Genomic DNA, 57671 nt, shown 5'->3' on the forward strand with positions numbered 1-57671 from the left:
TATCGGCCATACGTCTGATATTCTGGTGGCTCTGGGCGGTACGGTTATCCTGGCCGAGTTTCCCGAGCTGTGCGGCGTGGAGCAGGAACTGTCAGACCGGTGTGTCGACGAACCTACGGCGCTGCGGTTCAACTCGCTCATGAAGACCTACAACAGCCGGGCGGAAGCCGTAGGCTCCGGATTCTACATGAACCCGTCGCCCGGCAATATCAAGGATGGCCTCATTACCGACGCGATCAAGTCGGCCGGCGCTGCGAAAAAAGGCGGCACCTCGCCTGTCGTAGATGTTCTTGATTATCCCGAACGCGTCACCAAACCCGGCCTCAACCTGGTGTGTACGCCCGGAAACGACGTGGAAAGTACTACTGCGGAAGTAGCTTCCGGGGCGACGGTTGTCCTCTTTACCACCGGGCTGGGTACGCCGACAGGCAACCCCGTTACGCCGGTGATCAAGCTGTCGACCAATACCAAACTGTATAACAAGATGAATGATATCATAGACATCAACTGTGGTAGCATCATCGATGGCAACGAAACCATTGAGCACGCCGGCGAGCGGATTCTGGAGTATGTAATCCAGGTTGCAAGCGGCGAGGTTCAGCCTCATTCCGTACGCCTCGGCCAGGATGATTTTATTCCGTGGAAGCGGGGCGTGTCACTGTAGCGGGAGTTTTCAGTTTACGGTTTGCAGTTTTCGGTTCACGCAACCGAAAACTGCAAACCGTAAACCAAAGCCCGCTTTCGCCTAATTCTCTCTCCCTATGTCATTACTGCAATCCTTTCGCTGGTTTGGCCCGAAGGATCCCGTGAGCCTGCGTGACATCCGTCAGGCCGGCGCAACCGGAATCGTAACAGCGCTCCATGAAGTACCCAACGGCAAAGTCTGGACTACGGAAGCCATTGAATCCCGCAAAACCCTTATTGAAAATGCCGGCCTGACCTGGGCCGTCGTGGAAAGCGTACCTGTCCACGAGCATATCAAGCGGGGTATGCCCGACCGGGATCAGCTGATCGATAACTACAGGCAGACGCTCCGTAACCTCGGCGCCAACGGCATCAAAACGGTATGCTACAACTTCATGCCGGTGCTGGACTGGACCCGTACTGATCTTGCCTATGTGGTAGCCGACGGTTCTGAAGCGCTTCGTTTCGATGCCGTAGCCTTTGCCGCTTTTGAGCTTTTCCTGCTCAAGCGCCCGGGCGCGGAAGCCTCGTATCCGGAAGCATTCCGGCAGCGGGCCGAAGCCTACTTCCGGAAACTCAGCGAAAGCGAGAAGACCCTGCTCATCCGGAATGTTATTGCCGGTTTGCCTGGTTCGGAAGAGAGCTTTACGGTCGAGCAGTTTCAGAAAGTACTCGATTATTACGCGGAAGTAGGCGATAAAGAACTTCGTGAAAACCTGTACTACTTCATCCGGGCGATTGTGCCGGTGGCGGAAGAGGCGGGTATTCAGCTCTGTATTCACCCCGATGATCCTCCGCGCCCGATTCTGGGCCTGCCGCGGGTACTCAGCACGGCAGATGACGTCCGGCAGCTTTTCGCTGCGGCAGATTCTCCGGCAAACGGCCTGACGTTCTGTACGGGCAGTTTCGGCGTACGGGCAGATAATGACATGCCGGCTATGCTGCGGGAATTTGGTCCACGGACGCATTTCCTTCATTTCCGGAGCGTCGAACGGGAAACCGACGAAGTACCGGAAACTTTCCACGAAGCCAATCACCTCGAAGGCCATGCCGACATGTATGAAGTCATGAAAGCAGCAGTCGAAGAAATGGCGCGGCGGAAAAAGGAAGGCCGGGAAGATATACGCATCCCGATGCGCCCCGACCACGGCCACCGCATGCTCGACGACCTCAACCCCGACAAGCGTACCAATCCCGGTTACACGGCCATCGGCCGCCTGCGCGGGCTGGCGGAGTTGCGGGGGTTGGAGTTGGGGATAGAGAGAAGTTTAGGGTTTTGAGTTTAGTGTTTTGAGTGGACGGAAATCTGTTTGATGAGGGCCAAACTCTCAACTCTAAACCCCAAACTCAAAACTCTTTTATTAACTTGCGCACAATTTCGCAAAGATTGTCATCGCAAACACATGAACTTTCCCGCAGATCTCCGCTACACAGCTGAACACGAATGGATTAAGCTGGTTGATGGAAATGTAGCCCTGGTAGGTATTACCGATTATGCACAGGACCAACTGGGTGACGTTGTCTTCGTTGAAGTCAACTCGGTTGACCAGGACCTGGCAGCCAATGAAGTTTTCGGTTCTGTTGAAGCGGTGAAAACGGTTTCTGACCTGTTTCTCCCGGTTGCCGGTAAGGTAGTCGAAGTCAACGAATCCCTGAACGACAATCCCGACAAAGTCAACACCGATCCGTACGGTGACGGCTGGATCATCAAACTCGAGCTCGCCAATCCGGCAGATCTCGACGGCCTGATGGACGCCACCGCCTACGAAAAGCTGGTGGGATAAAAACATATCTTCTCCCGGAGTTCGTTGATCCGGCGGCTGGTATGCCTCTTTTTCGAAGTAATTACCCGGACAAGGAACAATGAATATCCACAGGAGATATTTGTTGTTCCTTTTTCAACATTTACCCAACATGAATCTGCTATTCCGCTCCGCCCGTATTCTGGATCCGCTTTCTCCTTTTCACCAGCAGGTGCTGGATGTTTGGGTGGAAAACGGCGTCATCCGGAAAATCGGAGAAAACCTTCCGGCAGCCCCTGCCGGACAAGAAATCCGGGCGCAAGGCCTTAGTCTTTCTCCGGGCTGGCTGGACCTCCGCGTGCATGCCAAAGACCCCGGGTATGAGGCGAAGGAAGACCTGTATTCCCTGCGCCGGGCGGCGGTTGCCGGCGGATTCACTGAAATCGTCCTCCTTCCGAATACGAAGCCGGTCGCCCAAACCAAGGAAAGTCTCGGGTATTTCCGTCGGTTTTCGGAAGAGCAGGTCGTGACCTTCCTGCCCGCCGCCGCTCTGACCCTGGGTTGCGACGGCAAGGATTTTACCGAAATGCTGGACCTGCACCATGCCGGCGCCGCAGCGTATACCGACGGCGAGCATCCGGTCTGGAATGCCGATATTCTCCTGAAATCGCTTCAGTACCTGGCGCAGGTAAACGGCCTGCTGATTCAACGGCCGGAAGAGCCCACGCTGACCGTCCACGGGCAGATGCACGAAGGTACAGTCAGCACACTCCTGGGTATGCGGGGTATTCCGGCGATGGCCGAAGAGCTGGTTATTCAGCGGGACCTGCGCCTGCTGGAGTATGCCGTTGAAACCTTTGACCTGCGCCCGCGCCTGCACTTCTCGCTTGTATCAACGGGCCGTTCGGTTCAGATGATCCGGGAAGCCAAGGCGAAAGGCCTGCCCGTTACGTGTGATACGGCAGCCCACTACCTGGCTTTCACCGACGGTGACCTCGTTTCGTTCGATACCAACCTGAAAGTAATGCCGCCGTTCCGGCCGGCGTCGGAAATCGACGCGCTGCGGGCCGGGCTGCTGGATGGTACGATCGATGCCCTCGTGTCGGACCACTATCCGCAGGATGCCGAGTCGAAAAACCTGGAGTTTGACCTGGCTGAGTTTGGAATCAGTTCCCTCGAAACCACATTCGCGACGGCGCTGACATACGGTAACCTCGGGCTGGAGAAGGTATTGGAGTTGTTTACGACCCGCCCCCGGGCGGTTTTGGGCCGCACACCGGTGACGATTGCCGAAGGGCAGATCGCCAACCTGACGGTCTTTAACCCGGAAGAGGAGTGGACGGTAACCCCGGCCGACTGGAAATCCAAGGGACGGAATACGCCTTTCTTCGGCAAAACGTTGAAAGGAAGAGTCCTGGGGATTGTCAACCAGGGAAAAAGCACCTTTTACCACGTCAAGCTGGGAGTCTAGATGATTACGAAAGTATTTGTACGGTTTGCATTACTGGCCGGAGTGCTGGCAGGACTGGCCTGTTTTGCGTATTTCTACATCCTGAAAATCAACGATGCCATGCCGCTCGGCACCCGCCGGAACCTGGGCATGGTATTCGTCTGGATCGCGATGGCGGTCGCTGCCTACCGGTACTGGAAGGTATCAGACCGGTCCCTGCATTTTCTGGAGGTATTTCTCCTTTGTTTGACGGTGATGCTGGTTGCTTCGGCGGTGGACGGGCTGCTCGTCAGCGCCTACGTGAAGTACATTGAGCCCGGGCTTATTCCGGAATACATCGCGCAGCTGAAAGTACTGGCCCTGCGCGACCAGGCGTCTATTCAGAAAGAATTCGGAAACAAGGGAAATGCCGGACTGATCGACTTTGAGACATTCCTCAAACAAATCGACCAGATTTCGCCGGAATCCATATTCTGGAGTACCTTCGGCATTTTCCGGATGATCTTCCACGTGCTCTATGCAGCGCTGATTGGAGTATGGGTCCGGAAGATGAGTCTTTAACCTGTAAAAACCTGTCTGTATGGAACCCACGCCTTCTACTGCCCGCGTTGCTCTGAAATGGGGCCTGATTTCCGGGATTATCTCTGCCGCTTTTTCGATTGGTTATCAGGTACTTGGCTTTATGCCCGACGATCCGACTCAGGCCAATATGGGTTGGGGCATGCTCGTCAATCTCCTGCAATTGGCCTTTGCCGTATTGATTCTGGTACTGGCCACGCGTGAATTCCGCAGCCAGAATGACGGCTTTATTTCCTTCGGCCAGGGAGTAGGTCTTTCGGCGTTGTGCGGCGCTGTCTGGGGTGTGACGTCGGCGGGACTTACCCTGGTATACACTCAGTTTATCGATAATTCCGCTCAGGAAAAGATGCTTTCCGGATTGCGGAATGCCTATGAAGAACGGGGAATGTCGGACGAACAGATCGACGTCGCGATGAAGGCGGTGACGTTCATGACCAACCCGGGCGTCGGTTTTGTGATGACCATTCTGGTAGGCGCGCTGACAGGCGTACTCCTTGGCCTGATCGTTGCTGCTGTCGTTAAGAAAGACCGTCCCGTATTCTGATTTGCCTATGTTTGCCATTTTCCGGAAAGAAGTACATTCCTTTCTGAGTTCCCTGGTCGGCTACGTCGTGATGGCTGTTTTTCTAACGGCTATGGGGCTGCTGGTCTGGTTATTTCCCGATACCAGCGTGCTCGACGCCGGCTATGCGGATATGGCTTCCTTCTTTCGGCTGGCGCCCTATGTTTTTCTGTTCCTCGTCCCGGCGATTACCATGCGCCTCATCGCCGAGGAACGCAAGTCCGGTACCCTGGAGCTTCTCCTGACCAAGCCGCTCACCGAATGGCAGGTTATCGGCGGAAAGTTTCTGGCCGCCTGTTTTCTGCTGCTGATCAGCCTGCTGCCGACGCTGCTCTACTATTTTTCCGTTTACCGTCTCGGTAATCCGCCGGGAAACATCGATTCGGCCAGTGTACAGGGTTCCTATCTCGGGCTGTTTTTGCTCGGATGTGTGTTTGCTGCCATCGGCGTGTATACTTCTTCGCTGACGGATAACCAGATAGTCGCCTTTTTGCTTGGGGTATTTGTCTGCTTCCTGCTCTATGTCGGGTTTAGCTCGATTGCCGGCCTGGAATGGTGGGAAGGGGCTGCCTACTGGCTGGAATGGCTCGGCCTCGATACCCAGTACAACGCGCTCGGCCGCGGACTCATTGATTCCCGAAACCTCGTCTATTTTATCTCCCTGATTCTGCTGGCGCTGGCGGGTACGTACGCCCGGCTGCGCAAGCGTAGCTGATCCTGCTTTTCATGAAACTGATAACCGCTCTGGTCGTCTGGCTGTTTGGTATGAACGCGCACGACGACAACAAACTCACTGTACCCACCGGCGGCAATACCTGGGTCAAAAATGCACCCGCCCGCAACGCCGCCTGGACGGATACCCGCACCGTTTCCCAAACGTACTTCCGCCTTGCCCAGCCGGGAAAACTGAAGGTTTCTGTGATCTGGAAATCGCCGCCCAAAGCCCGCCTGTCGCTCAAAATCGGCAACAAAAGCATGACGCTCACTCCTGCCGGAGAAAAGGAAACGTATGCCGGCGAATGGGACATCGCGGAGGCTGGATACCTTCATGCCGACTTGCAGGGTATCTCCAAAGAGAGCGAAACGTTTGGGGAAATAGAGGCCCTGGGTATCAGCGGGAGCGCCGTATCGGCCCAGACGGCCTTCGTGAAAGATAATGAAGGTAATTTCTTCTATTGGGGACGACGCGGCCCGTCTGTCCACCTGAGCTACACCCTGCCGGCAGACCAGTCGTTCGAATATTTCTACAACGAAGTCACCGTCCTGGAAGGGCAGGATGTACAGGGATCGTACTTCATGGCCAACGGTTTCGGAGAAGGGTATTTTGGCATGCAGGTTAATTCACCGACCGAACGCCGGGTTCTTTTTTCGGTCTGGAGTCCGTTTACAACCGACGATCCGAAGAAAATCCCGGAAGAACAACGCATTAAAATGCTCGGAAAGGGAGAAGGCGTGTACACCGGCGAGTTCGGCAACGAAGGTTCCGGCGGACAGAGCTACCTGAAATTCAACTGGAAGGCCGGGCAGACGTACCGTTTCCTGCTGCGCGGCGTTCCGTCCGAAGAAACAAAATCAACGACCTATACGGCCTGGTTTTTCGCGCCGGAAGAAAAGAAATGGCGGCTCATCGCGAGCTTCCGCCGTCCGCAGACCAATACCCACCTGAAGCGGTTCCATTCCTTCCTCGAGAACTTCATTCCGGAATTCGGAGATCAGGGGCGACGGGTATACTTCGGGAATCAATGGGCGAAGACGACCGGCGGCAAATGGATAGAGCTCACCGAGGCGAAATTCACCGCCGACGCTACCGGCCGGAAAGGCTACCGGCTTGACTATGGCGGCGGAGAAGAAAAACCGTACTTCTTCCTGCGCAACTGCGGTTTCTTCAACGAAACCACCCCGATTAACAGCCTCTTTCACCGCCCGGCGGGTGGGAAGGAGCCGGAGATCGGGGTACTGCCGTAAGCATGGGGCAGAGGGCGTGGGGCATGGGGTGAAAAGCTCGTACCCCATGCTCCCTGCCCTTTGCCCCTAGCGTTTCACAATGACGCCATCGGCCACAAACACCAGCGCTTTTTCCGGCTGGGTGATTTTGGCGATCTCTTCTTTCGATTTGCCGGCGTCTTCGGCGTAGTGCTTCAACTCATTTACCGGCGTGGTTTTGGTAAAGACATCGCCTTCGAATACCACGGTTTTTCCTTCAATATCCTTCGGGACGAAGAAATCATAGTCCCGGAACGTCACCCGCATGGTTTTGCCTTCGGGCAGGCGGACTTTCATCCAGCATCCCTTGACCTTGCAGACCGACTCCACGGTTCCGGTTACTTTGGTATGAAGCGTATCGGCTTTCTGCATTTTGGCGAGAAGAGCCGGTGCTGAAAGTGCATTTTCCTCGGTGATTTTGGCGCCGTGGTAGCTGGTTTGGGCCTGGGCTGCCAGTCCGGCAAGCGATACGGCCAATGCGAGAAGGATTCGTTTCATCGTGTGTTTGTTGGTAGACAAAGATACGTGTCAGTTGACGACCTGCAGCCAGCTTTTGCACTGCTTGCCGTCCGGGAAGGTAATCAGGTAATAGTAGGTGCCGGGCGCGACCGAGGGCGACCAGTCGTTCTGATAACTGGCGGACTGGTATACGGCTTTTCCCCAGCGGTTGAATACGTCGAGTTTCAGTCCGTTTACGCCGATTACAAAGGCATCGTTCTTGCCGTCTCCGTTGGGTGTTACCGCATTTGGAACTTCCAGGGGCGGTTCGATCGTAACCGATTGGGACGACGTCAGCGTACAGCTGCCGCGGGTAGCGCTTCCGGTGATCTGGTAGGTGCCGGGCTTCACGTAGGTATAGCGGACGGCCCCGCCTGACAATGAATCACCATTTCCGAATTGCCAGGTAAACGGTCCGTCTCCCTTTACCCGGATGGACACCTGGGCCGGTTTGATGCAGTCAAAAGTCTTTTCGACGACAAACTCCGGCCGGAAGGATTCGTCTATCGTGACCGTCGCCGTTGCGATACCCATGCATCCTTTGGTATCCCGTACCTGAACCGTATAACTTTTGGTAGCGCCCGGTTTGACGCGGATGGTCGCGCTGGTGGAATCGGCAACGCCGGCGCTGAGCCAGCGGTACGTCGTGCCGCCTTCCGCGCGGAGCGTCACCTCCTGTCCGGAACAGATAACCGGCTCTGAAACGGTGATTTTGGCCGGAAGCGGTTGTACCGTTACGTTGACCGATTTCTGCCCCTTGCAACCGGAGGCATCGGTGGCTTCTACCGTATATGTCGTGCTTTTTTCGGGTCTGGCGATCGGATTGGGAATAGCCGTGGAGCTGAGCGTCGGGTCGGTTTGCCAACGATAGCCTGTTCCGCCGGAGGCGGATAGCTGCACGCTTCCGCCGAGGCAAATGGTAGTGTCCCGTCTGATCTGAAAGCCCGCCTCCGTTACCCGGATAACGCGCTGATACAGTGCTTCTTTCTTGCAGCTAAGCGGATTTCGTCCAACCAGAGAAATGGTATAGGTGCCCGGTTTGGTAAAGGTATACTCAGCTGATACAGCATTGGTGGAACGGTCCAGATTCCCCAGGTTCCATTCATAGCTCTTTCCGCCGGTACTGGCATTGACGAATTGCAGCTTCAGCGGCGCGCAGGCGGTGACGGTATCGCTTTGTTTGACGCCGTCCCGGACGATGTCAAAACGTACGTCCAGGTTGTCGATATCAAATTTGAAAACGGCGTTGTTGCAGTTGGAAGAGTTATTGGCGGACGACCAGGCCCCCGGCGTAGTCGGAAAAGACGACGGATGACAGGAACAAACGGCCTGGTAGACAAATCCTTTTTTGTCGAACCGGGAAGTACCTCCGTCGACGTGGTCGCCCCGTACTTCCCGCGAGGAAACGGTATTCCCGAAAAATGTCCCGTACAGCAACGATTTGGCATTGCTTTCGAGCAGGGCGAGGTAGAAGTTACTTCCGTCGGTGGTCTTCTGAAACGCATCGGAGGTGACGGGTAGTCCGGTCGTGTTGCTCGCGAGCGCAATAGGTGAGTCGAGGGTATGGTTGACATTCCCGCCCCAGCCGGCGAGGTAAATGTTTCCACATTCATTGACAAGAAAAGCCGTCGGCGCGATGTCCGGCTTTCGCCGCCCGCTTCCGATTACCGTCGAAAACAGGGTCTTCGATAAGGCAGGATCGAAGGCGTGGATAAACTGGCAGCTGTTGCGGTTGGAATAGGTTCCGGCGGTTACCGGATACTGCCCGTTGTCGCTGATTCCGAAGACATACACGTTGTCGGCCTGATCGAGATCGAGCAGCATCGCAACGTCGGCATTAGCCGTAGCCAGTCGCTGGCTCGTTTTGATCGTACCGGACGCATCCAGGCGCGCTACCCAGCCATCTTCCGGCTTTTCGAAGTTGTCGCGGATGGCGCCGCAGACGTAGATATCGCCCGACTTGCCCGTCCGGATACCGTATGCGCCGCTGAACCCGGCCATCAGGTTGGGTTTTCCCCACAATAGTGTGGATAAGTCTGTGGAAAACTTCAGTACGGTAGCGGTCAACTGGTCCGGACGTTTCAGCGGTATTTGTCCCGGCGTGGTGGTGGCGACGAGGATATTATCCTGCGCGTCGGTCATGATTTCACCCCGGTAGGCATCTCCATAGTTACGAATATTGAGGAGACTATTGAGATTCAGACCATCGTTGGACTCTGTTCCCCAATAGGTTGCGGCTTTGAGCGTTTTCCCGTCAGTACTGAGCCGGGCAATGAAAATATCGCTGCCGTTGGCGTAGTCCATGCCGTTGAGCGGAGCGTCGGGGCCGGATAGCTGTGTACCGCCGGCGAAGGTCTTCTGGTACGCATTGGTACTGACGGGGAAGTTCTTTGAAGACGTTGTCCCGAAAATAAGCAGGTCTCCCTGTGCGCTGACGATGAGGCTATGCGGGATATCCGTTTGCGTGCCGCCAAGGTACGTGGCGTAGAGCAGGCGGGTTCCGGTGGGATTAAACTTCAGAATCGCGACATCCCAGAGGTTTCCGTTCCCGTTTCCGGCGTAGTTGAGCTGGTACGCTCCGGCCGTCACGGGAAAGCCCTGTGCATTGGCGGAACCGCCGGAAAGCAGGTTGCCGTCGGCATCGTACGTGGCGGTATGCCCCCAGTTATCAGCATAGGAGCCGGAAAACGTCGCGAAGATGAGTTCGGGGTCGATGACGAGCGACTCCCGTTTGTCGTAGCCGTCGGGTAAATGAAAGGAAACTACCCGTTTGTCCTGCACGGTAAAATGTCCGCGAACCAACTGCGTTTTGCCTTTGATTTCCTGATAGTTATACGGATTCAGCTCCCGGAATTCACCAAAGGTTGTTTTGATCTGGAGGTTTCCCTGGGTGGATACCGAAAGGTCGTCGGCTCCCTCGTACTTCATCCGGATCAGGGAAGGGTCGGCTCCGGGACGAACGATAAACTCATACTTGATCGTGGCGTGGTGCGCGAAAAGCCGCAAGTCGATACCCGGGTAGAGGTCGCGGTAACGTACTTCCCCAAAGCCTTTTACATCGGAAGCCCACCGGCCAGGGTCGTTGCCGAGGAAGTAGTTCCGGGAAACGCCGTCGGGCAGATCACCTGCCAATTGGGTCGACGGGCTCGCTCCTTCGAAACGCACTTTTACCCCGTGCAGGCGGAGCGGGGTATTGGCGGGCAGCGTATTGTCGTGTAGTTTCTGGAAGTACTCTGTGTCGTAAAAAACGTAGTCGAGACCATCTGCCCGCAGGTCGAGCTGTCCTCCCGGAATCTGCATGCGGTACCGGATGGATGCGTCCCACTGCCCCTGATTGCTGACAAACGAAACCGGTTGATTTTCAGCAAAAAGAGCAAAGCAAATCCAACTGAAGAGAACGGTATAGAGGTAACGCATGTATTCGAACGAGGGTTATCGAACGAAGATACACATTTTCAAAACGGGAAGCAGACCGGGAAAAGGCTTTGCGGTGAATGCCGGGAAAAGCACGCCCGCGCAGGATAATCCGTAGAAAGAGAAGGCCTATTTATACTGCTGAATATCAATGGCCTGAGAGCAGAAGGCATACTCGGAGGGAACGTTCGATCCGATCAGGATGATCTGGTCACCGGGTAATTGCTGTACTTCCCGGAGGTACCAGTCGGTGTTCCGGGCATCGAGGTTGGAGGTAGGCTCGTCGAGGATAATGAGACGTGCTTCCGACCAGAACGCCAGTCCGAGTTTCAGGCGTTGTTTCATCCCGGAAGAAAAATTACGAATGTACTTGTCGCGGGAGGCCGTAAGATCCAGTCGCTCAATAAAGTCAGGCGTCGAAAGACCCTGTTTGAGAGGCTTGAATTTCCGGTGAAAATCGACCAGTTCGGTCAGGGTGAATTCTTCAATCAGCTCCAGGTACGGGGCGGCGATGACCACGTGGCGGTAGACCGCATCGTCCTGAACGGAACCGTAGCGGATGCTTCCTTCGGTTGCCGGCATGGAGCCGGCGATTACCTGGAGCAGGGTGGATTTTCCGGAACCGTTGGGGCCGGTTATGGCAACGCGGCTGCCCGGCGCGAGGTCGACCGACAGGCGGCGGAAGATCCATTCCCGGATAAACCGTTTTCCAAGTTGTTCGAGCTGAAGCTGCATGAGCAGAAAAAAGGGGCAGGAAACCCTGCCCCGAAAGTCGTTTATTCGACGGGTCCGCCTTTTCCGGGGCCCCGCATGATACCCCGTTCGGAGGAGCGGATGAAGTTGACAATTTCGTCGCGCTCCGCGGACGCCGGCAGTTCGATTTCGATCCGGTTAAGGGCTTCGGTATTGTTGTAGCCCTTGAGGTAGATATGCCGGTAGATTTCCTGGATTTCGGCGATTTTTTCGTTGCTGAATCCGCGCCGGCGGAGGCCGATGGAATTCACACCCGCGTAGGAGATCGGGTCCCGGCCGGCCTTGCTGTACGGCGGAATATCCTTGAGAACTTTGGATGCGCCCGACACCATGGCATGTACGCCGATTTTGGAGAACTGGTGAACGGCCGTTGCTCCGCCCAGAATGGCCCAGTCGCCGATTTCCACGTGTCCGCCCAGAATAACGGAGTTGACAATCACGCAGTTATCGCCGATATGGCAGTCGTGCGCAATGTGCACATACGCCATCAGGAGGCAATTGGAGCCGATCTGCGTCTTGCCGGAAGCAACCGTCCCCTTGTTGATCGTGACACATTCCCGGATAGTCGTGTTATCGCCGATCACCGTGAGAGTCTCTTCTCCGTTGAATTTCAGGTCCTGGGGAATAGCGGAGATACTTGCTCCCGGGAAAATACGGCAGTTTTTGCCGATACGCGCACCTTCAAAAATGGTGACGTTCGATCCAATCCAGGTACCTTCTCCGATTTCCACATTTTTGTGGATCACAGCGAAGGGTTCAATCACCACATTGGGGGCAATTTTCGCATCCGGGTGGACGTATGCAAGTGGCTGTATCATTCGTTCTTTCACGGCATGCTGACGGCGGTTTCCCGCCGGGCAGGCTTATTTTTTTCGTACTAAACTCGCTGTCATGTCACTTTCCATCACCAGCTGGCCGGCTACCCAGGCCTGACCGTGCATCTTGGCGATGCCGCGCTTCATCGGCGCCATGAATTCGCATTTGAAGATGACGGTATCTCCCGGAACGACGTTCCGGCGGAACCGGCAGTTTTCAATCGCCGCCAGGTAAGCCCAGTAGTTTTCCGGATCCGGGACGGTACTCATCACCAGAATACCGCCGGTTTGCGCCATTGCTTCGATCTGAAGCACACCGGGCATCACCGGGTTATTGGGGAAGTGACCCATGAAGAACGGCTCGTTTATCGTGACGTTCTTCACGCCGACGACGCTGTTCTCGTCCATGTAGATCACCTTGTCGATCAGTTGGAACGGATACCGGTGGGCCAGCAGATTGGAGATCTGCTTGATGTCCATGATCGGCGGAATCTTCGGATCGTAAGTCGGGATCTTCGGCTTCTGCGTTTCCAGCATCAACTTTTTGATTTTCTTGGCGAGTGCGACGTTGGCCGCGTGGCCGGGACGTGCTGCCAGAATCTGCGCTTTGAGCGGCCGTCCGACCAGCGCCAGGTCGCCGACAACGTCCAGCAGTTTGTGCCGGGCCGGTTCGTTGGCGTAGTGCAGGTCGACGTTATTGAGAATACCTTTTCCGGGAATGACGCTGACGCGGGGCTTGCCGAGGAGTGAAGCCAGGTGATCCAGCTCGCCGTCTTCGAATTCCCGGTCTACAATCACAATCGCGTTGGAAAGGTCGCCTCCCTTGATGAGGTTCGCCTTGAAAAGAGCCTCCAGTTCATGCAGGAAGCAGAATGTACGGCTCTTCGCAATCTCCTGCTTGAAAAGGGAGAGGTCGTTGAGCGTCGCATGCTGGCTGCTGAGAACCTTGGAGTTGTAGTCTACCATGACGGTCACCCGGTAATCGTCGAGCGGAAGCGCAGCGATTTCCACGTCCCGTTCCTTGTCCCGGTAGCGAACTTCCGTCGGTACTTCAAAGTAGTTCCGGAGGACGTTCTGCTCGGCAAGGCCGGCGTCTTCGAGGGCGTCAATGAATTTGATGGAAGAACCGTCCATGATCGGAGGCTCGGGGCCGTCGAGCTGAATGAGGCAGTTATCGATCTGAAGACCGACAAGCGCCGCCAGCGTATGCTCGACCGTGTGCACACGGGCGCCGTTTTGCTCCAGGGTGGTACCGCGGGAAACGTCGACGACGTTATCCACATCCGCATCCACGATGGGCTGGCCGGGTAAGTCAATCCGCTGAAACTTGTAACCGTGATCGGGCGGAGCCGGGACAAAAGTCATCGTGGCTACAACGCCGGTATGTAAACCAACGCCCGACACGGTGACGGGCTTCTGAATGGTGTGCTGTTTGAGGTTCATCGTGGATGAACAGCTATCGACTGCCCGCGGGATTTTACCCGGAAGACCGATCGCCCGGAGCAGCTAAATAACTGGTAACGCTAGCTATTAGCGGGCAAAGTTAACTCTTTCAGGATTTTTTCCAGTTCCTTCACCCGCTTTTCGAGTTCAGGAAGTCGACGAACACCCACCTCCGTGCGAAGATTCTCCCGGTTTTCCATAGCGGGACTACCGCGAAGGACAAGTCCTTCCCGCTCCCAATTCTTCGAAATACCGGATTGAGCCGTGATGATGGTTTTGTTGGGAACATGAAGATGTCCGGCGATACCTACCTGCCCGCCGATCATACACTGCTCGCCGATTTTAGTGGAACCGGAAATGCCGGTCTGAGCGGCTATGACTGTATTCCGGCCAATTTCAACGTTGTGAGCGACCTGGATCAGGTTGTCGAGCTTGGCGCCATTACGGATAATCGTGGCGTCTTCGGGCATCGTCGCGCAGTCGATCGTCGTGTTGGCACCGATGGATACATTGTCCTCCAGAACCACATAACCGAGCTGCGGAATGCCTTTGTAGCTGCCGTCGGCCTGAGGGGCAAAACCGAACCCGTCAGCCCCGATTACCGCATTGGCATGAAGGGTACAGGAAGCCCCGATTTTACAATTGTCGTAAATGCGGACGCCGCTGTACAAAATGGTATTATCTCCGATGACAACATTTTCGCCAATGTACACATGCGGATAAATCTTCACATTTTTTCCGATGCGGGAGTGATCACCGATGTAGGCAAATGCGCCGAGGTAAATGCCTTCGCCGATTTCGACATCCTTGCCGACACGAACAGGCTCCTCCGTTCCGGTTTTCCGGAAAGTAAGCGCATTATGGTATACTTCCAGCAGACGGGTAAAGGCCGTGTAGGCATTGTCCACCAGAATGAGGGAAGGAGAATAGGCTTTCTTGGGCTCGAACGTCCGGTCTACAATAACCGCCGACGCCGACGTCGTATACAGGAAATGCTCGTACTTCAGGTTGGACAGAAAACTGATGGCCCCTTCGGTCCCTTCCTCGATCTTGGATAACCGATTCACCTTCAGATCGGAAGGGCCTTTGACTTCACCGCCCAACAGTTGGGCCACCTGTGCAATAGTAAACTCCATAAGTGATCGAAAACGACGGTTAGGAATTTGTTCCTCGGTGGCGGCCTATATGCTCCGGACTTGGGAAAATACAACAAAACCGCCTGTAAACCGGGTTTTTTGTGGCAAAGATACAAGAGAAATCAGATGAAAAAGAAGGACCCCGGTCATCGGAGGCAAAAATGGAGCATTTTTCTGCAAAGTTATTTTAGTGAGAAGTTTGTGTTAACCGGCCGGTTCGGTCCGGGCGCCAAATTGCTTAATTTTTTTAAAAATGACAGGGCTTATGGGATGAAAGGTAATGTGCTGATAGTCAGTATTTTGTGAATAAAGAAAAGGAGGCGGGAAGTTTGCTACAGGGCCGTGAAATACCAACCGGGAGTATACGGGACTCACGGCATTTTCTGGCTTGTGTCAGATGGAAAAAGAAGACGACTCCCGACAGGCGTCAGGGCTGAACCCTCGGTTGCGTCCAATGCAAAAACGGACGCTTACGGATCGGAATGGTTACGCCGGTAAACGTAGCGACAATCACCGAAATGAGCAGGACGACAAAGCAGATCTCGGCCGTATAAATCACACTCATCACCGGTTCAGGTTCTTCGTAGCGCCGGATGACAATGCCGGCCAGCGCCCACATCACCACCAGGCCATAGGAAATGCTGTGAACCGTGAAGAGCACGCCGAGCGTCAGGAGGGTACCGATGCCGATCAGCAGCATCGCCCAGGTCTGCCCGCCGAGGCCCCACTGGTTCCAGTTGACCGAGACCAGCCAGGCGGTAATATTGGCGATGGTTGCCATGGATATCCAGCCCGCATACAGGCCGAAAGGTACTTTCGTCAGCAGGTACTGCCACCGCCGGGCCCGCAGGCTCGCGATGACCTGGATACGTTCGAGCAGGATAAGCTGGGTACACAGCAGAGCAAGCATGATTCCAACCGAAAGCGCCACCTGTTCATAATGCCAGGCGACAATCCAGGAGGCGTTCAGGAGATTGGATACAATCAGCCAGGGCCCTATGCGGGATACAAGCCGGGTAACCAGGCTGTCCGGATCGTTCCGGAATAGTCCCTTTAACTGGAAAAGAACGAAGGCGCCAAGCGTCAGGTAGATGACCCCCCAGATGGAAAAGGTAAGACCGGCCGGTGTAAAGAGGTTCGGATACTGGTCGGAGAGCTCACGCGTCGTCTTTCCGTTGAGCGGAAGGGTAACAGCGGCCCAGTTGGCGGCAATAGCCAGCAGAAACGTCAGCAGATTGAGCAGGCGGAGGACAGCCTCCCGGCGAATGGGTTTCATAGTTGTTTCGGTTATGTGCGGCGAGTGGTTTCGACGTGGCTGACTTGCCCGTGGCGGAGGTTTTCCGGAAGAATCTCCTGTTCGACGACGATGACGGTCTCGGCTTTAGGCGTAATACCCCGTCCGTACCGGCGGACATAAACCTTCGTAAACTCCGCTCCGAAGTACAGAATCGTCGCCGAATAGTTGACCCACAGCAGGATCAGGACAATGGAAGCGGCCGAACCGTATGCCGTTGCTACGTTGGAGCTACCCAGGTACAGGCCGATCAGAAACTTCCCCACCATGAAAAGTACCGCTGTGAAGCCGGCTCCTGCGAGCGAATCTTTCCAGTAGAGCTTTCCATCCGGCAAAACATTGAATATCAGAGCAAAAAGCAAGGTAATGACCACGAAAATGACAGCCAGGTTGACGAGGTAAAAGAAGAATACCAGATTGGTATGGAACATGCGCTGCAATTGCTCGCCGAAAACATCGAGCAGGGAATTGAGAAGCAGCGAAACCAGCAGCAGAAAACCGATACTGACAATCATGGAAAAGGATAGCAGGCGGTTGATCAGCAGTTTCAGCCATCCTTTGCGGGGTTTGGCCCGGAGTGACCAGATCCGGTTGAGCGAATCCTGCATTTCCCCGAATACGCCGGTCGCCCCGATGAGCAGGGTGATAATACCGGCAACAAGCGCCGTTCCCGACCGGTCCGACAACTCTGCCCGCTTCAGAAATTCCTGAATCTGGAGGGCGGCGTCCTTCCCTACCAGCCCGCGTATCTGCCCGAAAACTTCACCCTGAATGGCGTCTCTTCCGAAGAAAATACTGCAGAGCGAAATCACCACGATCAGCATCGGAGCAAGGGAAAAGATCGTATAATAGGAGAGCGAGGCGCTCATTTTGAGGGCATTATCCTCTGAAAATTCTTTGTAAACCTCGCTTAAAAAATCAAGGGTCAAACGTAATCGCTTCATCAGATGTGGAGTGGTTTATCAGGGGTACTACCATTTCAATGCCACGGACATTCCCCGTTGTGCCTCAGAGATGGTTCCCCGCGCTGGGGAATAATTTGCCCGAACTTCCGGAATTCAGACGTATAGAGGCGGGTGTCAGTGGTGGCAAAGAGTTTTTTCTCAAAAAGGCATCACGATTCATCCTAAACCTGAACAAGTTATGCGTAGTCTGTTGTATATCATCGCCGTTCTCCTCGTGATCGGCTGGATCATCGGAGTCGTTGGGTACAGCGCCGGAGGTTTGATTCATATTTTGCTGGTAATTGCGCTGGTGTCTCTTCTGCTGACGTTTATACGCAGGGGAACAGTCTGACCGGATTACCTTAGAACCACACACTGATATGTCCTATGCCGTTATCGCCTTGCTGGCCCTGGGATTAGGGGCTATGCTGGCAGCGCTGATTGACTGGTTTACCCAGGGCAGTGAACTGGGATATTACCGTCCCGGAAAACACGTCCAGCGCTCCGATTTCAGTCATTTCATCCGGACCGTACGGAATAAATCGGCCCGGGTTTGAGATAAGTTCTTACCCGAAAGGGTTTGTTAGGTTAGGTAAAACAATGGGGGAAAAGGAAAGTCCGGTAGCGATGCTGTCGGACTTTTTTGTTGGCTTTAAGCCGTAAGCTGTATGCGATAAGCTATAGGTGTGCCTTCCGCAGCCTATAGCTTATCGCATACAGCTTACAGCCGACGATAAAGCCTTCAATCCACTGCTTACCGCCCCAAATTGCCGCTCATCCAAAAAGGTCTGTGTACAATTCCGGACTCGGCGTAACATTGAGCTATCAACACGCTGATCTAACCGTACCGATGAGGCAGAAACTGTGGCTGGCGATAGTGCCGGTTTTTCTTTGCTTGTCCGTCTTCGCCCAGGAAACGCGGGCGGTCCGGAAATTGACCCTGCAGGAATGTGTGGATGTCGCCTGGAAAAATAACCTCCAGGTGAAGCAGAGCCAGGTGCAGGTGGACGTCAACCGGAACAACCTGGCGCAGTCGCAGGCCAATCGGTTGCCTACGCTCAACGGTTCCGCCGGGCAGGGGTTAAACCTCGGGCGGAATATTGACCCGTTTACCAACACCTACGTCACCCAGACGCTGAATTACACGAATCTGGGGCTCAATTCGTCCGCTACGATCTACAATGGCGGAATTATCAACAATACCATCAGGCAGAATGACCTGCTGCTTCAGGCCAGCGAGCAGGATGTACAGGCCAGCCGCGACCAGGTAGCGCTCAACGTCGTCCTGGCGTATCTGCAGGTTATCAACAATGAAGATGTCCTGTCTGTAGCCCGTGCCCAGGTCGAAATTTCGGCCCAGCAGGTAGCGCGGACGGAAAAACTGGTACAGGCGGGCGCCCTTCCGCTGGCGAATCTCCTGGACCTGAAGGCGCAGCTTGCCAACGACGAGCTTTCAATCGTTACGGCAGAAAACAACCTGGCGCTGTCGCGTTTGCAGCTGGTTCAGCTCATGAATGACAAATCGATCCGGGAATTTGAGCTGGATCGGTTAAGCGTTAATACCCCCGGCGACGGATACGACGCCGGTATTCAGCAGATCTACGATGTGGCGGTAGGCACGCAGGCAGCGGTAAAAGCCGCCGAACTCCGGACGCTTAGCGCCCGGAAAGGTGTTGATATTGCCCGCGGCTCATTCTATCCCTCACTTGGATTCAACTTCAGCATGGGGTCCAACTACTCCAGCGCTGCGAAACGCTCGCGCCTGGGAGAGCCTACATCGGTGAGTACTTCGGCGGAGGTGGAATTCAACGGACAGAAAGTTCCGATTACCTTCACGACCCAGCAGCCTACGTACCTGACATCGGCTATTCCCTGGGCGAATCAGCTGACGAACAACGTCAACGGCGGTATCGGCGTGGCGATGCGTATACCGATTTTCAACGGATACCAGGTACGGTACCGGACGGCCAACGCGATCCTCAACGTTAAAAACCAGGAATACCAGACAGAAAATACGAAACTTCAGCTCCGGCAGAATATTGAGCAGGCATACGTCAACATGACCGGATCGTCGAAAAAATACGCTTCGCTGAGCAAGCAGGTAGAATCCCTCGAGCAGGCCTTTAAGGCCGCCGAAAGCCGGTATAATGCCGGCGCAATCAATGCCGTGGATTACAACCTGGCGAAGACGAATCTCGACCGCGCCCGGATCAACCAGGTGCAGGCCAAGTACGACTACATCCTGCGGATCAAAGTACTCGACTACTACCAAAACAAACCCTTGTCCTTCTGACACATCAACCGGCATACCCTCGGCAGGGCCGGCTTTAACACCCGTTTCACATGGCAAAACGTTCTTCAAATCGGATCTGGTGGATTCTCGGCGGCATCGTCATTCTCCTGGTCGGCGGGCTCCTCGTCGCGAAATCGGCCGGCTGGATCGGAAAGGAAAAGGAAGAGGAAGCCACATTCAGCAAAGCCCAAAAGGCGGACATCGTGGAGCGTGTGAGCGCTTCCGGGAAGGTTCAGCCGGAAGTGGAAGTCAAAATCAGCCCGGATGTTTCGGGGGAAATCATTGAATTGAAAGTACACGAAGGAGATTCCGTCGTGAAAGGTCAGCTGCTGCTGCGGATTCGTCCGGATAACTATGAGTCGCTCGTAGCCCGCGCAAAAGCCGCTGTAGATCAGGCCCGTGCAAGCTATGAACAGACCAAAGCATCGGTCGGACAAATGGAAGCCCAGCTCGCCCGTGCGCAGGCCGATTACAACCGGAACAAGAAGCTGTATGGAGATAAAGTTATTTCAGACGCTGATTTCGAAACATCCGAGGCCAACTTCAAAGTAGCCCGTCAGAATGTTGAATCGGCCCGGTCCAACGTCGACGCCTCACGGTTTGCCGTCGAAAGCGCGCAGGCAGGCCTGCGCGACGCCGGCGAAAACCTGCGGAAAACGACTATCTACGCGCCTTCGAGCGGTATTATCTCCAAGCTGGGCGTAGAGCTTGGCGAGCGGGTGGTAGGTACTTCGCAGATGGCCGGTACGGAAATGCTCCGTATCGCGAACCTCAATAACATGGAGGTACGGGTAAACGTCAATGAAAATGATATTGTCCGGGTCAATGTCGGCGACTCCGCCCTCATTGATGTGGATGCGTATACCTACTCCGGCCGGAAATTCAAGGGTATTGTCACGTCTATTGCCAATACCGCGAATGGCTTGGGCGGATCAGTATCGGCGGCGGCAACAGCTACCGATGCCGTGACGGAGTTTGAAGTAAAAATCAAGATTCTGCCGGAATCGTATATGGATCTGGTCGACCGTTCGAAGAAGCGGAGTTTTCCGTTCCGTCCGGGCATGACGGCTTCTGTCGAAGTCATCACCGAACGGAAAAACGGGGTACTCAGCGTCCCGATCGCCGCCGTGACAACGCGTACGGAAGAAAAGAAAACAACCGAGAGCGAAGAGCCTGTCGTGACCAATACCAACCAGCGTCCGAAGGAAGAGAAGCCGAAAGAGGTGGTTTTCGTCAACAAAGCGGGCGTGGTAGAGATGCGGGAAGTGAAAACCGGCATCAGCGATTTCGAAAACATCGAAGTAATATCAGGCCTGAAGGAAGGGGAGGAAGTTGTATCCGGCCCGTTCCTCCTCGTCTCGAAAAACCTCAAAGCCGGAGATAAAGTGAAGAAGAAAGTAGAGAAGAAAGACGGGAAGAAGGAGTAGGGAGGCGGTTTTGGAGTTTTCAGTTTAGGGTTTTCAGTTTAGAGTTTGGAGTTTGGAGTTTGGGGAGGGCGCAATGGCCTGCCTTGAACTCTAAACCCTAAACTCCAAACTCTAAACTTTTTTATTTCTGACCGATGGTGATGATGCCGGCGTCGATGCCGGCGTCGCTGAGGAGGGCCTGGGTACGTTCGGGGCGGGCGTCGGTGAGGAAGACCTGGCCGAAGGTTCCGTCTTTCATGCAGCGGAGGAGCATGGCGATGCGGCGGTCGTCGAGCTTGTCGAAAATATCGTCCAGCAGGAGAATAGGCTGGAAGCCTTTTTCGCGGGTGAGGAGGTCGAACTGCGCGAGTTTAAGGGCGATGACAAAGGATTTTTGCTGTCCCTGTGACCCGAATTTCTTCAACGGGTAGGAGTCGATTTCAAAAAGGTAATCGTCCCGGTGAATGCCCATCGTAGTCCGCTGAGCGGCAACGTCCCGGTGCCGGTTGAGCCAGAATTCCCGCTGAAAATCATCCGGTACAATCTCTGAATCATAGGCAATGGAGACGGCTTCCCGCCCTTCGCTGAGGCCGGTATAGTGCTCCTGAAAGACCGGGAGAAAAGAGGCGATGAACGCTTTCCGCTGCTCATGCAGGCGTAGCGAAAGCTCCACCAGGGGCTGGGAATAGGCTTCGAGCAAGTCTTCGTCGGTGTAATGCCGCTCGTGAAATTGCTTGAGGAGAGAATTCCGCTGGTCGAGCAGGCGGTTGTATTGCAGCAGATCGGCGAGGTAATCAGGCCGTTGCTGAGACAGTACGCCGTCGATAAACTTCCGGCGTTCTTCGGAGCCGTCGCGGACGAGGTCGGTATCATCCGGCGCGATCAGGACAACGGGAAAACGGCCGATGTGATCAGCGAGGCGTTCGTAGGCTTTGCGGTCCTGCAATACCACTTTCCGCTGCCCGCGCGGCAGGGAAACGGTAATCTGGGAAGCTTTGCCGGAAGCAGGTATAGAATCGGAAAACGCTTCGTCGCTTTTGCGGAACGTTCCGTCGATTACCATGAAATCCGCGCCATGCCGGATGGAGAGGGCGTCCTGACTGGTCAGGGCACTTTTCGTGAGCGAAAGGAAATAAATAGCGTCGAGCAGGTTGGTTTTACCGCTGCCGTTCTCCCCCACAATGGCATTTATACGCCTGGAAAACAGAAAGGCCTCCGAATCGTACGATTTATAATGGGTAAGATGGAGCCGTTCCAGAAAAAGCATCTTTGTGTTTTAACGATTGGAAGCTAATTTCGCCGAAAGTTTCGAATCATGGGTTTAACCGAACTGTGCCGCGCAGAACCCATGGCCTCTACTTTCACGCTTTTAATCCCAGAGTTCAATGGCAACAAAAGAAAAAGCCAAGGCGAAGGTAAAATACCCGAAAGAAACCTACCTCTTTTGGTTTGAAAATATGCTGCTGCAGCGGCGTTTCGAAGAGAAAGCCGGCCAGCTGTACGGTCAGCAGAAGATCCGTGGCTTTTGCCATTTGTACATCGGCCAGGAGGCTTGCTCTACCGGCGCTGCTACTGCCCTCACGAAAGACGACAAGTGGATTACCGCCTACCGGGATCACGGGATTCCGCTGGCGCTGGGTACCAGCCCGAACGCGATCATGGCCGAGCTCTTCGGAAAAGCCACCGGTACCACCAAGGGTAAGGGCGGCTCCATGCACATCTTCGACAAGGAACACAACTTCATGGGTGGTCACGGAATCGTAGGGGCGCAAATCCCCCTCGGCGCCGGTATCGCCTTTGCCGAAAAGTATAACAAAACCGGTCACCTCGCCATCTGTTACTTTGGCGACGGAGCCGTTCGTCAGGGTGCCCTGCACGAAGCCTTCAACATGGCGATGACCTGGAAACTTCCGGTGATTTTCGTTGTGGAAAACAACGGCTACGCGATGGGTACCTCTGTTGAGCGGACGTCCAACGTAACCGATCTCTACACCATTGGTGAAGCGTATGACATGCCTTCCGAGCCGGTTGACGGCATGAGTGTAGAAGCGGTTCACGAGGCCGTTGGCCGTGCCGCTGAGCGCGCCCGCAAGGGAGACGGCCCGACCTTCCTCGAATTCAAAACCTACCGGTACCGCGGACACTCCATGTCCGACCCCCAGAAATACCGGACGAAGGAGGAGGTAGAATCCTACAAGCAGCGCGACCCGATCGAGTGGGTACGTCATACCATCCTCGAAAACGGCCTGGCGACGGAAGAAGACCTCGCCGCCATCGAAGAAAAGATCAAAGGTATCGTAGCGGAGTCGGTGAAATTCGCCGAAGAATCTCCCTGGCCGGACGCATCCGAAGCATATAAGGATGTGTATGTGCAGGCGGATTATCCGTTTATTCAGGAATAGCGGAAGCGGTTTTCAGTTTTCCGTTTACAGTTTTTAGTTGGAGGGCCGGCGTAATTGCCGGCCTTCTGCGTTTTCGGGTTTGTTGTTTTCAGTTTACCGTTTGTTGTTTTCAGTTTTCGGGGGTGGCGTATCTGGTCGCCTGCCGTGCGTAGCATCCGCTACGCACTTTTTAGTTAGTAGGCTGCGCCTACCCGTTGAGAAGACAATAGTCTGTTCCTCAATGCATAGATGGTCTCACTATCAAAGCATTTTACTTCGTACCTACCATAAGTTGCCAAGATTGATTTTACGGAAGCCTTAAACAGTAGGCATAGCCTACTAACTAAAAAGTGCGTAGCATTTGCTACGCACGGCGGGGGGCGGCCTGATACGCTACCCCCGAAAACTGAAAACAACAAACGGTAAACCCGAAAACGCAGAAGGCCGGCAATTACGCCGGCCATCCAACTGAAAACTGAAAACAGTAAACCGAAAACCGCTTTCGCTTACTCCTCCCACCCAAAACTCCTCCTTACCGCTTTCCGCCAGTGGCGGTAGAGGCTGTTGCGGACGGATTTTTCCATGACGGGCTCCCAGGTCTTTTCGATGCCCCAGTTGCGGCGGAGGTCGTCGGTGTCTTTCCAGTATCCGACGGCGAGACCGGCGGCGTAAGCGGCCCCGAGGGCGGTGGTTTCAATCATTTTCGGACGGACGACCGGCACATTGAGCAAATCCGCCTGGAATTGCATCAGCAGCTCGTTGACGGTCATGCCGCCGTCTACCCGCAGCTCCGACAGCCGGATACCAGCGTCTTTCTCCATTGCTTCGAGTACTTCCAGGGTTTGAAAGGCTGTGGCTTCGAGTGCTGCGCGACCGAGGTGGCCTTTGTTGACAAAACGCGTCAGTCCGGCAATTACCCCGCGGGCGTCGGCACGCCAGTACGGTGCGTATAATCCCGAAAAAGCCGGGACAAAGTAGCAGCCTCCGTTGTCTTCTACCGTGGCTGCCAATTCTTCGATATCACTGCTTTTCTGAATAATACCCAGGTTGTCGCGCAGCCATTGTACCAGCGCGCCGGCAATGGCTACAGAGCCTTCCAGGGCATAGTGCGCGGGCTTGTCGCCCAGTTGGTAGGCGACGGTTGTGATGAGGCCGTGGGTCGACTGGTTGATTGTCGTACCCGTATTCAGCAGCATGAAACACCCTGTGCCATAGGTATTCTTGGCTTCGCCGGGCTCGAAGCAGGTCTGCCCGACGAGGGCCGCCTGCTGATCGCCCAGGATACCTGCTACCGGTACGCCTTCGAGAACACCGGTAGCGGTGCCATATACTTCGGAGGAAGAGCGGATCTCCGGCAGGATATTCCGGGGAATACCGAACGCTTCAAGCAGTTCCCCGTCCCACTGCAGGGTACTCAGGTTCATGAGCTGGGTACGGCTGGCGTTGGTGACGTCGGTGATGTGCTGGCCGCCGTGCACGCCGCCGGTGAGTTGCCAGAGGACATAGGTATCCATCGTCCCGAAGAGTACTTCGCCTTTCAGCGCGTCTTTTTCGAGCGTCGCGATGTGCTTGAGCAGCCATTTGGCTTTGAGACTGCTGAAATAGGTGGCGAGGGGAAGGCCGGTTTTCGGGCGGAAACGGTCGGCTCCGCCTTCTGCCGCGAGTTCGGCGACGAGGGAAGACGTCCGGGTATCCTGCCAGACGAGGGCATTGTAATACGGTTTTCCGGTGTGTTTGTTCCAGACCACGGTCGTTTCCCGCTGGTTGGTAATACCCACGGCGGCGAGGTCTTTCGTCGTCAGGCCGCCTTTATGCAGCGCCTCGGCAATGACTTCCTGGGTATTGGTCCAGATTTCATCGGGATTGTGCTCAACCCAGCCGGGCTGAGGATAGATCTGGGTATGTTCTTTCTGGGCGACGGAGATAATCTGCCCTTGCTGGTCAAAAACAATGAAGCGGGTGCTGGTAGTACCCTGGTCAATCGAACCGATGTACATGGTCGGAAGAAATAGGGATGGAAGAATCAATGGAAAAGGCCGAAGAACAATCCTCCGGCAACGCCTCCTGCAAGCGACGCAAGGACCGGAATCCAGGCATAACCCCAATCAGATGAGCCTTTTCCGGGAATCGGCAACAGCGCGTGCGCGATACGCGGGCTGAGGTCGCGGGCGGGGCTCATGGCATAGCCGGTGGTACCTCCGAGCGATAACCCGATGCTCCATACCAGCAGGCCGACGAGGTACGGACCGAAGCCGGCGGCCAGTTCGCCCGAGCCGGAAATGGAGCTTACGCCGACGATCAGCATGGCCGTCGCCAGAAATTCCGAAATAAAATTATCCCGCTTGTTTCGTATCGCCGGGCCGGTGGAAAAGACGGCCAGCTTGGCGCCGGGATCGGCCGTTGCGGCCCAGTGCGGCAGGTACATCAGCCAGACAAGTACCGCGCCGAGAAACGCGCCGATCATCTGCGCGGGCCAATAGGTCAATAGTTTGGAATAGTCGCCGGAGGAAGCGGCGAACGCCAGCGTAACCGCCGGGTTGAGGTGCGCGTCTGCACTGCCGAACGCTTTGGAGGCGAAGATGCCGAGCATAACGGCGAAGCCCCAGCCGGCGGTAATCACGATCCACCCGGAATTTTCGCCTTTGGATTGTTTCAGACAGACGTTGGCTACGACGCCGTCGCCCAGGAAGATAAGCACGAGGGTACCGACCAGTTCGCCCCAGAACGGAGAAGCTTGCATGAAAGATTGACTTAAAAACAGATTTAGTTGAACAAAGAAAGTAATTATTGGCAGACAGGCGGCGCAGGACCGGAGAAAGGCGGAAAAAAGGGAGCCGCCGCCGCTGCAACCGTTCCGCTCGGAAAATAAAATCAATTCTGTTAACTTCCGTAGGATTAGCGAGATAGAAGAGAAAAACCCCACCAAAACGATGAAAGCACTTCTCCTCTCCTTCGGCGTACTCTGTTCTCTTCCGGTAGTCGCCCAACATGAGCCGGCGATCAAGCGGCAGACCGGCCACGGAATCCCCGTGCCGCTGGCCTTATTCCATTCCGGGTACGTGAAGGCAAACGGTACGCCGGTTGCCGCCTACTATTACACCAAACCGGACAATACCAACTGGAACAACTTCTCGACCATCGGGAACATCAACTGGTATACCCGGAAGAAAGGTACCCGCCCCAAAGACTATACCCCGCAGGCCGAAAACTACGGTCGCGGCCGGATCATCCTGACGGGTCCCCGAGGCGGGCAGTATTATATCAGTGCAAAAGGGAAGAAGATATACGTTCCGAAGCGGGAGATCTAGTTTTTCAGGCTATCCCGCCTGGTAGCATTGGCGATTTTTCAACAAGCGTGTGGTTGCCCGGCGGCCGCACGTTTTTCCCGTTTCAGGCAATACTGCTTATGGCTTGTTCGAAACGCATGGGTGGAGCGGCGTCTGTATGGATGTCTTACTCCCCGTCCGGGCCTACTGAGGGCCTGCAAATACCTTCTTTCCGGGCATATCCGCCGTCTTTCCTTCGCTTTAACGGGTATGAGGGGTGCTTTCTCCGCTAAATCGTAAAAATTCTTTCTTTTTTCTAAGTGTTTTTCCGGGGCAGATCGACATCATTATTGAAAGGGCTGCAGAACCGAAGGGACATGCTCATCTGAATCAGAAGCAATGGAAAGTCCAGTAGATCAACAGGGAGGCGACGCTGACCGGCCGCACTGGCCGGGGCCGGATCGCCCGAAGCGCCGGCCGGAAATGCCGGCAGAGTCGGAGATGCTTCTCAGAAAGGCATTTGAGTCAGACGTGCGCAAAGGAATCGAATTACTATTCCGGTGGTACTACCGTCCGCTGTGCAGCCACGTCGTGCGGTATGTGTCGTCGCGGGAGATTGCGGAGGATATTGTTTCGGATGTGTTCTACAAGTTCCACCGGGACAACGTGTTTGAACACGTAGAAACGTCCTTCCGGGCGTACCTCTTTACCGCCGTCCGCTACAGTGCCTTTGACTACGCCCGTGTGGAAATGAAGCGGAATACTTCCCTGGAATATGCCGAGTATGTAACGCTTCAGCCTGAAAACCAGCCCGATCACATTACGCAGTACGAAGACCTGTACAACGACGTCCAGAATGCCATCAATACGCTTCCGCAAAAGCAGCGCCGCATTTACCTCATGAACCGCCATGAAGGGAAAAAGTACGCGGAAATAGCAGCGGAACTCGGTCTGTCGCTTCGCACCGTCGAATCGCAGATGTATGGCGCCATGCAGGAGCTCCGGCGGATTATCCGGGCGAAATGGTTCTTCCTCCTGCTCCTGCTTTTTCATTGATCTCAACCCGACTTTAGAACCTATTTCCTACGAAACCATGAAAGATCAAATAAATGCCGAACTGATTTTCCGCTACTTCTCGGGTAACGCGACGGCGTTCGAGAAGGAGCTGATCAACGAATGGAGTGCCGACCCCCAGGCCAGGGAGCGGCTGTTTATCTGGCTCCAGGAGTGGGAAAATCAGAATCTGCAATATGCCGCCGACGACGAAAACGCGATAGCCCGCCACTTTATCCGCATGGAGGACGGTACCCCTCCGGAAGAAAAAGAACAGCAGGAAACACCGCGTATCCGGAGATGGACCTGGAAAGCAGGGCTCATCGCAGCGGCCACGGCGGCGGCAGTCCTGACGGCCGGCTGGCTCGGATTTGACGAAATCCGCTACCAGACCTATGCCACCGGATACGGCCAGATCGAGCGCCTCGAACTGCCCGACGGAAGCCGGGTAGTACTCAACGCCAACTCGACGCTGCGCGTACCCCGGTTCGGCTTCGGGAATCTGTCCCGGGAGGTGTACATGACCGGAGAGGCGGATTTCGCGGTTATCCACACGGAGAATCACCAGAAATTCATCGTGCGGACAGAGGAAGACTTTGCCGTGGAAGTACTCGGGACGGAGTTTAACGTATACGCCCGGCCGCGGCGTTCGCGCGTTGTCCTGAACAAAGGGAAAGTCAAACTGCTCTACCTCAATGGCCAGCGGGAAGAGCAACTGCTGATGAAACCCGGCGATCTGGTCAATTTCGATGCCGCCGGGCACGCAGAAGTAAAACGCACCGAAAATCCCCAGCATTTCTCGGCCTGGAAAGCACACCGGTTTGTTTTCGAGAACGAGAGTCTTCGGGATATCTGCGACCAGTTTGAAGACAATTTCGGTCTGGAAATTCACATTCCCGACTCCACCCTCGCTGCCCTGACGATCTCCGGATCGTTTACCGCCATCAGTGCCGAAGAACTCTTCGAAATCCTGGCGGAGGGCTCGGGGTTTTCCTACCAGCGTTCGGCTGACGGGAAGACGATTACCCTGTCGTATTGACGCCCCATTATCCCGCTTTACTTAAACCTGTGACGTATGAAAAAATCATTACGATTCCTCTTGACGACGATCGTAATCGGCACCACTTTGCCCGGACATTCGCAGTTGCTGGCTGTCATCGGGCAAAAATCCCCACCGCTGGTTGTGCTCGGTCACTCGTCAAAAAAAAGCCTGAAATCAGCTCTTCAGGACCTGAAAGCCTATTACAAGGTCGATATCCTCTATTTCGACAGCGTGGTGGAAGGTTACGAAGTACCGGCGAACCAGCCGGCATTCGGAAAATCGGTCGAAAAAGCGCTTACAACTATTCTCAAGCCGCTCGGACTTGAATACAAAAAGTCCAAAACCGGCAGCTACGTTGTCACCAAACCGCTTAAATCCGGAAAAAAGGGACAAAGCACGCCGGTTTCACAAAGCGCTCTTCCGGAAGAACCGTCCGTCGCGCTTGAGGACGTCACGAGTACTTCTCCCGGAGTGACAGCCATCCAGACCATCGTCGTGAGCGGGCGTGTAGCCGACGAAAACGGCCAGGGCCTGCCCGGCGTGAACGTCCTCCTTAAGGGTACGACGCGGGGAGCTACCACCGACGAGCGCGGTGAATTCCGGCTCGAAGTCCCTGATAAAGAGGCGGTTCTGATCTTTTCCTATGTCGGTTTCCGTTCGCAGGAGCAGACGGTCGGCAACCGCACGCGCGTCGAGGTGACGCTCGCAGCGGACACAAAAGGGCTGGAGGAAGTCGTCGTGACGGGGTATTCGTCCCAGAAGAAATCCCTGTTGACGGGGTCTGTCGCGACGGTAAACGTCAGCGAACAAATGCAGCAGATCCCGACGACGTCGGCCGGAAATATCCTGGCGGGTCGGCTTGCCGGTGTGAATATCACAACGCCAAACGGGATTCCCGGTACCAATCCCACCATCAGTATCCGGACGGGTTCTTCGCCCAACTCGCAGCCGGTTACCTACGTGATCGATGGAGTGATCCGGGGATCGGGAGATTTTAATAACCTCAGTCCCAATGAAATAGAAACGGTAACGGTACTGAAGGATGCGGCGGCCACGGCAGTGTATGGTTCCCGGTCGGCGGGTGGCGTCATAGTCGTGACGACCCGTCGCGGAAAATCCGGCAAACCGACCGTCAACTATTCCTTCAATACCGGCGTCGATACCCGTACCAAAAACGTCGCCCTGACCAGCGCCGTCCAGGCCGGGGAGCTATACAACCGGATCAACGGGACGTCTGACCCCGCCGGCTGGTCCTGGTCGCAGGAAGAAATCGATTACTACAAAAAGATCAACAACGGCTGGGGATACGATCAGTTGAACGCGGTGTGGCGTAACCCGTCGACTTCCCAGCACAACCTGAGTATTTCCGGCGGCAGTGAGAAAGTGCGGTACTTTGCCGGGGCGTCTTACGTGAAGCAGAACGGGTTTATGAAGCCGCTGACGTATGACAAGTACAACATCCGCCTGAATGCGACGGTCGACGCGACGAAGGACCTCAGCTTCTTCGTCGGGCTGGGCCTGAGCAATAACCTCCAGGGAAATGTTACCTGGGAAGGGCCGCAGTCGCTCTACCGCAAACTGCTCGTCTGGCAGCCGGATCAGCCCGTCTATACCGACAGCGGCAAACTGCTGGATTACGGCTGGATTGCGAACGTAGGGGGTACAGTCAACGGCGACGGCGGCTATGACAAAGTCAATTTCCTCAAGCCGCAGATTGTCCTGAACGCGACCTATAACATCCCGTTTCTCAAGGGGTTAAGCGCCAAGGCGGCTTACAGCAAAAACTATTCGTACAACCGCGAAAAGACGTTCCAGAAGAACTACCTCATGAATATCATGAAGCGGGACGGCGCCAACAAGCACATTATCCACACGGATGATGCCAGCATTATCGGTACCAAAATGTCTTCCAACATCGGGAAAGACTACCTGCAGACGAACGTGGACTGGGGTGAGGATTATCAGCTGGATTTGCAATTGAACTACGAGAATACCTTCGCCAATATGCACCACGTGCAGGGGCTGCTGGTATACGAAAAGGCGGAGTCGAAGGGCAGCGGAGTTTTTGCAGGACGGGAAACATTCCCGGTCTACACGACGGATCAGTGGTGGGCTGCCAGTAGTACGCGCGCCAATGATTACGGCGGCGGGAGTACGGATTTTATCATCGGCCGTGCCTCCTACATCGGGCAGTTGAATTACGATTACGATGGAAAGTACCTCGCGACGTTTTCCTTCCGTCAGGACGGTTCCATGAACTTTGCGCCGGACAAACGCTGGGGTTTCTTCCCGGCGGGAGCGCTGGGCTGGGTGATTTCGAAGGAGCCGTTCTTTTCCCGTGCATCGGCGATTGATCAGTTGAAACTCCGTGTTTCGGCGGGGTTGACGGGCAACGACGCCGTCGGCGGCTGGCAATGGCAGGAATCGTACAAACAGGGTAACTCCGCCTATTTCGGCACCGATCCGAGAACGGCTACCGGGATTACCTACGGCTCCGTTGTCAATAAAAACCTGACCTGGGAAAAAGCCCTGACCTACAACGCCGGAGCCGATGTTACCTTCCTGAAAAACTGGACGGCCACGCTCGAATACTGGAACCGGAAATCGTACGATATCCTCGGCCAGCGGACGCTTTCGGTACCGCCGACATTCAGCCTTTCCCTGCCTCCTGAAAACTACGGAGAAATCAAGGCGCAGGGCTTCGATTTCAGCCTCGGCTATTCCAGTTCGAGAAAGGATTTCAGCTACTATGCAAACCTGACGGCGTCGTATGGCTGGAACAAGATTATCCGGCAGGATTATGCGCAGAATGCGCAGCCGATTGATATTCCGACGGGCCGTTCGCTGGCGGTTATCCGCGGGTATCAGTTCGATCAGATCATCCGGACGCAGGCGGATCTCGACCGGTTTAATTCCGCACACCAGAACTATTCGTACAACGGTATTACGCCGGCGCTTGGGATGATGATGTACAAAGACCTGAGCGGTCCGCAAGGCAAGCCCGACGGTATCATTGATACCTACGACCGCGTCGTTATCCGTGCCAATAATTTCCCGGTTGTGTATGGGTTAAATCTCGGCGGAAGCTGGAAAGGCCTGAGCCTGGACGTGATGTTCAACGGAAATCTCAATCAGGTTAAATCCTTCCAGGATCTGGCCGGCGGGGTAGAATGGAACCGCATGTATTCAGGCTGGTATAACAACAGCTGGACGCCGGAAAATCCGAATGCGACACTGCCTAAGCGAATCTCCGCGAATCAGTCGAGCACGTACAATACCGCGTCGACGTATTGGTATCAGAATGCCGGATTCCTCCGCCTGAAATATGTCAACATCGGCTACACGATTCCGAAGAGCCTGTACAGCAAAGGACTGCAAAGCATCAAGCTGTATTTCTCCGGAACCAACCTGTTTAACCTGACAGGATTCAAGTATTACGACCCGGAAATCGGCGACGGAACTTCGTACCCGGTCATGCGCAGCTACAACTTCGGTGTCAACGTTACCTTCTGATCGACATGCATACGTCTCTTAAAAACCTGCTGCTCACGGCGTTCTGCCTGACCGCAACCATACAGGGCTGTAAACCCGATCTGGATTATGTCAATTCAGGCGCGATTAACCCCGACAACGTCTGGAACGATGAAAAACTCATTACGGCGTTTCTGACGGATATTCACGGAGGCCTGATGCCCGGCTGGCCGGTCAACGGCAACAGCAGCGACGAAGGGTTCAACGCCCCCGGGTCGATGAGCAATTACCTCCGCGGAATCATCAGCGTGGCGTCGGAAGGACAGGGATTGTCGTACACCAATATCGACAAGATCAACTTTTTCCTTGCGAAGTTGCCGACTGTTCCGGCTACGATTCTTTCCGATGAAAAGAAGAAGCAAATGACCGGCCAGGCGCTTTTCTGGCGGGCCTGGGATTACTTCGGAAAAGTCACGCAGCTTGGCGGTGTTCCGCTGATTCTGAAGCCGCAGGACCCGGCCAATAAAGACGCGCTGTTCGTTCCCCGAAACAAAACATCGGAATGTATCACGCAGATAATAGCCGATCTCGACGCCGCGATTGCTGCGTTGCCCGATCAATGGGATGCGACGAACTACGGCCGTATCGACAAAGGCGCTGCGATGGCGTTCAAAGGGAAAGTATTGCTCTGGTACGCAAGTCCTTTGTTCAACAGCACAAACGATGCTTCCCGCTGGCAAAAAGCCTACGACGCCAATAAAGCAGCCGTCGATTTCCTGAAAGCACAAGGCAAAGGATTGCTTGCATCGTACGGACAAATCTGGAAGCAGGAGCGGAACAAGGAAGTGATCATGGTGAACCAGTTTTTCTATCCGGATCACGCTTTCAATCAGGCCGGCGTACGTCCGCAGCCGCTGACTCAGGGCGATGCCAACCGCAACCAGCCGACGCTGCAATTGCTGAATGCCTATCCGAAAAAAGACGGTACTCCGTTGACGTTTGACGTCACCAAACTCAGCGATCCGGCGTACAATGAGCAGTATATGACGGACTTTGTCACCAACCGGGATGATCGTTTTTATGCGACTGTTTTCACGGGAGGAACGCCGTATCCGTCGCCCGATCTGCCGACCGGTACGCGCTATTGGTGTACCTGGAAAAAAGTGGCGGATGCCTCTTCACCGGGCGGGTTCAAGTATATGTCGCTCGTTGTTGATCAGTTGGGCGTGAATATCGGCTCCGGCCTTGCCGGGTTCTTTTCGGTGAAAGGCCTCGACAATACGCTGACGAGCCAGTTGATCGGCAATGCGTCGACGGATTGGGTGGAACTGCGCTTTGCGGAGGTACTCATGAACTACGGCGAAGCCGCCAACGAAACCGGAAAGACTGACGAAGCGCTGCAGGTACTGAAAGACATCCGGGCGCGGGCAGGTATCGCCGCCGGAACTTCCGGGAAATACGGTATTACGGCTGTTTCTCAGGCAGATATCCGCGACGCATACATCGCCGAGCGCTTCATTGAGTTCGCCTTTGAAGGCAAGCGCTGGGGCGATCTCCGTCGGTTGAAGCGCTTCGATCTGATCAATAGCACGAGCTTCCGCCACGGTATTTATTTCGTGCTGAAAGACGGCGAAAAAATCAACTGGACCGACGACATTACGGATGCCACAGTCCGGAAAAAATTCACCGCCGTATACATCAATAACCTGGACGGCGACGATAAATTCAAATACAGTCTCGACCTGAATCACTGGTTTTATCCCATCAGTCAGGGAAACCTTGATGCCAGTGCTCCGTTGAAGCAAAACGTGGAATGGGGCGGTACATTTAATCCCCTTGAGTAACTATTCACCCGGATCAACAGCGGCGGCGGGCATGCCGTCGCTGTTGGTTTAACTTCCCTCCGAAATGCCGTTCCGCTTAGTTAAAACCCTTGTTCTCTGCCTGCTCACCAGTTTTGTCGGCCGGTATGCCTACGCCCAGCAGGAATTCAGCACCCGCTATTTCCGGATTCGGATCGATCAGAAAGGATGGATCACGAGTATGAAAAGCATCGGAAAAACGACCCGGGAATTCAGCCCCGCTGATAAACCGTCGCCGTTACTTTCCCTTTATGACAGTGAAAAACAACAGTATCTCCAACCCACGAAAGCCATTTACCAGAAGAGCAAAAGCGCTTTTGCCCTGACGTACCCGAACGGATCAGTTGCGACTGTTACGCTCTCCGTTCACCCGAAATACTTCAAGCTGACGCTGCAATCGCTGGAACCGCGTAATGGTATAGATGCTGTTCAATGGGGCGCGTATCACACTACTATTACCAACCTGTTTGGCGAGATTATCGGCGTGGCGCGGGATACCACAGAGGCTGTTAACTACGCCATTGGTATGCTGGCACTTAACGACAATACGTTGGGCGGGACGTCCGAAACAGTTGGCGACGCCGCGCCGTTTCAATACATCGTTCACAGTCCCGATCCGAAGAAATTCCCGCTGCCGGCAGACCTGCACGAAGGACAGGTATTTTCCATCGGTGGCGACGGCATCAGCGACGTAGCTTTCTATGCGCACAAAGAACCGTATTACCGGATATTGTATGGAAATGCTGCGCAGATTGACAGCAAGGGCCGTGTTTCGATAGCCTACAGTTCACGCGATCGGACGAAGAAGCGGGAAATCTTCTTTTCCCTCATTCCGCATATGACTGCCAACGTACCGAATCACCTGGAAGTACAGCCGCTTGGCGGGGTGAATTACATCGGTTCTTCGGTTGCGCTGTGGGGTAGTCCGGACAGCACGGCATTGCTGGATGTCGTCCAAACCATCGTTAAGTCAGAAGAATTACCCTACCCGACATACAACGGGAAATGGGTAAAAGACCCGACGGCCTTTATGCCCGACGCGATGTCTGCTGGGATGAAATACGACAGCATTGTTTCGTACACGCGTCAGTTAGGATTCAGAACGATAAGCCTGTACGATCAGGGATTCATCCGTCCGGACCGGGGAAATGACGGGTACATTGACGGACGGAATTTCGAGAAGAAACCCATTAAAATGTCTTCCGGAAATATCTCCCACAAAGAGCTGTCGGTTCAGGCCGGAAAGCACGGTATTCTCATCGGGCGTACGCCGATTACCAACGCATTGGCGCCGGGGACGAAAGACGTCAGTCCGATTCCGAGTGACAGCCTCTGGTATCAGCAAAAACGCCTGCTTGTCAAGAGCATCAGCGCGACGGATACCCTGCTCTTCGTCAACGATCCGAAGCACCTCGAAGAAATCGGCAGTTGGGAAGGGCATTGCAAAAGCCTGAACATGATCAAGGTAGGAAAGGAGCTGATTCATTACCTCGGCGTATCCGAGACGGCGCCGTACCGGTTGCTGAATGTGAAGCGCGGCTACTGGAATACGCATGCCGCTGCACATGCTGCCGGGGATACGTTGTACAAGTTGCAGGTGACGGTCAATTACGGCTACGACGGCATCATTCCGAACATGCAATTGCAAGATCAGATTGCCGAATTGTACGCGAAGATTGCGCACGTCAACGGCATGGCCTACTACGATTTCGACGGACAGGAATTCCTCTTCAACAACGGGCACGGCTACTATTCAACGAAGCGCTTTTTCCGGAAAATGTTCGAAAAAGGAAAGGAAATCGGCGTGCCGTACATCCGCTTTACCGGAGCTACGTTGTCGGAAGGCTCGTGGCATTACCAGAGCATCTGGAACGTGGGCGGCGGCAAGAATTTGTACGATACCGAAACCCGTGAATGGGGCAGTGCTACCAGCCAGGGCAAAGACCTGCGCGACGTGACTTATGCCAACTTTTTCCCGGCGGGTATGGGCGGTAACTTCCCGATTCACGCGAAATCGACCGTGGCGGAGTACGAGCATGTACAGGCGGTGTCGGTCGGCATCGGGTCGACGTACTCGATGCGCCTCAGCGAAAAAGACGTGGAGGCCTGCCCGCAGAAGTACGCCATTTTCAAGGCCGTGCGCACGTGGGAGCACGCCCGGGCTGCGAATGCCTTCAACCGTCAGCTCAAAAAAGAGCTCGTGAACCCGGCCAATCAGTTCCACCTCGAAGAAGCGGACGCCAATACCTGGAAGCTCTACAAAACCAACCTGGATGGCTCCAACCCGCGGCTGTACCGGACGGTACGGCGCGGCGATGGCGTAATCCGGTTCTGACAACAGCCTGACCATTACCCCGATATAAAGACAAGTGACCACCGCCGGTGACCATCTGCCGCAACCAGGCGGGCTTTTCCGCCCGGTTCGCGGCAGTATCAAAAAAAGAGTTGTTTAGTGGAAGTCGGAATGCCCTTGGGGTGCCTGGAGAGAGGGTAGCCCGGGGCATTTTTGTTGGGAAGAAGAATAGGAGAAGAAACGCCGTTTCAGACCCGGTATGGCAACATCCTCTGGCTTTTTTCCTAAACTTCGAAAACCTAATTCCGGAACGGCATGCGACTTCTCTTTACCTTCTTTTTCCTCTTACCTGTTTGGGTGTATGCGCAGAAACTGCCTGCGGTCCGGGCCAAAACCAACCGGCTGACCATGTATCTGGACGGTGAACGGGGAAATTTCAACGGTGTCAATGAGATCCCGACGTTGTTTCCGTACCGGTTTGGATCGGTGGCAGAAAAGGCCGTTTTAGCGCTCGTTTCGGAGAAAGACTCGCTTGCGGTGATCCTTCGGCGGGACAGTACCACCGTTTTTCAGATCATCCGGGAAGAGAAAGGCGATACCGTTACGTGTCGGTTCGGGTTAAACAAGCTCGTGAAAGCTGCCGTTTTTACCGAGGCATATAAAAAAGCGAATGACGGAAAGACGCTGGTGGAAGTACCGGAGGTATATGAACTCGCTAATGTCGTTTTTGCGCTGACGCGTTACGGGAAAACCGGCGCGATCGAGAAAGGAACGCCCTATTATCAGGACGTGATGAAGCATTTTTCGCCGTTTGCCGGACTTCCGGCCGTGCGGCAGCTGGATTCGGTACTGGCGGAAGCCGGCGATGCCTATGCGCCGCTGAAGATGGATGCGTATGCCTTTCGGTTTGGCAGGGACCGCCTCGTCAAATCCGACGTGTACGACAGAGTCAGCTGGGGCGAAGAGAACCAGATCGCTCCGTATGTGCCTGTACTAGAGGCATTTGCGCGGCAAACGAACTTTCGTGTTTTTTACCGGAAGCACACTGTGTATTACGAGCAGCTGATCGCGGATTTCGGGCGGAATGTGGATGTAGCGATGATGAAGAAATGGCTCGAAAAGCAGTTTCCCCGGACGCGGTACTCGGCAGTGAAAGTCGTGTTTTCGCCGCTGGTCGGGTGGAATCAGTCGGCCAATAGCTTCGAAGACAACGGGTTTTCCGAGGCGCATGCGCACATCAATTTCCCTTTTGAGTCAAGAACCAAGCAGCCCGGCGGGCGCGGGCGGCGGATGATCATCGCCTTCACCGAGCTCAACCACAGCTACCTGAATCCGGAGGCCGACCGGTATTCCAAGGAGATCGCCGAAGCCTTTGGCGATCTGTCGAAATGGATTACGCCCGGTAAACCGTCGGCGGGCTATAACAACAGCCTTTCCTGCTTCGAAGAGTACATGAACTACGGCCTGGTGACGCTGCTCTTCTCCGACCTGTTCGACGCCCCGACGGCCGAACTCCTCCGCCAGCAGATGGAAGACAACATGGTCAATTTCCGCGGCTTTCAGCAATTCCGGGCGTTTGACGAGGAGTTGCTGCGGCTGTATCGGGGGCGGAAGGAGGGAGAGACGGTGGCGGATTTGTATGGGGGGATAATTGGGTGGGCGGGGAAGAGGCGGTGAGGCCGTATCAGTTGTCCATTCGAAAGGTCCGTAACAAGAAATCGAAGATAATCGTCTTATACGTATTAGTGGGGTGGCTTAGCTGAGCAATGAAATGAGAATACTCTCCGAAGCGATAATGGATGAAACAATCCGGCGAATTCCTGGTGAAGATGTTTGGAAATAGGTGCAAGTAAAATATGTCTCGTAGTTTGAGGTTATGTTGAAGCGATCCCTTGTCGATTTTCTTAGCTTTGTAAAGGTCAGTTTCGTAGCAAAAATCGGATAACAGTATGTCAGATATTAATACGATAGTCGAGGAGCTTGTCAAATTTCGAGAAGAGCGAGATTGGGGACAGTTTCATAATCCTAAGGATCTCGCGTTAGCCTTGAGTATTGAAGCGTCAGAGCTTTTAGAGGTGTTTCTTTGGAAGACGCCGGAGCAGGCAAGCATAGAAAAAGTGAAGGAGGAGCTTGCAGACGTGCTATCTTTTGCGTTTCTTCTTGCAGATAGGTATGATTTAGATATCAAAGAGATTGTCTTGACAAAAATTAAGCGAAATGCAGAAAAGTACCCGGTAAGTAAATCGAAAGGAACAGCTAAGAAGTACGATGAACTATGAGTGAAAATTCAAACGTTGTTGTTGAAATATCAAGGCCATTTTTATTTTCAAAAAATGGAATTTTAGAAATTGAAAATAATAAATGGGCGAAAGAAAGATGGCCTGTTGTTTATTTTATTGAAAATAAAGAGAATAAGATTGGTTATATAGGTGAATCGATGAATATTATTTCTCGATTAAATAGTCATTTGCTGAATAAAAAGAAAACAGATCTTCTATGTCAAGTTTCAATAGTAGGGAGTCATCAATTTAATAAGTCTGCCACTCTCGATATTGAATCAAAATTGATCGAATATGTTTCTTCCGAAGGTACCTATCAATTGCTGAATAGCAATATGGGTATCTTGAAGCATTCTTATTATCAGAAGGCGAACTATGGCAAGCTCTTTGAAAAAATATGGGCAGAACTTGTGAAAAAAGGGATAGTAAGAAAGTCTCTTGAAGATATTGAAAACTCTCAGATATTTAAATATTCTCCCTATAAATCTCTTAATGATGATCAACGAAAGTCTATTGTTGAGATATTAAAGGGACTTTCTTCTGACTATCGGCTTAATGAACACTCACAAATACCAGCTAATCAGATATTCGTCGAGGGTAGTGCTGGTACAGGAAAGACGATACTTGCTACTTACTTAATGAAACTTCTAACGACAGAGTTGGATGAGGATGATGAAAGAGATGAAGTAGATGAAGAGATATTCTATCTTAAGCGATTCCGTTCAAAATACTTGAATCCTCGCATTGGGCTAGTTGTTGCTATGACGTCTCTTCGGGAAACCCTGCGAAACGTATTTGCCGCAATACCAGGTTTGTCGAAGTCTATGATAGTTAGTCCGTCTGAAGTCGTTAACGGCGAAAAATATGATTTGTTGATTGTCGACGAATCTCACCGGCTTCGTAAGGATAAAAATATTGGTTGGTCGGGCATTTTTAGAGAAAACAACCGAAAGCTTGGATTAGGAAGTGATGGGGATGAATTGGATTGGATTCGAATGTGTAGTGGACGGCAGATTTTTTTCTATGACAAAGATCAATCTGTTCGTCCTTCAGATGTTGATGAACAAAAGTTTGAAGCGCTTTTAAATGCGAACGACACACTTCGTCTTAAACTACACTCTCAAATGCGCGTCAAAGGAGGGGTAAATTACATTCGATTTGTTGACGATCTTCTGCATCAAAAACTACCTAGTGGGAGTCGATATGAAGTAGAAAATTATGAATTGGTGCTATTTGATTCAATACGTGATTTTTCCAAAGAATTGGAATCTCGAGAGGAAAAATTCAAGTTATGCAGAATGATTGCCGGATATTCTTGGCCTTGGTTATCAAAAAAAGACAAAGTAGCAATTGATATAGAAATAGAAGGCATGAAGTTCCAATGGAATCAAGTTGATAGGGATTGGATTAATTCGCCTACCTCCGTGAATGAAATTGGATGCATACATACTACTCAAGGATACGATCTTAACTATGCAGGAGTTATATTTGGTAGAGAAATTAAATATAATCCTGAGAAAGACGAGATCGAAATTGACAGAAAGTTATATTTTGATATTAATGGCAAAAAGGGTGTATCTAATGATGCAGACCTGAAGGATTATATACTTAATGTGTACAAAAATATGATGTTTAGGGGAATTAAGGGGACGTTTATTTATGTGCATGATGATTCGCTAAGGCAATATTTGAAACAATACATCGCTACATTCCGAAAAGAAAATGAGAAGATAAGATCATCAATCGAATTGCGAGGTGAACGAAAGATGGTTCCTCTCCTTGATATATATGCTGCCGCTGGAAGATTTACGGAAGCTCAATTACATGAGGCGCATCGCTGGGCAGAGGTCGTATTAGAAGAGCAATCTGTTCAGGACTATTTTGTTTGTCAGGTGAAAGGGCCTTCGATGAATAAAAAGATACCGGATGGTTCGTATTGCCTATTTAAGCGCTATTACGGAGGGACTCGTGATGGACAGATAGTTTTGGCTCAAAGTATTCGCTTCAATGACTCGGAATTCGGAGCCGGTTATACAGTGAAAAAATATACCAGCAAAAGGACGATTACTGCGGAAGGATGGACTCATGATGCAATTGTACTTGAATCTATGTCTTATGACGCTGGTTATCTTAACATAACTCTCGAGAAAGAAGGCACTGAACAGCTTAGTATTATTGGAATTTTTGTCAAAGTACTATCGGATTCAACGGAGTTTGAATCATAGTGGCAAATGCGACTTAGATAAAACACCTGCTCGGTAGCGAGCAGGTGTTTTTCCATCTTCGTCGGAATTTCCTGTTCAAACCAGTAACAGCGTAAGTGTCATGCCAATGTAAACAGCCTGTTTCCGAGGTATCAGGATCCTTCCCGTAAAATACGGGCCCGAAAACTGAGCAAACGGTCACTTTCTCCCTAAAAATGAGGAAAAATCAGCGGAGCGGTTTTTCCAGCTTTGCCAGAAACAACCATCTGATCATGGCAAAGACCATTCACCAAGGCCGGAACGTCAAGCGCTTCCGCGAAATGCTCGGTATCAAACAGGAAGCCCTGGCCCTCGGCCTCGGCGACGAGTGGAACCAGCAGAAGATCTCCCTCCTGGAACAAAAGGAAACGCTGGAGCAAGGTTTGTTGGAGCAAGTGGCGAAGGTATTGAAGGTGCCGGTGGAGGCAATTAGGAATTTTGATGAGGAGGTGGCGATCCAGAACATCCAGAATAACTATGACAACGCCATTGTCCACGCCGGTCCAGGATTCAACTACTACTGCTCCTTCAATCCCCTAGATAAGTTGATGGAGTTGGTGGAGGAGAATAGGAGATTGTATGAGCGGTTGTTGGAGAGTGAGAAGAGGACGAGAGAATAGTGAAAGAAATTTCAATAAACATTGGCGATGAGACAGCTTGAAAAATCAAGATATTGCTGTCTATTTATATATATGAATTTGTCGATTTTGGGATCTTTTAATTCAAGATGACACAGGATTATTTCAATAATTCAAGGAGCGTAGGCAGTACTATATATCGATTAGAATTGCGTTTTATGGAAATTGTTTTCCACACATTCATTAATTGAGATGTATGGACTATTCTAAATAAGAATTCTCATCTATGGCTGGATTTTAGATGTAATCTTGATATTCGCATATTCCTCTATGGCTAACATATAGTTGGACACGTCCCAATCGGTGTCTTGATGGATTTTCTCAAACTCTCTTGCCCAACAAATGAAGTTTGATATATCTGCTCTGGAGTCTCCTGAATAATAGCCTTCCAGTCCGGCGTAGTACGATATATCTGCTAGAGTTTCTAGGATCTTGTAGTTCATTTTACGGTTTAAAACATTCTTGATTGTGATATTTTAAAAACTCAGAATCGGGCAAAAACCTATTGGGAAGAATGATTTTTTGATTTTCAAATTTTTGAAAAAAATTAAAAAAATGCTGAGTGTCACGTTTTAGGTAAGGAGATATTTTTATTTCATAATCCGGAGTAATTGTCATATATCCTGTCTCGAATGCCTTATCGTGAAGAGCATTAATTGTAATACCATTTCTCGGATTCAGCCGATTTTTTTCATCGATTCCCCAGGGGCGAATATGTCCTGCTATTAAAAACTCTTCTTGATTGATACCAGTGATGCAACAGGTATTATTATACGCGGCTAATACAGTGCTTCGAAAAAAGGATTGATTTACCCGTACCTTTACAATTTGCTCTCTTGTTTTTCCTTCTTTAGGTAATTCTTCTTCGGAAATATTATTTAATTCTTCGACAGAAGTTCTTTTAAATTGTGCCAATAGCTTTTCACTTTCATAAGGCAATGTGTCCCAGTGATTATAAAAATCATTCCAAATTTCGATATCCAACTTGCTAGTGTTGGAAGCCCCTTTTATACCTCTCATTCTCAAGCTTGGGTCGAGACTTGCAAAATTAACCAATTTTAAAGCGATGGAGCTTGGTGTTCGATTAATTAAATTCGCAAGATGGATGACCTGCGGATTGAGGCGGTGTAAACGGCCAAAGGGTAATTTGCAGTATAAATTTATTGCCAATATTAATTCATCCTTTGTCCATAGTCGCTGGCCTTTTTCCATGATAGTGCATGTCGATTTAAAATCTTTCCAACTTATATATTTAATTCTGAATGTAAAAGCTAGCTTATCGAAGACGGACTGAAATACAGGAGAAGATATAAATTAAAAAAGACAATATAAAAGGCTGGCCCAGATTGTCTCTGAACCAGCCTCTTCTCATTCTCGTCGGGATGGCGGGATTCGAACCCACGACCCCTTGCACCCCATGCAAGTACGCTACCGGACTGCGCCACATCCCGAAAATGTGGGTGCAAATATAGGACGGAAAAGGGCCAAACGCGAGCGGGGAGCGGTATTTTTTCACAAAAGCATAAAAAAATCCTGACCCGCGGGCCAGGATTTTTTGTAATGGCTGGAGGATGAACTAGTTACGTCCGCCTACTGCGCCGGAGGTAGACCGCTGCTGCTGCATCGGGTTTTGCTGCGGAGCGCCGCCTGCGCGTTGCTTGAAGACCTGGAAGCGGGTCGGTTGCGCCGCCTGACGCGGATAGGCGTTGTTTTCGGTGTCGATGTCGGCGATTTCCATGTACGGGTCCAGCGTCCACTGCGTTACCTTCTTGTCGGTCGGGATCACCTTGCGGATCTGTATGTCGTTCATGCGCCAGATTTCGGCCGGGTAGCGGAATACTTCGCTCGTGCCGTCTTCGTACTGCGCCTTCAGGATCACCGGCATGGGCAAACCGCCCTTGTTCTTCACCGTCAGCGTGTAGAAATTCTTGCCGGATTCGAGGAGTTTGCGCTCTTCGTCGGTCAGCGAGGCCAGGTATTCGGCGTATTTCTTCTTTTCGGCATCGGTGACGGCATAGCGGTCGTAGCTGTTGTAGAAGTCCTTCATGTTCGGATTCGCTTCTACGACAGTTTCCTTGATATCTTTCTTGTTGCGCTCTACGGCCAGGGTCTGGCGCTTTTTGTCGTCGATGACTTTCTGAGCGGCTTTCTTCACGGCCGGGTCCATCGGGTCTACGGCAAACCATTCTACTTCCACCAGGTCCTGATCTACGGGTTCTACGCCGTAAAACCAGCCTTTCCAGAACCAGTCGAGGTCCACGCCCGAAGCGTCTTCCATCGTCCGGAAGAAATCTGCCGGCGTCGGGTGCTTGAACGCCCAGCGACGCGCGTATTCCTTAAAGGCATAGTCAAACAGCTCGCGGCCCATGATCGTCTCCCGGAGGATGTTCAGGCCCGTAGCGGGCTTCGCATACGCGTTGGGGCCGAACTGTAATACGTTATCAGAAGACGACATGATCGGTACCTGCGTGCTCGGCGCCGATTTCATGTAATCCACAATGTACTGAGGCTCGCCGCGACGGCTGGGGAAGTTGCGGTCCCACTCCTGCTCGGCCAGGTACTGGCAGAAGGTATTGAGGCCTTCGTCCATCCAGGACCACTGCCGCTCGTCAGAATTGACGATCATCGGGAAGAAGTTGTGCCCTACTTCGTGGATGATAACCCCGATCATGCCATACTTTACTGATTCAGAGTAGGTTCCGTCCGGTTCCGGGCGACCGCCGTTGAAGCTGATCATCGGGTACTCCATCCCGCCGCCGGGCGTGGCGTGGCAGGAAATCGCGACCGGGTACGGGTAGGCAATGGTACGTGCGGAGTAGCTCTTCAGCGTGTGGGCAATTACCTGGGTCGAGTACTTCTCCCACAGCGGGTTGCCTTCTTTCGAGAAGTAGCTCATACAGAGGACTTTCTTGCCCTGTACGTCGGTCATCATGGCGTCCCAGATGAACTTCCGGCTGGAGGTAAACGCGAAATCGCGGACGTTGTCGGCCTTGAAGATCCAGGTTTTCTTGCCGGTAGGCTTGCCTTTTTCGGCGGTAACGGCCTCGTCCTGCGTCACGATGAGCGTCGGATCCTTGAAGTTCTTCTTCGCTTTTTCGAGACGCTCGAGTTGCGTTTTAGACAGAACCTGTGCATAGTTCTGGCACTCGCCGGATGCGCCGACGATGTGGTCGTTCGGCGCTGTGATCGCTACCTTATAGTTACCGAAGGGCACGGTAAACTCGCCCTGGCCGAGGAACTGCTTGTGCTGCCAGCCGTTGACGTCGTCATACACGGCCATCCGCGGGAACCAGTGCGCGATGAAGTAGTTGTAGTTGCCGTCTTTCGGGAAAAACTCCATCCCTGACCGGCCGTAGTAATCCGTGATGTTGTAGTTCCACTCCACCGAGAAGCTGAACGACTGCCCCGTCTTGAGCGGCGCGGGCAGGTCGATGCGCATCATCGTGTGGTTGGTGGTGGTGTGCAACGCATTGCCTTTCAGGTCTTTGACTGAAATAATGTTGTATCCGTACTCCTTCTTGGCGCCGCCGGCGAGCCGGGTGAGCTGCGCGGTAGACATGCCGTCTTCGTTGATGCCGCCGAGCTGCGTGGTAGCGCCGATGGCGTCTTTCTTGAAGAGGTTCTGGTCGAGCTGGATCCACAGATACGGCAGCTCATCGGGCGAATAATTGAAATAGGTAACTGTTTCGGTGCCGATGATGCGCTGGTTGGCGTCGTCGAGCTCCACTTTGATGTCATAGTCGGCTCGCTGCTGCCAGTACTCCTTGCCGGGAGCGCCGGAGGCGGTGCGCGTGGTGTTCGGTGTCGGCAGGGTGGTGCCCATTTGTTCGAAGCGGGTGTTCGCGTTGAACTGTGCCGAGGGAAGATTGCCGCGTTGGGCAAACACAGAAGGGGCGAGGGCACAGACTGTACCCAGCGCCAGAAGCAGACGTCTCATCCGTGATGAAGCTGAAATGATGTAAGTGATAATGGTTCGAAGATAGCAAAAATTCGGGGCAGGTCGAAAGAAGGCATAGATCGTTCGGCCAAAGGCGGGTTTTCGGCGACAAATCGTTGCCGCGTACCAGGGGCGGAGAGAGGAAGCGGCTGCCTTTTATTGAACGATTGGTTAATGAAACCCGCTGTCTTTCAGGCTTTTCCGTTTTCGGGAGAATGTTACGGAATTGTTAACAAGACCCGGTCTAAACTTCACTGTCTGTTAAAAGTGCCGAAAAACTGAGGTAATAAGCCAAACCCAATTTTGTGCCAGCAATGACCAATAGAAAAACTGAAAACTAAAAGGCGAATATGTTACGTCTACTTTTAACGCTCTCCCTAACCTTTACCGGCCTGCTGGCGACAGCCCAGACCGGGGTGATCCGAGGTAAAATCAGCGATGCCAAGACGAAGGAAGGCATCATCGGGGCAACCGTCCGTCTGGAAGGTACCTCGCATGGAACGCAAACCGACGTCAGCGGCGCGTTTGTCATCAACAACATTCCGGCGGGTACGCACAAGGTTTCGGTAACGTACATTTCGTACCAAACCCGCGAAATCCCCAACGTTCGCGTCGAGTCCGGAAACACGACCACACTCGAAACCGAACTCATCGAAGAAGGCAAGACACTCTCTGATGTTGTCGTCCGCGCTTCCCGTTCCACCAATACCGAAGTAGCAGTCATTTCCGAAATCAAGCAGTTCAAGCCGATTGCCGTTGGTATTTCTTCCCTCCAGATTCAAAAATCGCAGGACCGCGACGCGGCAGCTGCCATCCGCCGGGTGCCGGGTGTGTCGATCGTCGACAACCGCTTTGTGATGGTACGGGGTCTGAGTTCCCGTTACAACACGGTCATGGTGAACGACATGATCACGCCTTCTACGGAAGTCGACGTACGTTCTTTCTCTTTTGATCTGATTCCCAGCAACATCCTCGACCGTATGATCATCTTCAAGTCCGGCGCTGCCGAACTTCCGGGTGACTTCGCCGGCGGGGTGATCAAGATTTATACCAAGAAAAAGCCGGACCGCAACTTCACCGACGTAGGAGTGACGCTCGGATACCGCGCTAATACGACATTCAAGGATGTGCAGTCGCACGACCGCGGCAGCATGGCCTGGCTCGGCCTTTGGGACAAGAGCCAGCAGATCCCGACAAGCTTCCCCACTGACGCAGCTACTTTTAATAACCTTCCGGCAGCTGTCCGCTCGTCGTACGCACAACTGTTTCCCAACAGCTGGGCGCTGACGCCGATGACGGTTACCCCCGACATTCGTTTAGCCTTCAACCTGGGCCGCCGCTTCGACATCGGCGAAACCCGTATCAGTAACCTGACGAGTATCAATTATTCCAACACGAACCAGTTTTCCGACATTTCCCTGCGTACGTACAACAACGGGAGCGTCGCCAACGACCTGGCGCAGCGGTACAACGACGCGATGTATCAGCGTCAGACCCGCCTCGGTGTTCTGCACAACTGGGCGTTCAAATTCTCTCCTTCCTTTAATATGGAATGGAAGACGCTCTTTAATCAGCTCGGAAACACCGAAACGACGGTGCGGAACGGAGAAAGTGTTGTTGAAGACCGCGACATTATCTCGTACTCCGAACGATTCGAGAACCGCAGTATCCTGACGAGCCAGCTTTCCGGCGAAAACATCGTTAGCGATCAGCTCAAGCTCGACTGGATGGCCGGCTTCGGCTACACCGGACGCTGGGAGCCCGACTGGAAGCGTGTCCGCTACCAGCGTGAGAAAGTAAGCAGCGGTCCGCAGAACGAATTCACGGTATCCACCCCGAACGACCCCAGCCCGCTGGAATCCGGACGGTTCTGGTCCAAGACCCATGAATTTGTGTATTCCGGCGCCGTCAACGTACAGAAGAAATTCGGCAACCCTGCCGATCGGGAGCCGGCTACCCTGCGTTTCGGCGCCTATGTGGAGCAGAAGGACCGCGATTTCAACGCCCGTTTCTACGGCTATCAGCGCCAGGGCAACATGAGCGGCGTATCCAACCTGCCGATTGATCAGGTATTTGGAAACCAGCACATCGGCGGAGCGGAAGGAAGCTACTCCCTGCGCGACGGTACAAAGGCCATTGACTCCTACAACGCAAGCAATACCTATCTGGCCGGGTATGTAGGCGGTGACGTATACTTCAGCCCGAAAGCCAGCCTGACCCTCGGTTTCCGTGGTGAATACAACATCCGGAAGCTGGGTAACCCGAATGACGCGAGCCTCGTCAACCAGGGAATTTTCAGCCCGCTGCCCTCGCTGAATTTTACGTACAAGCTGAGCGACAAACAAAATCTCCGTCTGGCGTATTCTTACACGGTTAACCGCCCGGAATTCCGGGAGCAGGCGCCCTTCAGCTATTATGATTTCTCGTTCAATGCCGACGTTCGCGGAAACCAGACCCTCAAAACCGCTACGATTCAGAACGTCGATGCGAAGTGGGAACTGTATCCGTCTGACGGTGAGCTGATTTCCGTCACCGGTTTCTACAAGTACTTCCAGAATCCGATCGAAAACTTCCTGCTTCCGCAGGCCAACGGTCTGGCGTATACCTTTATTAATACGAAGAACGCCACCAGTTACGGTATCGAGCTGGAAGCGCGCAAGTCACTGGCTTCCACCGGTGTCAGCTTCCTGAAAAACCTGACGCTGGTCGGAAACGTCTCGCTCATCAAGAGTACCATCAGCCTCGGCGACGTGGTAAAAGCGCCGGACCTCTCCGGAGCCATCCAGGACTATGATCTGAAAGGAATTACTGATACCAAGCGGGCGATGATGAACCAGTCGCCGTACCTCATCAACGCCGGTATCTACTATGCAGCGCCGAGCGGCTGGCAGGCCAATATCCTGTACAACGTCTTCGGTCCCCGGATTTTCGCGGTCGGAAACGTCAACAGCCCGACGGTGTATGAAATGCCGCGGAACGTCATCGACCTGAACGTCAGCAAAACCTTCGCCAAACGCTGGGAAGTACGCGTCGGGATTCAGGACGTGCTGAACCAGGCCTACCGCCTGAGTCAGGATTTCAATCACAATGCCAAAATCGATAAGGACGTCACGTCCCAGACAGCCAATGCCGATCAGGAAATCCGCCGCTTCAAGCGCGGTTCCTACAGCACGGTCAGCCTGGTATACACGTTTGGCCGTTCGATTATCCCATAAAAACCAATAGTACATCCATTTCTTAACTCAAGAAGAGCGCTATGAAGCTGTTCCAATCCCTGCGATACCTGATGCTGGCCGTGGCTGCCGTGCTGTTTGTCGCATCCTGTAACAACGACGATTCGCCTGCACCGGTAGTCACGGTAACGGGAGTCAACCCGACCAGCGGCCCTGTAGGCTCAGACATTACCATTGCCGGTACCGAATTCGGTTCCGACACCACAGGCGTAAAGGTGACGTTCACCGGCGGCGCCCGTGCCAAACTCAAGTCTGTTGCGCCGACGGCCATCGTGGCTACCGTACCTTCCGGAGCGAAAGACGGCCCGATCACGGTTCAGATCGGTACCAAAGCCGCTGTAACGAGCGCTGCTTCGTTTACGCTGGGTAACAAATCAGTTGTAGAAGTAGCCGGTGACATCACCGCCAATACTACCTGGGAAGCATCTAAAGTATACCTCATCAAAGGATTCGTATACGTCAAAGACGGCGTAACCCTGACGATCCAGCCGGGTACCATCATCAAAGGTGCCACGAAGGATCAGGATCCGGCTAAAACCGACAAGGGAGGTACCCTGATCGTTCAGCCGGGTGGCAAGCTGATGGCCGAAGGAACGGCTTCCCAGCCCATCGTCTTCACGTCTTCAAAGCCCGCCGGTAGCCGTAACTACGGTGACTGGGGTGGCGTAGTACTCATCGGTAAGGCTCCGACCAACCGCCCGGGTGCAACCAACTTCGAAGGTGGTATCACCGGTACGACAGGTACTTATAACGTCCCGACGGACAACTCCGGCTCCCTGAAGTATGTGCGTATCGAGTTCGGCGGTATCGCCCTCTCAAACACGGCCAACTCTGAAATCAACGGTCTGACGCTCTACGGCGTAGGTTCAGGTACTACGCTCGACCACATCCAGGTTTCCTACTCCGGTGACGATTCCTACGAGTGGTTCGGCGGTACGGTAAACGCAAAATACCTCGTTGCTTACCGCGGTTGGGATGACGATTGGGATACCGATTGGGGTTTCTCCGGTAAAGTTCAGTTTGCCGTATCTCTCCGTGATCCGGAAGTAGCTGACCAATCCACTTCCAATGGTTTCGAATCCGATAACTTCGATCCGGGTACGCCTGCTACCGATGCGAACAACGGTCTGCCCCTCACCGGCGCTGTGTTTGCCAACGTCAGTAACTTCGTCTTCTCAACGGCTCCGAGCACGGCCAACACGCCGAAAGGCTCAGGCGCTTACGGACGCGGTATGCACCTTCGCCGGAACACGTCGATCAGCATCTTCAACTCGCTGCTCGTAGGCTATCCGGAAGGCCTCCGTCTTGACGGAACGACTACCCTGGCAAACGCTACGGCCAACAACATGCAGCTGCGCGGTATCGTCGTGGCAAATACGCTGACTCCCCTGGCAATCGCCGGTGGCGTGACGCAGGAGCAGGTTACGACCTTCTTCAGCACGGCGGCGTTCATGAACTCCATCGTTACCCTGGCTGACCTCGGTACGCTGAAGCTCAACGCGAAAAACTTCGACCTGACAGCTCCTGCTTTCACGATCGGAACGGATTCCCCGCTGCTGAAAGGCGCTGTCTGGACGGACAAAGGCGCCGATTCATTCTTTACGAAAGTAGATTACCGCGGCGCATTCAACGCTACCGAAAACTGGGTAAGCGGCTGGACGAACTTCGATCCGCAAAACACGAACTACGACAAGTAATCAGTTCAACTGATCTTACGGATTTTTCATATTGGTGTTGCTCGAAAAGCCGGAGGTTCTGCCTCCGGTTTTTTTATGAATTGTTAAAAACGGACATTGATTTATATCATGTAAAGAGATTGAATATATTTAGCTGATAATCAGCCACCCCGCGTTATGAAAAAGAAATATGCAGGAATACTGCTCCTCGCTTTCTTCGCGCTTGTCTCCTGCTCCCGGAAGAAAGATCCCGTTACCCCCATATCCTCTGTTGAGAGCCTCTCCGGTTCGTTTGCGCAGGCGCTGGCCCGTGCGCTCCAGGAAAGGGACGTACGGCAGTTTGTCAAAGAAGAAGCGCTGAAAAAGTCTGACGGAGATTTTGACGTGCTGTACGCCGCCGTCAAAGACCGGAGGCTGGCGGATGGCAGGACGTTCGAAACAGCACTTGCCGCTTATGCCGAACGGGCGGATGTAGAAGGCTGGTCGAGCGGGCGGCCGCTGCTGACCATTTTTGTACCGGAACTTACCCGCTTTTCCGCTGCTTCCTGGGAGGAAGAAGTACCCGATGTAGCGGTAGATGACAATCACTTGCAAGCATCGTCTCAACTGAAAACGTACGGCGCAACGAAAGATCCTTACCTGATTTCGGCCGGCAGCGCTCCGGATTTTCCGGTTGTGGTGGTGAAGGAAAACGAACGGATAGTAGCAAAAAGCAAATCGTCGGGCAGGGATGAATCGTTCGTGGAAAGTCAGTCCAAAACGATCATCTGGGAGACTGCGACACACCGGTTTTACGCCATCGGGGACCAGGATTTGACCGTGTACCCGTCGAGATACAACCTGCCGAGGGATCTGGTATGGCGCTTCAATCAGCAGGATCCGTACTCGGGCCAGCGGGATTGGCTTTACTATTCTATTTTTCCGGCTCAGGGGCGGATGGAGGGCTGGATGAGCACCGGATATTGGGAACATATCCGAAACCTGAGGCTGACTTCCGCGGAGACAATGCGGGCCATCAATAGCCGGTGGACCGAAGGGAAGCTGGAACTTCATATCGTTTTGTGGCGGGTAGATCGCGGCGGAGAATTGCAGGGATTGCTGCGGACGGCGAGTTGTGCCCCGTCTGAATTGGTTAGCAGCGGCAACAAGCTGCTCACGATCGACCCCGATCTGGAACTGACAGGTTGGGACGTCCGGAATGAAGGAGACGAATGGAAGTTTACGGTCTGGGAATATGACCCGGGTACGCCCGTTCTGCGGGATGTGTCGGCCGGAACTACCTTCGGAAACAATTATATGGAGCGAAACGGAATGTTCTGGAAATCCGGTCTGGGGAATGGCAAGGAAGCGGTATTCGGGCGGTCTGCCAGGGCTATGGTACGCCTGACCTCCGGGACGGTAGAGCTCGGAGAAGCCCGCCTCACGTTTGATGCACCCGTAATCCTGAAGCGAAACGGAGAAGAAGCATATGAATTGAACACGATCAGTACCGGAGCTGTCACGTTTGCTGTTGCGCCGGGGTATGTCATTCCTCCGGGGTGGAGGTAGGCAAAAACGCTGACGTATACAGATCCCAGGAGGGGTCAAACCTCAATAGCCCGGGGCAGGAAGCCCCGGGCTATTAAAGTGTTATATTTTCCGGTATATCCCCTTCATTATCAATAAAAAACAACTACCTTTGCGTTCCGTTTCGGCGGAAAGTATGTTTCACACTAAGTTCAGTCTGCTCCGTCCGGCGGGCTGATGTATCTCAGGACGAGCCAATTCTCTATTATGGCAAACAATCAGTTAACGGATTTCGATTGGGACCACGCTGATAACCGCGGCTTTGGCAGCGGCTATTCCCAGGCTGAGCGTGAAAAACTGGCTGCTCTGTACGAAGGTACCCTGAGCCAGGTTGCTGAAAAAGAAGTAGTGAAAGGAATCGTTGTAGGTGTGACCGATCGTGAAGTCATCCTCAACATCGGATTCAAGTCAGATGGTATGGTTCCCCGCGCGGAATTCCGCGATATGCCGGAACTCAAAGCCGGTGACGAAGTAGAAGTCTACATCGAAAACCAGGAAGATCCCAACGGACAGCTGATCCTCTCCCGCAAGAAGGCGAAGGTCATCACCGCATGGGATAATATCCAGAAGGCTCTCGACCAGGATCTCGTCATCGACGGATTCGTCAAGCGCCGGACGAAGGGTGGTCTCATCGTCGATATCTACGGCATCGAGGCGTTCCTCCCCGGTTCTCAGATCGACGTCAAGCCGATCCGCGATTTCGACGTATTCGTCGGCAAGCGGATGGAAGTGAAAGTCGTGAAGATCAACTACGCAAACGACAACGTTGTCGTTTCGCACAAGGTCCTCATCGAGAAAGACCTCGAGCAGCAGCGTCAGCAAATCCTGACGAACCTCGAAAAGGGTCAGGTACTCGAAGGGGTGATCAAAAACATGACCAATTTCGGTGTGTTCATCGATCTGGGTGGTGTAGATGGTCTCCTCCACATTACCGACATCTCCTGGGGCCGGATCAATCACCCGAGCGAAGTCCTCAAACTGGACCAGCGCATTCAGGTGGTTGTGCTCGACTTCGACGAGGACAAGAAGCGTATCTCTCTCGGCATGAAGCAACTCACGGCTCACCCCTGGGAAGCTCTCCCCGCCGAAGTGGAGCCGGGCGCCCGCGTGAAAGGCAAGATCGTGAACGTAGCCGATTACGGCGCGTTCCTCGAAGTTCAGCCGGGCGTGGAAGGTCTGATCCACGTTTCAGAAATGTCGTGGTCACAACACCTGCGTAACCCGCAGGATTTCCTCAAGGTAGGCGACGAAATCGAAGCCGTAGTCCTGACGATCGACCGCAGCGAGCGCAAGATGTCCCTCGGCATCAAGCAACTCACCGCAGATCCCTGGACCCGTCCGGAACTCCTCTCGAAGTACGCTCCGGGAACGAAGCACTCCGGTACGGTACGTAACCTGACCAACTTCGGCCTCTTCCTCGAAATGGAAGAAGGTATCGACGGTCTGGTACACGTATCTGACCTGTCCTGGACCCGCAAAATCAAGCACCCGTCTGAGTACACCAAGGTTGGTGACAAGATGGATGTCGTGGTTCTCGAACTCGACGCCGACAACCGTCGTCTGTCTCTCGGCCACAAGCAACTCGAAGAGAACCCCTGGGATACCTTCGAAGGCGTGTTCACGATCGGTTCCGTACACAAGGGTACGATCCTCTCCAAGTCTGACAAGTTCGCTCAAATCGAGCTGCCCTACGGTATCGAAGGTCAGTGCCCGATCAAGCAACTCGGCAAGGAAGACGGTTCTACTCCGGAAATCGGTGAGTCTCTCGACTTCAAAGTGATCGAATTCCACAAGGAAGAACGCCGTATCGTCGTTTCCGCTACCCGCGTATGGAGCGACGTGAAAGACGAAGCACGCGCCGAAGAGAAAAAGAAGACTCAGAAAGTGGTTGAGAAAACCAACTCTTCTTCTGAGAAATCCACTCTCGGTGACCTCGACGCCCTGGCTGCCCTGAAAGAGCAGCTCGAGCGTGGCGGAAAATAATTCCTCCCGAATCGGGTGAAAAGGCGGACTTAGGTCCGCCTTTTCTGTTTTTATACCCGGCTGATAATCAAAGAATTGTCAGATTTACCTGACGATATGATAAAAAATCGGCGGATTGCATGTGAAAACTATCCGTTTCTGCCTATTTTTGCAGCCTCGAATGGCAAAAGTGCCGGCACGAGAAAAACACGGTACCATGGCCGAGAGGCTAGGCAGAGGTCTGCAAAACCTCCCACAGCGGTTCGAATCCGCTTGGTACCTCTTCAAAAATCCCTGAGTTCGCTCGGGGTTTTTTGTTTCGCAGCCGGCTGAGTTTCTTCTTTTCTCTGTATCATGTCGAACAAAAAAATCACTTCCGCCCTTCTCTCCGTCTACCACAAGGAAGGTCTCGCTCCCATCGTCGAATCACTCCACGCCCAGGGCGTAAAACTGTACTCGACCGGAGGTACGCAGTCTTTCATCGAAGAAATGGGCATACCGGTGACGCCGGTGGAAGACCTGACCAGCTACCCGTCGATCTTCGGCGGACGGGTCAAGACCCTCCACCCGAAAATCTTCGGCGGTATCCTCTACCGCCGCGGCAACGAAGACGACGTCAAAACGGCCGAACAATATGAGATTGCCCCGATCGACCTCGTCGTCGTGGACCTCTACCCGTTCGAAGAAACCGTCGCCGCCGGAGGAAGTGCAGACGACATCATCGAGAAAATTGACATCGGAGGGATCTCCCTCATCCGCGGCGCGGCGAAGAACTTTGAAGACGTCGTCATCGTCTCCCACCGGAGCCAGTACGCCGACCTCCTCCGCGTGCTCAATGAACATTCGGGTACGACTACCCTCGAACTGCGCCGCTACTTCGCGACGCTGGCCTTCGGCGTATCGTCCCACTACGACTCCGCCATTCACCAGTGGTTTGCCGGCCAGACGTTCCCGGATCGCCCGGCAGACGTCTTCAACTTCAAGTACCTTCCTCAGAACTCCCTCCGCTACGGCGAAAACCCGCACCAGTCTGCTCATTTTTACGGCGACCTGGAAGGCCTTTTCGACAAGCTCAACGGAAAGGAACTGTCGTACAATAACCTGGTGGACGTAGACGCAGCGGTACAACTCATTGACGAGTTTACCGACACGACTTTCGTCATCATCAAGCATACCAACGCCTGCGGCGTGGCTACGGCGCCCACCGCAAAACAGGCTTACCTCAACGCCCTGTCCTGCGATCCGGTATCTGCCTTTGGCGGCGTGATCGTAACCAATGCGAAGGTTGATCTCGAAACGGCCGAAGAACTGAACAAGCTCTTCATGGAAATTCTCATCGCGCCGGACTACGACGACGCGGCGATCGAACTCCTCAAGTCAAAGAAGAACCGCATCCTGCTCAAGCGCAAGAACGTTCCGGCTGTCAAGCACATGTTCAAAACCATCCTGAACGGCGTACTCGTGCAGGACAAGGACAACGCGACCGAAGCAGCGACGGAAATGACGCCGAAGACGGAGAAAGTTCCGACAGAAAGCGAATACAAAGCCCTCGAATTTGCGCTGAAGGTGTGCAAGCACACGAAATCGAATACGATCGTTCTCGCGAAGGAAAACCAGCTCCTCGCCAGCGGCGTCGGGCAAACCTCACGCGTGGATGCCCTCAAGCAGGCGATCGTGAAGGCGGCTGAGTTTGGGTTTGACCTGAACGGTGCGGTGATGGCGTCTGATGCGTTCTTCCCGTTTGCCGACTGCGTCGAAATCGCCCATCAGGCAGGTGTCACGGCTGTTGTACAGCCCGGCGGCTCGGTACGGGATCAGGATTCGATTGATTTCTGCAACAAAAACGGACTGGCGATGGTCTTCACGGGCGTTCGTCACTTCAAGCACTAAGCATTACTGCTGAATATCGGAAAGCCCGCTTTCATTCGGAAGCGGGCTTTTTGTTTTTCTTACGGACTTCACAGACGACACAGACAGGTAATCGCATAGCTGGTGGAATATCCCTTCTGTGTATTCTGTGCTTTCTGTGAGACAATTCTTTTTTTCTCACAGAAAACACAGAATACACAGAAAGTAACTGGTAGTATTTGCCTGGGCTACTTCGCCGCCTGTTATTCCCCGCAGCCAATGTCTGTGTCGTCCGCGAAGTCTGTGAGAAAACACACCAGGATAAGATCCGCTATCATGTTGGTAAATTTCATATAGAGAATAGGAAGATTTTTTGCTCAACGTCAATGGATATCTATTTTTGTGTCCCCGGGACACGTTGAGCCGGATATCCCAAATTTTAATGAGAAAGGAGTAGTGGTACCCCGAAACTTTTCCGGTCTTCCTTTTTGCAATCCCTTTTTCAGCACCGATGGCAAAGTTGGTACCGCACGATGAGGCCCTGATGGCCGAACTCTGGGTCCGGTTCAAAGCCGGCGATGAGCAGGCCTTTGACCTGCTGACCGAGAGGCGGTACCGTACCCTTTTCAACTACGCCACGCGCTTTTCCAAAGACCGGGAGTTTATCAAAGACTGCATTCAGGATTTGTTTCTGGAACTATGGAACCGCCGGCAATCCATCGTCACCACACCCTACGTCACGATTTACCTGATCAAATCCCTGCGCAACAACCTGCTCCGCAAACAAAAGCAGCTGCGGCAATGGGAGTTCAGTCAGGACGAGTGGGACGGCGAATGGAGCGACGGATGGACCGTTGAAGAAGAGTGGATCTCCTCCGAATTCACACACGAAAGCCAGGCGAGTCTCCGCCAGGCCATTCAGGCGCTGCCCAGGCGCCAGCAGGAAGTTATTTTCCTCAAGTTTTACGAAGGCCTCAGCAACGAAGCCATCGCGCAGGTCATGGAAGTAGAAAACCAGACCGTTGCCAATTTCCTCTACCGGGCGCTTTCCCAGCTCCGGAATACCATGCCGGCGCTGGTTCGCGTACTGGCATTCTTCCTCTTCTTTCCCTGATTCATTTTTTTCAAAAAAACCGCTACAGAAAAGAGTATACCGCCGGAAGGGGGTACTATTTATTCTTACTGAGCGAAAAAGTGCAATTCAACCTATGCTAGATTATACAGACTACACGGTAGAGCAGCTGATTCTGCACGAAGCGTTCCGGAAATGGGTATTGCATCCGGAAGACGAAGACGTTCGCTACTGGAATGAGTGGCTGAACCGCTATCCGCACCGCCGGGCGGATGTGGCGCGTGCCGCGCGGTTTGTCCGCGAACTGCATGATGCACACGAGGAGTTGTCGGACGACGAACTGCGTGAGGAAGTCGGCAAACTGGCAGCCCTCCGCCGGTCTGCCAAACCTGTTCGCCGGACCTTCGGTCTCTTCCGGGTGGCAGCGGCAGTTGCTGTGCTCGTGCTGGCCGGCTATGCGTTTTTCCACTACCGTGACGTGCCGGCTACTGCCTACGAAGCACAAAAGGAACGCCTGGAGGCAGTCAGTACCACAACGGAGGTAGCCAACAGCGGGTCGGCCGAACAGCCGGTCACCCTGCCCGACGGCAGTGTCGTCACCCTGGCCCCCGGCAGTCGCATCAGCTATGCCAAAGCCTTTGACGGCGCCACGCGGGAGGTAACGTTGAGCGGGGAGGCGTTCTTCCAGGTCGTCCGGCGGCCGGAGCAGCCCTTTCTCGTGTATGCCAACGACCTCGTGACGAAAGTCCTCGGTACCAGTTTCCGGATCCGGGCGTTCGAATCCGACCGGGAAGTGAAGGTGATCGTCAAAACCGGGAAGGTGTCGGTCTTCCGGAACAAAACGACGGAGGGA

The 57671-nt window shown here is 53.5% G+C and carries 43 protein-coding genes and 2 tRNA genes (2 of these 45 cut by a window edge); 31 read left to right on the top strand and 14 right to left on the bottom strand.

Annotated elements, in window-relative coordinates:
* From BLR09_RS09870 to BLR09_RS09905, 8 genes are all read left to right on the top strand, one after another.
* Window positions 1–664: the end of a UxaA family hydrolase gene (locus BLR09_RS09870; protein WP_093201070.1), read on the top strand. It extends 989 nt beyond the left edge of the window; only the last 664 of its 1653 coding nucleotides appear in the window; its start codon lies off the left edge, out of view; the stop codon is at window positions 662–664.
* Between the two features lie 97 nt (window positions 665–761).
* Window positions 762–1964, top strand: a complete 1203-nt coding sequence (uxuA, locus tag BLR09_RS09875) for a mannonate dehydratase (protein ID WP_093201072.1) — start codon at window positions 762–764, stop codon at window positions 1962–1964.
* 123 nt (window positions 1965–2087) lie between these two features.
* Entirely contained in the window at window positions 2088–2468 is a 381-nt protein-coding gene (gene gcvH / locus BLR09_RS09880) for a glycine cleavage system protein GcvH (protein WP_093201075.1), read from the top strand.
* 130 nt (window positions 2469–2598) lie between these two features.
* Window positions 2599–3897: a dihydroorotase gene (locus BLR09_RS09885; protein ID WP_093201077.1), complete on the top strand. Its 1299-nt coding sequence runs from the start codon at window positions 2599–2601 to the stop codon at window positions 3895–3897.
* Complete coding sequence (locus BLR09_RS09890; protein WP_093201079.1) at window positions 3898–4437, top strand: DUF4199 domain-containing protein; 540 nt, start codon at window positions 3898–3900, stop codon at window positions 4435–4437.
* 19 nt (window positions 4438–4456) lie between these two features.
* The gene (locus BLR09_RS09895) at window positions 4457–4999 is read left to right on the top strand and encodes a DUF4199 domain-containing protein (protein ID WP_093201082.1); all 543 of its coding nucleotides are present in this window, start codon (window positions 4457–4459) and stop codon (window positions 4997–4999) included.
* Between the two features lie 7 nt (window positions 5000–5006).
* On the top strand, window positions 5007–5732 hold the full coding sequence (gene gldF, locus BLR09_RS09900; RefSeq protein WP_093201084.1) for a gliding motility-associated ABC transporter permease subunit GldF: 726 nt from the start codon (window positions 5007–5009) through the stop codon (window positions 5730–5732).
* Between the two features lie 11 nt (window positions 5733–5743).
* On the top strand, window positions 5744–6982 hold the full coding sequence (locus tag BLR09_RS09905) for a DUF3472 domain-containing protein (RefSeq protein WP_093201087.1): 1239 nt from the start codon (window positions 5744–5746) through the stop codon (window positions 6980–6982).
* A gap of 66 nt (window positions 6983–7048) precedes the next feature.
* Here the strand turns inward: BLR09_RS09905 and BLR09_RS09910 are convergent, their stop codons facing one another.
* From BLR09_RS09910 to BLR09_RS09950, 8 genes are all read right to left on the bottom strand, one after another.
* Window positions 7049–7498, bottom strand: a complete 450-nt coding sequence (locus BLR09_RS09910; protein ID WP_093201090.1) for a DUF4920 domain-containing protein — start codon at window positions 7496–7498, stop codon at window positions 7049–7051.
* Between the two features lie 30 nt (window positions 7499–7528).
* Window positions 7529–10915 (bottom strand): DUF7948 domain-containing protein, encoded by a 3387-nt coding sequence (locus tag BLR09_RS09915; RefSeq protein WP_093201092.1) that lies wholly within the window; start codon window positions 10913–10915, stop codon window positions 7529–7531.
* Between the two features lie 126 nt (window positions 10916–11041).
* Window positions 11042–11647, bottom strand: coding sequence for an ABC transporter ATP-binding protein (locus tag BLR09_RS09920; protein WP_093201095.1), 606 nt, complete (start codon window positions 11645–11647; stop codon window positions 11042–11044).
* 41 nt (window positions 11648–11688) lie between these two features.
* Window positions 11689–12483 carry an acyl-ACP--UDP-N-acetylglucosamine O-acyltransferase gene (gene lpxA / locus BLR09_RS09925; RefSeq protein WP_093201097.1) on the bottom strand — a complete coding sequence of 265 codons (795 nt, stop codon included), beginning with the start codon at window positions 12481–12483 and terminating at the stop codon, window positions 11689–11691.
* A gap of 45 nt (window positions 12484–12528) precedes the next feature.
* On the bottom strand, window positions 12529–13923 hold the full coding sequence (locus tag BLR09_RS09930) for a bifunctional UDP-3-O-[3-hydroxymyristoyl] N-acetylglucosamine deacetylase/3-hydroxyacyl-ACP dehydratase (RefSeq protein ID WP_093201100.1): 1395 nt from the start codon (window positions 13921–13923) through the stop codon (window positions 12529–12531).
* A gap of 80 nt (window positions 13924–14003) precedes the next feature.
* The gene (lpxD, locus tag BLR09_RS09935; RefSeq protein WP_093201103.1) at window positions 14004–15059 is read right to left on the bottom strand and encodes a UDP-3-O-(3-hydroxymyristoyl)glucosamine N-acyltransferase; all 1056 of its coding nucleotides are present in this window, start codon (window positions 15057–15059) and stop codon (window positions 14004–14006) included.
* A gap of 427 nt (window positions 15060–15486) precedes the next feature.
* A complete protein-coding gene (locus BLR09_RS09945) occupies window positions 15487–16335 on the bottom strand; it encodes a hypothetical protein (RefSeq protein ID WP_093201108.1) in 849 nt (282 codons plus the stop codon).
* An 11-nt stretch (window positions 16336–16346) separates the two neighbouring features.
* Complete coding sequence (locus tag BLR09_RS09950; protein ID WP_093201111.1) at window positions 16347–17297, bottom strand: YihY/virulence factor BrkB family protein; 951 nt, start codon at window positions 17295–17297, stop codon at window positions 16347–16349.
* Between the two features lie 199 nt (window positions 17298–17496).
* Here BLR09_RS09950 and BLR09_RS25300 point away from each other — a divergent pair, with 199 nt between their 5' ends.
* The 4 genes from BLR09_RS25300 to BLR09_RS09960 all read left to right on the top strand — a co-directional run bounded on the left by BLR09_RS25300 (window position 17497) and on the right by BLR09_RS09960 (window position 21017).
* Window positions 17497–17649 carry a lmo0937 family membrane protein gene (locus BLR09_RS25300; protein WP_143011071.1) on the top strand — a complete coding sequence of 51 codons (153 nt, stop codon included), beginning with the start codon at window positions 17497–17499 and terminating at the stop codon, window positions 17647–17649.
* A gap of 28 nt (window positions 17650–17677) precedes the next feature.
* Window positions 17678–17854, top strand: coding sequence for a hypothetical protein (locus BLR09_RS25490; RefSeq protein WP_176785506.1), 177 nt, complete (start codon window positions 17678–17680; stop codon window positions 17852–17854).
* Between the two features lie 293 nt (window positions 17855–18147).
* Entirely contained in the window at window positions 18148–19590 is a 1443-nt protein-coding gene (locus tag BLR09_RS09955) for a TolC family protein (protein ID WP_093201113.1), read from the top strand.
* Window positions 19591–19640: 50 nt separating this feature from the next.
* On the top strand, window positions 19641–21017 hold the full coding sequence (locus BLR09_RS09960) for an efflux RND transporter periplasmic adaptor subunit (protein ID WP_093201116.1): 1377 nt from the start codon (window positions 19641–19643) through the stop codon (window positions 21015–21017).
* 121 nt (window positions 21018–21138) lie between these two features.
* Here the strand turns inward: BLR09_RS09960 and recF are convergent, their stop codons facing one another.
* Window positions 21139–22263, bottom strand: a complete 1125-nt coding sequence (gene recF / locus BLR09_RS09965; protein ID WP_093201118.1) for a DNA replication/repair protein RecF — start codon at window positions 22261–22263, stop codon at window positions 21139–21141.
* 118 nt (window positions 22264–22381) lie between these two features.
* Here recF and pdhA point away from each other — a divergent pair, with 118 nt between their 5' ends.
* Window positions 22382–23398 (top strand): pyruvate dehydrogenase (acetyl-transferring) E1 component subunit alpha, encoded by a 1017-nt coding sequence (gene pdhA / locus BLR09_RS09970; RefSeq protein ID WP_093201121.1) that lies wholly within the window; start codon window positions 22382–22384, stop codon window positions 23396–23398.
* A gap of 485 nt (window positions 23399–23883) precedes the next feature.
* Here pdhA and glpK read toward each other — a convergent pair whose 3' ends face one another.
* Window positions 23884–25374 carry a glycerol kinase GlpK gene (glpK, locus tag BLR09_RS09975; RefSeq protein WP_093201124.1) on the bottom strand — a complete coding sequence of 497 codons (1491 nt, stop codon included), beginning with the start codon at window positions 25372–25374 and terminating at the stop codon, window positions 23884–23886.
* 26 nt (window positions 25375–25400) lie between these two features.
* Window positions 25401–26117: an MIP/aquaporin family protein gene (locus tag BLR09_RS09980; RefSeq protein WP_093201125.1), complete on the bottom strand. Its 717-nt coding sequence runs from the start codon at window positions 26115–26117 to the stop codon at window positions 25401–25403.
* Between the two features lie 190 nt (window positions 26118–26307).
* Here BLR09_RS09980 and BLR09_RS09985 point away from each other — a divergent pair, with 190 nt between their 5' ends.
* From BLR09_RS09985 to BLR09_RS10030, 10 genes are all read left to right on the top strand, one after another.
* On the top strand, window positions 26308–26685 hold the full coding sequence (locus BLR09_RS09985) for a hypothetical protein (protein WP_093201128.1): 378 nt from the start codon (window positions 26308–26310) through the stop codon (window positions 26683–26685).
* Window positions 26686–27042: 357 nt separating this feature from the next.
* Entirely contained in the window at window positions 27043–27699 is a 657-nt protein-coding gene (locus tag BLR09_RS09990; protein WP_093201130.1) for an RNA polymerase sigma-70 factor, read from the top strand.
* A gap of 37 nt (window positions 27700–27736) precedes the next feature.
* On the top strand, window positions 27737–28735 hold the full coding sequence (locus BLR09_RS09995) for a FecR family protein (protein WP_176785507.1): 999 nt from the start codon (window positions 27737–27739) through the stop codon (window positions 28733–28735).
* Between the two features lie 36 nt (window positions 28736–28771).
* Window positions 28772–32251 (top strand): SusC/RagA family TonB-linked outer membrane protein, encoded by a 3480-nt coding sequence (locus BLR09_RS10000; protein WP_093201136.1) that lies wholly within the window; start codon window positions 28772–28774, stop codon window positions 32249–32251.
* A 5-nt stretch (window positions 32252–32256) separates the two neighbouring features.
* Window positions 32257–34053, top strand: a complete 1797-nt coding sequence (locus BLR09_RS10005) for a RagB/SusD family nutrient uptake outer membrane protein (protein WP_093201139.1) — start codon at window positions 32257–32259, stop codon at window positions 34051–34053.
* A 64-nt stretch (window positions 34054–34117) separates the two neighbouring features.
* Window positions 34118–36406, top strand: coding sequence for a hypothetical protein (locus BLR09_RS10010; protein WP_176785508.1), 2289 nt, complete (start codon window positions 34118–34120; stop codon window positions 36404–36406).
* A gap of 273 nt (window positions 36407–36679) precedes the next feature.
* Window positions 36680–38041: a DUF4932 domain-containing protein gene (locus BLR09_RS10015; protein WP_245689900.1), complete on the top strand. Its 1362-nt coding sequence runs from the start codon at window positions 36680–36682 to the stop codon at window positions 38039–38041.
* A gap of 272 nt (window positions 38042–38313) precedes the next feature.
* Window positions 38314–38643 (top strand): nucleotide pyrophosphohydrolase, encoded by a 330-nt coding sequence (locus tag BLR09_RS10020; RefSeq protein ID WP_093201141.1) that lies wholly within the window; start codon window positions 38314–38316, stop codon window positions 38641–38643.
* Window positions 38640–40868, top strand: coding sequence for a DNA/RNA helicase domain-containing protein (locus BLR09_RS10025; protein ID WP_093201144.1), 2229 nt, complete (start codon window positions 38640–38642; stop codon window positions 40866–40868). The genes BLR09_RS10020 and BLR09_RS10025 overlap by 4 nt, the downstream gene beginning before the upstream one ends.
* A 251-nt stretch (window positions 40869–41119) precedes the next feature.
* A complete protein-coding gene (locus BLR09_RS10030; protein ID WP_093201468.1) occupies window positions 41120–41506 on the top strand; it encodes a helix-turn-helix domain-containing protein in 387 nt (128 codons plus the stop codon).
* A 462-nt stretch (window positions 41507–41968) separates the two neighbouring features.
* Here BLR09_RS10030 and BLR09_RS10040 read toward each other — a convergent pair whose 3' ends face one another.
* The 3 genes from BLR09_RS10040 to BLR09_RS10050 form a co-directional block, all read right to left on the bottom strand.
* Window positions 41969–42736, bottom strand: a complete 768-nt coding sequence (locus BLR09_RS10040) for an HNH endonuclease (RefSeq protein ID WP_093201149.1) — start codon at window positions 42734–42736, stop codon at window positions 41969–41971.
* Between the two features lie 165 nt (window positions 42737–42901).
* Window positions 42902–42975: transfer RNA gene (locus BLR09_RS10045), tRNA-Pro, on the bottom strand.
* 125 nt (window positions 42976–43100) lie between these two features.
* A complete protein-coding gene (locus BLR09_RS10050) occupies window positions 43101–45461 on the bottom strand; it encodes a M1 family metallopeptidase (RefSeq protein WP_093201152.1) in 2361 nt (786 codons plus the stop codon).
* Between the two features lie 350 nt (window positions 45462–45811).
* Here BLR09_RS10050 and BLR09_RS10055 point away from each other — a divergent pair, with 350 nt between their 5' ends.
* The 8 genes from BLR09_RS10055 to BLR09_RS10090 form a co-directional block, all read left to right on the top strand.
* On the top strand, window positions 45812–48676 hold the full coding sequence (locus BLR09_RS10055) for a TonB-dependent receptor (RefSeq protein WP_093201154.1): 2865 nt from the start codon (window positions 45812–45814) through the stop codon (window positions 48674–48676).
* Window positions 48677–48717: 41 nt separating this feature from the next.
* Window positions 48718–50391: an IPT/TIG domain-containing protein gene (locus tag BLR09_RS10060; protein ID WP_093201157.1), complete on the top strand. Its 1674-nt coding sequence runs from the start codon at window positions 48718–48720 to the stop codon at window positions 50389–50391.
* Window positions 50392–50547: 156 nt separating this feature from the next.
* Window positions 50548–51918, top strand: a complete 1371-nt coding sequence (locus BLR09_RS10065; RefSeq protein ID WP_093201159.1) for a hypothetical protein — start codon at window positions 50548–50550, stop codon at window positions 51916–51918.
* A 225-nt stretch (window positions 51919–52143) separates the two neighbouring features.
* A complete protein-coding gene (gene rpsA / locus BLR09_RS10070) occupies window positions 52144–53919 on the top strand; it encodes a 30S ribosomal protein S1 (RefSeq protein WP_093201162.1) in 1776 nt (591 codons plus the stop codon).
* A 190-nt stretch (window positions 53920–54109) separates the two neighbouring features.
* Window positions 54110–54180, top strand: a tRNA-Cys gene (locus BLR09_RS10075).
* A gap of 72 nt (window positions 54181–54252) precedes the next feature.
* Entirely contained in the window at window positions 54253–55788 is a 1536-nt protein-coding gene (gene purH / locus BLR09_RS10080; protein WP_093201164.1) for a bifunctional phosphoribosylaminoimidazolecarboxamide formyltransferase/IMP cyclohydrolase, read from the top strand.
* A gap of 469 nt (window positions 55789–56257) precedes the next feature.
* The gene (locus BLR09_RS10085) at window positions 56258–56860 is read left to right on the top strand and encodes an RNA polymerase sigma factor (RefSeq protein ID WP_093201167.1); all 603 of its coding nucleotides are present in this window, start codon (window positions 56258–56260) and stop codon (window positions 56858–56860) included.
* 94 nt (window positions 56861–56954) lie between these two features.
* A protein-coding gene (locus BLR09_RS10090; RefSeq protein WP_093201170.1) for a FecR family protein crosses the window boundary here: on the top strand, window positions 56955–57671 show its 5' portion. It continues 333 nt past the right edge of the window; the window shows 717 of its 1050 coding nt (coding positions 1–717); the start codon lies at window positions 56955–56957; its stop codon lies off the right edge, out of view.

It is taken from the genome of Siphonobacter aquaeclarae (assembly GCF_900103285.1).
GTDB classification, from domain to species: Bacteria; Bacteroidota; Bacteroidia; order Cytophagales; family Spirosomataceae; genus Siphonobacter; species Siphonobacter aquaeclarae.

What these genes read in the sequence shown, in the direction of transcription:
- uxuA (WP_093201072.1), top strand. Translation starts at nt 762, where the DNA reads ATGTCATTACTGCAATCCTTTCGCTGGTTTGGCCCGAAGGATCCCGTG.
- gcvH (WP_093201075.1), top strand. Translation starts at nt 2,088, where the DNA reads ATGAACTTTCCCGCAGATCTCCGCTACACAGCTGAACACGAATGGATT.
- BLR09_RS09885 (WP_093201077.1), top strand. Translation starts at nt 2,599, where the DNA reads ATGAATCTGCTATTCCGCTCCGCCCGTATTCTGGATCCGCTTTCTCCT.
- BLR09_RS09890 (WP_093201079.1), top strand. Translation starts at nt 3,898, where the DNA reads ATGATTACGAAAGTATTTGTACGGTTTGCATTACTGGCCGGAGTGCTG.
- BLR09_RS09895 (WP_093201082.1), top strand. Translation starts at nt 4,457, where the DNA reads ATGGAACCCACGCCTTCTACTGCCCGCGTTGCTCTGAAATGGGGCCTG.
- gldF (WP_093201084.1), top strand. Translation starts at nt 5,007, where the DNA reads ATGTTTGCCATTTTCCGGAAAGAAGTACATTCCTTTCTGAGTTCCCTG.
- BLR09_RS09905 (WP_093201087.1), top strand. Translation starts at nt 5,744, where the DNA reads ATGAAACTGATAACCGCTCTGGTCGTCTGGCTGTTTGGTATGAACGCG.
- BLR09_RS09910 (WP_093201090.1), bottom strand. Translation starts at nt 7,498, where the DNA reads ATGAAACGAATCCTTCTCGCATTGGCCGTATCGCTTGCCGGACTGGCA.
- BLR09_RS09915 (WP_093201092.1), bottom strand. Translation starts at nt 10,915, where the DNA reads ATGCGTTACCTCTATACCGTTCTCTTCAGTTGGATTTGCTTTGCTCTT.
- BLR09_RS09920 (WP_093201095.1), bottom strand. Translation starts at nt 11,647, where the DNA reads ATGCAGCTTCAGCTCGAACAACTTGGAAAACGGTTTATCCGGGAATGG.
- lpxA (WP_093201097.1), bottom strand. Translation starts at nt 12,483, where the DNA reads ATGATACAGCCACTTGCATACGTCCACCCGGATGCGAAAATTGCCCCC.
- BLR09_RS09930 (WP_093201100.1), bottom strand. Translation starts at nt 13,923, where the DNA reads ATGAACCTCAAACAGCACACCATTCAGAAGCCCGTCACCGTGTCGGGC.
- lpxD (WP_093201103.1), bottom strand. Translation starts at nt 15,059, where the DNA reads ATGGAGTTTACTATTGCACAGGTGGCCCAACTGTTGGGCGGTGAAGTC.
- BLR09_RS09945 (WP_093201108.1), bottom strand. Translation starts at nt 16,335, where the DNA reads ATGAAACCCATTCGCCGGGAGGCTGTCCTCCGCCTGCTCAATCTGCTG.
- BLR09_RS09950 (WP_093201111.1), bottom strand. Translation starts at nt 17,297, where the DNA reads ATGAAGCGATTACGTTTGACCCTTGATTTTTTAAGCGAGGTTTACAAA.
- BLR09_RS25300 (WP_143011071.1), top strand. Translation starts at nt 17,497, where the DNA reads ATGCGTAGTCTGTTGTATATCATCGCCGTTCTCCTCGTGATCGGCTGG.
- BLR09_RS25490 (WP_176785506.1), top strand. Translation starts at nt 17,678, where the DNA reads ATGTCCTATGCCGTTATCGCCTTGCTGGCCCTGGGATTAGGGGCTATG.
- BLR09_RS09955 (WP_093201113.1), top strand. Translation starts at nt 18,148, where the DNA reads ATGAGGCAGAAACTGTGGCTGGCGATAGTGCCGGTTTTTCTTTGCTTG.
- BLR09_RS09960 (WP_093201116.1), top strand. Translation starts at nt 19,641, where the DNA reads ATGGCAAAACGTTCTTCAAATCGGATCTGGTGGATTCTCGGCGGCATC.
- recF (WP_093201118.1), bottom strand. Translation starts at nt 22,263, where the DNA reads ATGCTTTTTCTGGAACGGCTCCATCTTACCCATTATAAATCGTACGAT.
- pdhA (WP_093201121.1), top strand. Translation starts at nt 22,382, where the DNA reads ATGGCAACAAAAGAAAAAGCCAAGGCGAAGGTAAAATACCCGAAAGAA.
- glpK (WP_093201124.1), bottom strand. Translation starts at nt 25,374, where the DNA reads ATGTACATCGGTTCGATTGACCAGGGTACTACCAGCACCCGCTTCATT.
- BLR09_RS09980 (WP_093201125.1), bottom strand. Translation starts at nt 26,117, where the DNA reads ATGCAAGCTTCTCCGTTCTGGGGCGAACTGGTCGGTACCCTCGTGCTT.
- BLR09_RS09985 (WP_093201128.1), top strand. Translation starts at nt 26,308, where the DNA reads ATGAAAGCACTTCTCCTCTCCTTCGGCGTACTCTGTTCTCTTCCGGTA.
- BLR09_RS09990 (WP_093201130.1), top strand. Translation starts at nt 27,043, where the DNA reads ATGGAAAGTCCAGTAGATCAACAGGGAGGCGACGCTGACCGGCCGCAC.
- BLR09_RS09995 (WP_176785507.1), top strand. Translation starts at nt 27,737, where the DNA reads ATGAAAGATCAAATAAATGCCGAACTGATTTTCCGCTACTTCTCGGGT.
- BLR09_RS10000 (WP_093201136.1), top strand. Translation starts at nt 28,772, where the DNA reads ATGAAAAAATCATTACGATTCCTCTTGACGACGATCGTAATCGGCACC.
- BLR09_RS10005 (WP_093201139.1), top strand. Translation starts at nt 32,257, where the DNA reads ATGCATACGTCTCTTAAAAACCTGCTGCTCACGGCGTTCTGCCTGACC.
- BLR09_RS10010 (WP_176785508.1), top strand. Translation starts at nt 34,118, where the DNA reads ATGCCGTTCCGCTTAGTTAAAACCCTTGTTCTCTGCCTGCTCACCAGT.
- BLR09_RS10015 (WP_245689900.1), top strand. Translation starts at nt 36,680, where the DNA reads ATGCGACTTCTCTTTACCTTCTTTTTCCTCTTACCTGTTTGGGTGTAT.
- BLR09_RS10020 (WP_093201141.1), top strand. Translation starts at nt 38,314, where the DNA reads ATGTCAGATATTAATACGATAGTCGAGGAGCTTGTCAAATTTCGAGAA.
- BLR09_RS10025 (WP_093201144.1), top strand. Translation starts at nt 38,640, where the DNA reads ATGAGTGAAAATTCAAACGTTGTTGTTGAAATATCAAGGCCATTTTTA.
- BLR09_RS10030 (WP_093201468.1), top strand. Translation starts at nt 41,120, where the DNA reads ATGGCAAAGACCATTCACCAAGGCCGGAACGTCAAGCGCTTCCGCGAA.
- BLR09_RS10040 (WP_093201149.1), bottom strand. Translation starts at nt 42,736, where the DNA reads ATGGAAAAAGGCCAGCGACTATGGACAAAGGATGAATTAATATTGGCA.
- BLR09_RS10050 (WP_093201152.1), bottom strand. Translation starts at nt 45,461, where the DNA reads ATGAGACGTCTGCTTCTGGCGCTGGGTACAGTCTGTGCCCTCGCCCCT.
- BLR09_RS10055 (WP_093201154.1), top strand. Translation starts at nt 45,812, where the DNA reads ATGTTACGTCTACTTTTAACGCTCTCCCTAACCTTTACCGGCCTGCTG.
- BLR09_RS10060 (WP_093201157.1), top strand. Translation starts at nt 48,718, where the DNA reads ATGAAGCTGTTCCAATCCCTGCGATACCTGATGCTGGCCGTGGCTGCC.
- BLR09_RS10065 (WP_093201159.1), top strand. Translation starts at nt 50,548, where the DNA reads ATGAAAAAGAAATATGCAGGAATACTGCTCCTCGCTTTCTTCGCGCTT.
- rpsA (WP_093201162.1), top strand. Translation starts at nt 52,144, where the DNA reads ATGGCAAACAATCAGTTAACGGATTTCGATTGGGACCACGCTGATAAC.
- purH (WP_093201164.1), top strand. Translation starts at nt 54,253, where the DNA reads ATGTCGAACAAAAAAATCACTTCCGCCCTTCTCTCCGTCTACCACAAG.
- BLR09_RS10085 (WP_093201167.1), top strand. Translation starts at nt 56,258, where the DNA reads ATGGCAAAGTTGGTACCGCACGATGAGGCCCTGATGGCCGAACTCTGG.